Annotated in this window: 48 protein-coding genes; 31 read left to right on the plus strand and 17 right to left on the minus strand. The window is 63.5% G+C overall.

All coding sequences use genetic code 11. From position 1 onward, the window contains the following. The first annotated feature begins 126 nt into the window (after nucleotides 1-126). The gene (locus JJ896_11270) at nucleotides 127-384 is read left to right on the plus strand and encodes a hypothetical protein (GenBank protein MBO6780222.1); all 258 of its coding nucleotides are present in this window, start codon (nucleotides 127-129) and stop codon (nucleotides 382-384) included. Between the two features lie 167 nt (nucleotides 385-551). Here JJ896_11270 and JJ896_11275 read toward each other — a convergent pair whose 3' ends face one another. Further along, on the minus strand, nucleotides 552-3,035 hold the full coding sequence (locus tag JJ896_11275; GenBank protein ID MBO6780223.1) for a carbohydrate binding family 9 domain-containing protein: 2,484 nt from the start codon (nucleotides 3,033-3,035) through the stop codon (nucleotides 552-554). Nucleotides 3,036-3,161: 126 nt separating this feature from the next. Here JJ896_11275 and JJ896_11280 point away from each other — a divergent pair, with 126 nt between their 5' ends. Further along, nucleotides 3,162-3,803, plus strand: a complete 642-nt coding sequence (locus JJ896_11280; GenBank protein MBO6780224.1) for a YigZ family protein — start codon at nucleotides 3,162-3,164, stop codon at nucleotides 3,801-3,803. A 443-nt stretch (nucleotides 3,804-4,246) separates the two neighbouring features. Next, the gene (locus JJ896_11285; GenBank protein ID MBO6780225.1) at nucleotides 4,247-4,897 is read left to right on the plus strand and encodes a hypothetical protein; all 651 of its coding nucleotides are present in this window, start codon (nucleotides 4,247-4,249) and stop codon (nucleotides 4,895-4,897) included. 35 nt (nucleotides 4,898-4,932) lie between these two features. Here JJ896_11285 and rnhA read toward each other — a convergent pair whose 3' ends face one another. Further along, nucleotides 4,933-5,379, minus strand: a complete 447-nt coding sequence (rnhA, locus tag JJ896_11290; GenBank protein MBO6780226.1) for a ribonuclease HI — start codon at nucleotides 5,377-5,379, stop codon at nucleotides 4,933-4,935. 126 nt (nucleotides 5,380-5,505) lie between these two features. Between rnhA and obgE the strand changes: the two genes are divergently transcribed. The 4 genes from obgE to JJ896_11310 are packed head-to-tail and all read left to right on the plus strand — an operon-like array spanning nucleotide 5,506 to nucleotide 9,305. After that, nucleotides 5,506-6,516: a GTPase ObgE gene (obgE, locus tag JJ896_11295; GenBank protein MBO6780227.1), complete on the plus strand. Its 1,011-nt coding sequence runs from the start codon at nucleotides 5,506-5,508 to the stop codon at nucleotides 6,514-6,516. Next, the gene (dprA, locus tag JJ896_11300) at nucleotides 6,513-7,607 is read left to right on the plus strand and encodes a DNA-protecting protein DprA (protein ID MBO6780228.1); all 1,095 of its coding nucleotides are present in this window, start codon (nucleotides 6,513-6,515) and stop codon (nucleotides 7,605-7,607) included. Before obgE ends, dprA begins: the two co-directional genes overlap by 4 nt. 34 nt (nucleotides 7,608-7,641) lie before the next feature. After that, entirely contained in the window at nucleotides 7,642-8,730 is a 1,089-nt protein-coding gene (locus tag JJ896_11305; GenBank protein ID MBO6780229.1) for an RluA family pseudouridine synthase, read from the plus strand. Further along, nucleotides 8,727-9,305: a hypothetical protein gene (locus tag JJ896_11310; GenBank protein ID MBO6780230.1), complete on the plus strand. Its 579-nt coding sequence runs from the start codon at nucleotides 8,727-8,729 to the stop codon at nucleotides 9,303-9,305. The genes JJ896_11305 and JJ896_11310 overlap by 4 nt, the downstream gene beginning before the upstream one ends. A gap of 6 nt (nucleotides 9,306-9,311) precedes the next feature. On the opposite strand, the gene JJ896_11315 is transcribed toward JJ896_11310, so the two are convergent. Continuing rightward, nucleotides 9,312-9,506 (minus strand): hypothetical protein, encoded by a 195-nt coding sequence (locus tag JJ896_11315; GenBank protein ID MBO6780231.1) that lies wholly within the window; start codon nucleotides 9,504-9,506, stop codon nucleotides 9,312-9,314. Nucleotides 9,507-9,920: 414 nt separating this feature from the next. Here JJ896_11315 and JJ896_11320 point away from each other — a divergent pair, with 414 nt between their 5' ends. The 4 genes from JJ896_11320 to JJ896_11335 are packed head-to-tail and all read left to right on the plus strand — an operon-like array spanning nucleotide 9,921 to nucleotide 14,001. Then, a complete protein-coding gene (locus JJ896_11320) occupies nucleotides 9,921-10,397 on the plus strand; it encodes a PTS sugar transporter subunit IIA (GenBank protein MBO6780232.1) in 477 nt (158 codons plus the stop codon). Beyond that, entirely contained in the window at nucleotides 10,394-11,692 is a 1,299-nt protein-coding gene (locus tag JJ896_11325) for a histidine--tRNA ligase (protein MBO6780233.1), read from the plus strand. The genes JJ896_11320 and JJ896_11325 overlap by 4 nt, the downstream gene beginning before the upstream one ends. Nucleotides 11,693-11,694: 2 nt before the next feature. Beyond that, nucleotides 11,695-12,633 carry a prolipoprotein diacylglyceryl transferase gene (locus JJ896_11330; protein ID MBO6780234.1) on the plus strand — a complete coding sequence of 313 codons (939 nt, stop codon included), beginning with the start codon at nucleotides 11,695-11,697 and terminating at the stop codon, nucleotides 12,631-12,633. A gap of 3 nt (nucleotides 12,634-12,636) precedes the next feature. Continuing rightward, the gene (locus tag JJ896_11335) at nucleotides 12,637-14,001 is read left to right on the plus strand and encodes an aspartate aminotransferase family protein (protein MBO6780235.1); all 1,365 of its coding nucleotides are present in this window, start codon (nucleotides 12,637-12,639) and stop codon (nucleotides 13,999-14,001) included. Here JJ896_11335 and JJ896_11340 read toward each other — a convergent pair. From JJ896_11340 to hisA, 3 genes are all read right to left on the minus strand, one after another. Next, on the minus strand, nucleotides 13,998-16,955 hold the full coding sequence (locus JJ896_11340) for a CHAT domain-containing protein (protein ID MBO6780236.1): 2,958 nt from the start codon (nucleotides 16,953-16,955) through the stop codon (nucleotides 13,998-14,000). The two genes, JJ896_11335 and JJ896_11340, sit on opposite strands and share 4 nt — an antisense overlap. Nucleotides 16,956-17,318: 363 nt before the next feature. Continuing rightward, on the minus strand, nucleotides 17,319-17,729 hold the full coding sequence (locus tag JJ896_11345) for a hypothetical protein (GenBank protein MBO6780237.1): 411 nt from the start codon (nucleotides 17,727-17,729) through the stop codon (nucleotides 17,319-17,321). Between the two features lie 143 nt (nucleotides 17,730-17,872). Further along, nucleotides 17,873-18,652: a 1-(5-phosphoribosyl)-5-[(5-phosphoribosylamino)methylideneamino]imidazole-4-carboxamide isomerase gene (hisA, locus tag JJ896_11350; GenBank protein ID MBO6780238.1), complete on the minus strand. Its 780-nt coding sequence runs from the start codon at nucleotides 18,650-18,652 to the stop codon at nucleotides 17,873-17,875. A gap of 108 nt (nucleotides 18,653-18,760) precedes the next feature. On the opposite strand from hisA, the gene JJ896_11355 reads away from it, so the two are divergent. Together JJ896_11355 and JJ896_11360 are read left to right on the plus strand one after the other, a co-directional pair. Next, nucleotides 18,761-19,090, plus strand: a complete 330-nt coding sequence (locus JJ896_11355; GenBank protein MBO6780239.1) for a helix-turn-helix transcriptional regulator — start codon at nucleotides 18,761-18,763, stop codon at nucleotides 19,088-19,090. Further along, nucleotides 19,087-21,666, plus strand: coding sequence for an ABC transporter permease (locus tag JJ896_11360; GenBank protein ID MBO6780240.1), 2,580 nt, complete (start codon nucleotides 19,087-19,089; stop codon nucleotides 21,664-21,666). The genes JJ896_11355 and JJ896_11360 overlap by 4 nt, the downstream gene beginning before the upstream one ends. 2 nt (nucleotides 21,667-21,668) lie before the next feature. Here JJ896_11360 and proC read toward each other — a convergent pair whose 3' ends face one another. Continuing rightward, complete coding sequence (gene proC / locus JJ896_11365; protein MBO6780241.1) at nucleotides 21,669-22,484, minus strand: pyrroline-5-carboxylate reductase; 816 nt, start codon at nucleotides 22,482-22,484, stop codon at nucleotides 21,669-21,671. Nucleotides 22,485-24,827: 2,343 nt separating this feature from the next. Between proC and metG the strand changes: the two genes are divergently transcribed. From metG to JJ896_11400, 7 genes are all read left to right on the plus strand, one after another. Further along, on the plus strand, nucleotides 24,828-26,915 hold the full coding sequence (gene metG, locus JJ896_11370) for a methionine--tRNA ligase (GenBank protein MBO6780242.1): 2,088 nt from the start codon (nucleotides 24,828-24,830) through the stop codon (nucleotides 26,913-26,915). Nucleotide 26,916: 1 nt separating this feature from the next. Beyond that, nucleotides 26,917-27,882 carry a sodium-dependent bicarbonate transport family permease gene (locus JJ896_11375; GenBank protein MBO6780243.1) on the plus strand — a complete coding sequence of 322 codons (966 nt, stop codon included), beginning with the start codon at nucleotides 26,917-26,919 and terminating at the stop codon, nucleotides 27,880-27,882. 4 nt (nucleotides 27,883-27,886) lie between these two features. After that, nucleotides 27,887-28,198 carry a hypothetical protein gene (locus tag JJ896_11380; GenBank protein MBO6780244.1) on the plus strand — a complete coding sequence of 104 codons (312 nt, stop codon included), beginning with the start codon at nucleotides 27,887-27,889 and terminating at the stop codon, nucleotides 28,196-28,198. Nucleotides 28,199-28,297: 99 nt separating this feature from the next. After that, nucleotides 28,298-29,335, plus strand: coding sequence for a Fic family protein (locus JJ896_11385; GenBank protein MBO6780245.1), 1,038 nt, complete (start codon nucleotides 28,298-28,300; stop codon nucleotides 29,333-29,335). Between the two features lie 54 nt (nucleotides 29,336-29,389). Next, nucleotides 29,390-29,707 (plus strand): AbrB/MazE/SpoVT family DNA-binding domain-containing protein, encoded by a 318-nt coding sequence (locus JJ896_11390; protein MBO6780246.1) that lies wholly within the window; start codon nucleotides 29,390-29,392, stop codon nucleotides 29,705-29,707. Further along, nucleotides 29,704-30,114 carry a PIN domain-containing protein gene (locus JJ896_11395; GenBank protein MBO6780247.1) on the plus strand — a complete coding sequence of 137 codons (411 nt, stop codon included), beginning with the start codon at nucleotides 29,704-29,706 and terminating at the stop codon, nucleotides 30,112-30,114. Before JJ896_11390 ends, JJ896_11395 begins: the two co-directional genes overlap by 4 nt. 144 nt (nucleotides 30,115-30,258) lie before the next feature. Next, the gene (locus JJ896_11400) at nucleotides 30,259-30,990 is read left to right on the plus strand and encodes a hypothetical protein (protein ID MBO6780248.1); all 732 of its coding nucleotides are present in this window, start codon (nucleotides 30,259-30,261) and stop codon (nucleotides 30,988-30,990) included. Nucleotides 30,991-31,014: 24 nt separating this feature from the next. Here JJ896_11400 and JJ896_11405 read toward each other — a convergent pair whose 3' ends face one another. Together JJ896_11405 and lpdA are read right to left on the minus strand one after the other, a co-directional pair. After that, nucleotides 31,015-31,818, minus strand: coding sequence for a hypothetical protein (locus JJ896_11405; GenBank protein MBO6780249.1), 804 nt, complete (start codon nucleotides 31,816-31,818; stop codon nucleotides 31,015-31,017). A gap of 246 nt (nucleotides 31,819-32,064) precedes the next feature. Beyond that, nucleotides 32,065-33,477: a dihydrolipoyl dehydrogenase gene (gene lpdA / locus JJ896_11410; protein MBO6780250.1), complete on the minus strand. Its 1,413-nt coding sequence runs from the start codon at nucleotides 33,475-33,477 to the stop codon at nucleotides 32,065-32,067. A gap of 244 nt (nucleotides 33,478-33,721) precedes the next feature. On the opposite strand from lpdA, the gene JJ896_11415 reads away from it, so the two are divergent. Beyond that, nucleotides 33,722-34,495, plus strand: coding sequence for a hypothetical protein (locus JJ896_11415; GenBank protein MBO6780251.1), 774 nt, complete (start codon nucleotides 33,722-33,724; stop codon nucleotides 34,493-34,495). A gap of 21 nt (nucleotides 34,496-34,516) precedes the next feature. Here JJ896_11415 and rpiB read toward each other — a convergent pair whose 3' ends face one another. From rpiB to JJ896_11435, 4 genes are all read right to left on the minus strand, one after another. Continuing rightward, nucleotides 34,517-35,164: a ribose 5-phosphate isomerase B gene (gene rpiB, locus JJ896_11420; protein MBO6780252.1), complete on the minus strand. Its 648-nt coding sequence runs from the start codon at nucleotides 35,162-35,164 to the stop codon at nucleotides 34,517-34,519. A 146-nt stretch (nucleotides 35,165-35,310) separates the two neighbouring features. Then, nucleotides 35,311-36,510, minus strand: a complete 1,200-nt coding sequence (locus tag JJ896_11425; GenBank protein MBO6780253.1) for a peptidoglycan DD-metalloendopeptidase family protein — start codon at nucleotides 36,508-36,510, stop codon at nucleotides 35,311-35,313. Next, the gene (locus JJ896_11430; GenBank protein ID MBO6780254.1) at nucleotides 36,510-37,268 is read right to left on the minus strand and encodes a DUF4292 domain-containing protein; all 759 of its coding nucleotides are present in this window, start codon (nucleotides 37,266-37,268) and stop codon (nucleotides 36,510-36,512) included. Before JJ896_11430 ends, JJ896_11425 begins: the two co-directional genes overlap by 1 nt. After that, nucleotides 37,265-38,506 (minus strand): tetratricopeptide repeat protein, encoded by a 1,242-nt coding sequence (locus JJ896_11435; protein ID MBO6780255.1) that lies wholly within the window; start codon nucleotides 38,504-38,506, stop codon nucleotides 37,265-37,267. Before JJ896_11435 ends, JJ896_11430 begins: the two co-directional genes overlap by 4 nt. A gap of 122 nt (nucleotides 38,507-38,628) precedes the next feature. Between JJ896_11435 and JJ896_11440 the strand changes: the two genes are divergently transcribed. Further along, nucleotides 38,629-40,551, plus strand: coding sequence for a CBS domain-containing protein (locus tag JJ896_11440; protein MBO6780256.1), 1,923 nt, complete (start codon nucleotides 38,629-38,631; stop codon nucleotides 40,549-40,551). Between the two features lie 26 nt (nucleotides 40,552-40,577). Here the strand turns inward: JJ896_11440 and JJ896_11445 are convergent, their stop codons facing one another. After that, nucleotides 40,578-41,450 carry a DUF547 domain-containing protein gene (locus JJ896_11445; GenBank protein MBO6780257.1) on the minus strand — a complete coding sequence of 291 codons (873 nt, stop codon included), beginning with the start codon at nucleotides 41,448-41,450 and terminating at the stop codon, nucleotides 40,578-40,580. Nucleotides 41,451-41,567: 117 nt separating this feature from the next. Here JJ896_11445 and JJ896_11450 point away from each other — a divergent pair, with 117 nt between their 5' ends. Beyond that, entirely contained in the window at nucleotides 41,568-42,296 is a 729-nt protein-coding gene (locus JJ896_11450) for an SDR family oxidoreductase (protein MBO6780258.1), read from the plus strand. Here the strand turns inward: JJ896_11450 and JJ896_11455 are convergent. After that, nucleotides 42,293-43,936: a M1 family metallopeptidase gene (locus JJ896_11455; protein MBO6780259.1), complete on the minus strand. Its 1,644-nt coding sequence runs from the start codon at nucleotides 43,934-43,936 to the stop codon at nucleotides 42,293-42,295. The genes JJ896_11450 and JJ896_11455 overlap by 4 nt on opposite strands. 107 nt (nucleotides 43,937-44,043) lie before the next feature. On the opposite strand from JJ896_11455, the gene JJ896_11460 reads away from it, so the two are divergent. The 5 genes from JJ896_11460 to JJ896_11480 all read left to right on the plus strand — a co-directional run bounded on the left by JJ896_11460 (nucleotide 44,044) and on the right by JJ896_11480 (nucleotide 51,009). Beyond that, on the plus strand, nucleotides 44,044-44,373 hold the full coding sequence (locus JJ896_11460) for a helix-turn-helix domain-containing protein (protein ID MBO6780260.1): 330 nt from the start codon (nucleotides 44,044-44,046) through the stop codon (nucleotides 44,371-44,373). Between the two features lie 751 nt (nucleotides 44,374-45,124). After that, complete coding sequence (locus tag JJ896_11465) at nucleotides 45,125-46,138, plus strand: hypothetical protein (GenBank protein ID MBO6780261.1); 1,014 nt, start codon at nucleotides 45,125-45,127, stop codon at nucleotides 46,136-46,138. A gap of 255 nt (nucleotides 46,139-46,393) precedes the next feature. After that, complete coding sequence (locus tag JJ896_11470) at nucleotides 46,394-47,524, plus strand: TlpA family protein disulfide reductase (GenBank protein ID MBO6780262.1); 1,131 nt, start codon at nucleotides 46,394-46,396, stop codon at nucleotides 47,522-47,524. 180 nt (nucleotides 47,525-47,704) lie between these two features. Then, entirely contained in the window at nucleotides 47,705-50,188 is a 2,484-nt protein-coding gene (locus tag JJ896_11475) for a penicillin acylase family protein (protein MBO6780263.1), read from the plus strand. Then, a complete protein-coding gene (locus tag JJ896_11480; GenBank protein ID MBO6780264.1) occupies nucleotides 50,188-51,009 on the plus strand; it encodes a DUF4440 domain-containing protein in 822 nt (273 codons plus the stop codon). The genes JJ896_11475 and JJ896_11480 overlap by 1 nt, the downstream gene beginning before the upstream one ends. On the opposite strand, the gene JJ896_11485 is transcribed toward JJ896_11480, so the two are convergent. Continuing rightward, nucleotides 51,010-52,563 (minus strand): M20/M25/M40 family metallo-hydrolase, encoded by a 1,554-nt coding sequence (locus tag JJ896_11485; GenBank protein ID MBO6780265.1) that lies wholly within the window; start codon nucleotides 52,561-52,563, stop codon nucleotides 51,010-51,012. It abuts the gene before it with no gap. 13 nt (nucleotides 52,564-52,576) lie between these two features. Further along, on the minus strand, nucleotides 52,577-53,104 hold the full coding sequence (locus tag JJ896_11490) for a GNAT family N-acetyltransferase (protein ID MBO6780266.1): 528 nt from the start codon (nucleotides 53,102-53,104) through the stop codon (nucleotides 52,577-52,579). Between the two features lie 29 nt (nucleotides 53,105-53,133). Here JJ896_11490 and JJ896_11495 point away from each other — a divergent pair, with 29 nt between their 5' ends. The 3 genes from JJ896_11495 to JJ896_11505 all read left to right on the plus strand — a co-directional run bounded on the left by JJ896_11495 (nucleotide 53,134) and on the right by JJ896_11505 (nucleotide 57,629). Continuing rightward, nucleotides 53,134-54,705, plus strand: a complete 1,572-nt coding sequence (locus tag JJ896_11495) for an aldehyde dehydrogenase family protein (protein ID MBO6780267.1) — start codon at nucleotides 53,134-53,136, stop codon at nucleotides 54,703-54,705. A gap of 138 nt (nucleotides 54,706-54,843) precedes the next feature. Continuing rightward, on the plus strand, nucleotides 54,844-56,505 hold the full coding sequence (locus JJ896_11500) for a L,D-transpeptidase family protein (GenBank protein ID MBO6780268.1): 1,662 nt from the start codon (nucleotides 54,844-54,846) through the stop codon (nucleotides 56,503-56,505). Then, entirely contained in the window at nucleotides 56,502-57,629 is a 1,128-nt protein-coding gene (locus tag JJ896_11505; GenBank protein MBO6780269.1) for a hypothetical protein, read from the plus strand. The genes JJ896_11500 and JJ896_11505 overlap by 4 nt, the downstream gene beginning before the upstream one ends. Nucleotides 57,630-57,671 lie beyond the last annotated feature (42 nt).

Here is a 57,671-nt window from a genome sequence, read left to right on the forward strand (position 1 = left end):
GTGCCCGGTACGCTGCCCAGCAGCAAGCCCGCGTACGCGTCTCACGACGCGGCACTACATATCCACCACATCTGCGCGGGCGTGGTGACAGGTCGCCTCCACGACAGGCGAACATCCTTGTCACCTATGAAAGCCCGCACACTCACACTTCTGCACCCGGCGCCCCGGCTCATTCTGCCGCCCGCCACGGAGGGTGCCGCCGCCCGTTCACTGGCCACGCTCTGCGCCATTTCTCCGCGCCGCGAGCTGTCCGCCATTTCCGAGGACCGCGTGCCCGGGCGCATCAACTCCACCACGCCTGACGGTGCCGCGAACCGCGTACACGTCCGTCACACGCGCACCGGAGACCGGGTTGCCATCTCCCTTCGATTCCGGCAGCCATGACCACTTTTTGACTGATTGCTTTGGGGAGCATCAGACAAATGCGGCTTGGTCTCTTGGGGGAGAGGCCGAGCCGCACTCATTTTCGGGCGATGGGCTCTGTGGCGGGCCCGCGGCCTACGGCTCAGGGCTCAGGTGCCCGCTTTCCGCGCAGCGCACCCGCCCGCCGCTTACGGCAGGAAGATGTAGTTCAGCTTGATCAGGAAGGCGTTCGCCGGGAAGAAGTCGAACGTATCGGTGAGCTGCGAAAAGCTGCCGACGTCGTATGGCGAGGCGCTCAGGTTGTCCAGCGGGTCCAGGCGCAGGCTTTCGCCGCGTGACTGCGACCAGACCAGGTAGAGGGTCGAGCCGGGGCGGTATTCCCAGCGCAGCACCGTATTGGTCTGAAAGCGGGAGAGCGAAAAGTCGTGTCGCTTGGGATGATGATCGAACGCCGCCAGGTCGTCCTGTCCGGTCTGAAGCTGGAAACCGTCATACCGGCCGCGGGCGCCGAAAAGCTGACCGTAGAACTGCACGCTGAGTTTCGGCGTGAAGGTGACGTCGCTGCGCAGCGTCACGTCCATCGATCGCGTATCGCGGCTGCCGAAGACCGAAGCACGGACCGCATCGCCCTCATTCAGGGCCAGGGCCGTGACTGCGCTGCCGGCTGGCAGGGCCATCCATTCGTCCTCCTCCAGGTTCGAGGGGTCGGTGGCGATGGTACCCATCTCGAGGCCGGCAGCCGTGCGGCGGAAGGCCTCATTGGAGACCCAGGCCGTGCGATTGTCGGACCTGGAGGCGCCGATTTCGGCGGACAGGTTGAGGCGGCTGGACACGTTCCATTCGCCGTCGAGGCTGGTGCGGAAGTCGGCGCCGCCTTCGGAGTCGCGCTCCAGGTTGAAGGAGGGGCTCACCTGCCAGAGTTTGCGGGAGTCGGTGCGGAACGAGAGGCGTACCGAATGGGCCGCCGGGCGGGCATAAGGCAACAGGCCGCGAGTTTCGTAGAGGTCGTAGCCGCCGAGCACGTTGTCGGCCTCATAACGCACGTCGATGCGCTGGAAGCCCCTCGTCACCAGGTTGGAGCTGACATTGACGCCAGCGCCCTGGTTGATGCGCTCGGCATAGGACCAGCTCTGCCAGGTGAAGGCGCGCACGCTGCCGCGCAGGAACGGACCAAACGGCTGGCCACCGTTCATCTGGTAGCTGGTGAACAGCGACCCGCGCATGAAGTCATTTCTGCGCAATCGGCCTAGATCGTTCGGATTGAACGTGTCCGAGAAGAACCGGAAGCTCGAGCCCCAGGTGACCGTGCCGCTGATGCGGTCAAAGCCGAACGAACCTGCCACGCCGCGCTGATTGTCGCCGATGCCGGCACCGCCGCGGTCCGAGAAGGAGAAGAAGCCGTCGATGGCATACCGGTTGCCGCCCATTCGGATATCCCAATCCAGGCCGCCTGTGTAGGCGCGGATCTCATCCTCGCTGCGGTCGGTGGCTGTGACGATGCCGCCCACATAGGAGAAGCGCCCCAGCTCCTGGCGCGCCCGGGCCAGGGTGAACAAACGCGTCGGGTCATAGTCGGCACCTGTCGATGCGCCGAGCACACCGAAGGAGAGTCCGTTGTCCGTGCGACCGGTGATCTTGCTGGCGCCGATGATCGGCTCCCGCGCACCAATACGGCGGGTGTAGAGCAGGCTGCCGTCGAAGTCCAGCCGGAAGTTCATGATCTGCGCGCCCTCGACGAAGAAGGGCCGCTTCTCATCAAAGAAGGTCTCGAAGGCCGTCAGATTGAGCTGCGCCGGGTCGGCGTCCACCTGCCCGAAATCCGGATTCACGGTGGCATCCAGCGTGATGTTGGAGGTCAGGCCGACCTTCAGGTCTACCCCCATGTCGATGTCGGAGCTGGAGGCGCGCTGTCCTGCCACATCGCCTTCATAGGTGTCGATGCGGGAGACGGAGTAGGGGAGAATCTGCACGTTCCGGGCTGGGTCAAGCCCCGAAATCCCCATCAGCCGGCCGTACCGGGCCACATAGCCACTGCGGCGCTCCGTGCGGGGCACCATGGCCCACTCAATGGTTTCGCTGGTCCGCGGAATGTCGCGGCGGAAGTTGATGCCCCACGTGTCCGCGCCGCTGACGAAGCGCAGCATGGTAAGCGGGATGCGCATTTCTGCGGTCCAGCCTTCACTGTCGATGCGCACCGCGGATTGCCAGACCGCATTCCAGGTCTCGTCCGTGTCGCGCGTGGTGATGCCGTCAAACTGCACGCCCGCGGCGTTGACGCCGAAGGTGTAGGCCGTCTTGCGGTCGAAGTAGGAGTCGATCGACGCAAAGAACCAGTCCGCCTGGTTGGTATCGTCCCGGCGGCCCAGCGTCGCGGAGATCTCAGACGGCTCTGAGTCGAACAGGCGGGCGCCGATGATGATGGCATCCGACGTGTACAGGACACGCACCTCCGTGGCCTGGGACGGTTTCTGGCCCTCGTTGGGCTCGAACTGGACAAAGTCGGTGGCCGGTGCGGCTGTCAACCACGCCGCCTCATCGAGACGTCCGTCAACCCGGTGGCCGGAATCCGCTCGCTGCACCGGAAGTATCCGGTCATCATTGAGCGTGGGATCCGAAGCAGTCGCCGGGGGAGCGATCGTCAGAAGGAGAAAAAGCGGCAGGAATCGTTTCATGTGGGAGACTTTTGAGCCGGTACAATCAGGGGAATGGGTAACGAAGGCAGAGGGTTGCCCGCCTGCCGTCGCGTTCAGCCGCTTGTCGCAAGAAGCATTCCCGCAGACGCGGAAGCGCTTCGCTGGATGCGCTCCAGTCACCAAGAAGTGATGAAGGACGAATACAGAGAACCAGAATCAGAAGAAACGGCTGACCTGAAGGTCAAAGGGTCGCGGTTCATCGGCCGAATCATGCGCGTTTTGTCACAGGATGAGGCGGATGAGAAGCTGCGCGCGCTGCGGAAAGCGGAATATGATGCCACGCATCACTGCAGCGCGTGGCGCATCGGCCCTGAGGGGGCGCTGACCCGGTTCAACGATGACGGTGAGCCCAACGGTTCGGCGGGCATGCCCATTTTGCGGCGCATCGAGGCGGCAGACCTGACGAACGCCATGGTCGTGGTGACCCGGTACTACGGCGGCACCAAACTCGGCACCGGCGGCCTGGTCAGGGCCTACGGGGATACGGCCGGTCTGGTGGTCGATGCGGTCCGTGTGCGCACGTGCGTCATCCGGCTGCCCGTGGCCGTGACGTTTGACTATGACGACACGTCACCGGCCATGCACACGGTGAATCAGTTCGATGCCGTGATTGCCCGGAGCGAGTACGGCGATCGGACCACGCTGTATCTGGAGGTGCGGCGCAGTGAAGCGGAGGCGTTTGAGGCCGCGTTTGTGGAGGCGCTGAGCGGGCGCGGGGAGGTTGTTGCGGGTCAGGTCGATCCCTGACGGGGGGATCAACTCGATCATAAGCCGGTTACGATGATCATGACCGATCCCGTGAGAGAGTACCTGTCCGCCATCGGACGAAAAGGTGGTCGAAAGAGCCGGCGAGAACTGGACTCCGGGACGGCGCGCGACATGGTCCGTGTTCGGGAAGCTCGCAGAGCGTTCAGGCGGTTCCACGCCCAGTGCTTCTGGTCGTCGCCGCCGACTCTGAAGATCGGCCTGGCAGACGTGCACTGGGTCTGTCAACAGTTGAAGCGCCACGGCGGGAGAGACGCGTGGGAGGTCGCGACAAAGCTGTGCCGTTAACGAGACTGCAGCACGAGATTCTGGGCATCATTGGGCCCGTAAGGACACCGGAGAGCTATCTGGCGGGGGGGACAGTCCTCCACTTCTCGCCAAACTCGACGCGCTGCTCCCGTGACCTCGACCTTTTTCATGATGCCGTGGAGCACGTCGCCGAGGCCTTTGCCGAGGACAGCGAGTTGCTTACTGGAAACGGCTTCACGCTGAAGATCGTCATCACGCAGCCGGGCTTCATCCGCTCCATTGTCAGTCGAGCCGATAAGGCGACGCAGATCGACTGGGCGCGGGACTCGGCATGGCGGTTCATGCCGGTCTCCAAGAGCGAGTTGGGTGGGTACGTGCTCCACGATATCGACGTCGCGACGAACAAGGTTCTGGCGCTCGCTGGACGCGAAGAGGCGCGCGACTTCGTGGACATCCTGTACGTGATGGAAAATATCCTGGCCCTCGGTCCGCTCATTTGGGCGGCCGTAGCCAAGGACCCGGGGTATTCGCCGCATTCCCTGCTCGAGCAGCTTCGCCGGCGGGGTCGCTATCGCCCTGAGGATTTCGAGCGGCTGGATCTTGTGAAGCCGTTTGACCTGTCCAGCGCGAAGGGACGGTGGAGCGATGCACTTGATACCGCCCTCGACTTCCTCGATTCGAGACCCATGGACGAGGCCGGCTGTCTCTACTACAGGGAATCCGACGGAAGATTCGTCAGCCCAACATCAGGACCCCTGGCAGCGCAGGGTGTCGTGACGCACTTCGGCCGGGTCGGAGGCATCCTGCCGAGGCCGGCCTCGCCGTAACTGCGGGCGGAGATCGCCGGGGCCTGGGCCCGCCCTTACTTCCGGTCGCGCCCGTCCTCTAGGGCCGCCACAGCAAGCCGGTCCACGCGGTTGTTGAGCTCATCGTCCGCGTGGCCCTTCACCTTGACCCACGCGACATCGTGCTGCTCCACCAGCTGATCCAGCACCGCCCAGAGATCCCGGTTCTTGACGGGCTGCTTACCGGCCGTTTTCCAGCCGCGCTTCTTCCAGTTCTCCAGCCATCCTTGCTTGAAGGCGTTCACGACGTAGCTGGAGTCCGAGTGCACGGCCACCGCGCAGCGCTCCTTCAGTGCGCGTAGCCCCTCCAAAACCGCCATCAGCTCCATGCGGTTGTTGGTGGTTTCCTTCTCGAAACCGGTGAGCACGCGCTCATGCTGCCCGAACATCAGCAGGGCCGCCCAGCCGCCCGGACCCGGGTTACCCGAGCAGGCACCGTCCGTGTATAGCGTCACTTTCTTCACGCGTGCGGCACCCCAGCGCTGAGGATTCGTTGCATTCGGCTGACTTGTGTTCTCTAGATGTCAGGGGCCGCCAACGTACAGGCCCCCGGCGGGGTCCGACCCGCGCCCACTCAACACTGCTCTCCCATGAAGTTCGTCGACTACGTCACCATCACCGTGCGCTCCGGCAAGGGCGGCCCCGGCGCCATGTCCTTTCGGCGCGAAAAGTATGAGGCCATGGGCGGACCCAACGGCGGGGACGGCGGGGGAGGCGGATCGGTCACCGTGCGGGGTGACGCGCACCTCTACACGCTGCTGGACCTCAGGTACAATCGGCATCACTTTGCCGAAAACGGCGCGCCCGGTGGCAGCGCCAACAAGACCGGGAAGAGTGGGGAGGACATCATCATTCGGGTACCGCTCGGCACGATCCTCAAGGACACCGACACCGACGAGTATCTGGGGGAGATCACGAATGAGGGCGATGAGCTTGTGCTCGTCAAAGGCGGCCGCGGCGGTAAGGGGAATACGTTCTTCAAGTCCGCGACCAACCAGGCGCCCCGGCACTCCCAGCCCGGCGAACCTGGCGAGGAGCGCAACGTCACGCTTGAGCTCAAGCTCATGGCCGATGTCGGGCTCGTGGGATTCCCCAATGCGGGCAAGTCCACGCTGGTGAGCTCGCTGTCTGCCGCCAAGCCCAAGATTGCCGACTATCCGTTCACCACGCTGGAACCCAGCCTGGGCGTGGTGCGCGTGGATGACTACGAGTCCTTTGTGATCGCGGACATCCCCGGCATCATAGAAGGTGCCCACGAGGGCCGCGGGCTCGGCATTCAGTTCCTGAAGCACATCGAACGCAATGCCGTGCTGCTGTTCGTCATTCCCATTGATGCGGAAGACCCCGGGGAGACGTACAACGTGCTGCTCGGTGAGCTGGAGGGCTTCAACGAAGACATGCTGCGCAAGCCGCGCATGATCGGCATCTCGAAGACGGATCTTTTGCCGAAGGACGAGCTGGATGACTACCTCAAAGAGGTGCGGGCCACCCTGCCGGAGGACATCCAGGTGCTGGCGTTCTCGGCCGTCGCGCGCCAGAGACTGGACACACTGACCCGTGCGCTGTGGACGCGCGTGGAGGATTCCCGGAGTCTGGTGTGAGCCGCGAGGACGCCGAGGGTCCCGAACCGTTTGAGCACGGGTTCGTGCTGCGGCGAACGGACGAGGATCGGGAAGCCTTCGTTCGTCTTGCGCTGTCGGATGGGATCGGCACGGTGACCGTTCGGGCGCTGCTTCAGGAGTGCGGGGGCAGTGCTGCAGCGATACTGGATATTCCGGAAGCCCGGCTGCGCGGCCGGCTTCCGAAAGACCGGATCAGCGCGATCCTGGCTGCTCGAGATGTAGAGGTCCCCGACCGGCCGGTGCTGACGCCGGCGCATGACGACTATCCCGAGCGCCTTCGCCTGCTGACCGACGCCCCGCTCGCGCTGTGGTGGTGTGGCCGACCGCTGACGGAAAGACCGCGCGTGGCCATGGTCGGGAGCCGGAGGGTCAGCGAGTACGGCAGGCGCATGGCGGCCCGCATGGCCCGCGACCTGTCCGATGAAGGGATTGAAGTGGTGAGCGGAATGGCCACGGGAATCGACGGCGCGGCGCACCGCGGTGCTCTTGAAGGCCGCTCGGGCACGATGGCCGTTATGGCAACGGGCATCAACCGCGTGTTTCCGGCCGTACACAGGGCTCTGGCCCGCCAGATCGAGGCGGACGGTACGCTGCTCACGGAACGCCCGCCGGGTCGCGGTGCCGGGAGCGGCACCTTCCGCAATCGAAACCGCATCATTTCCGGTATATCGGACGCGGTTGTGGTGGTGGAGGCCAACGACAAAGGCGGGGCGCTACTCACGGCCGCGCTCGCTGAGGACCAGCGGCGTCCGCTCTGGGCCGTTCCCGGGGACATGGACCGGAAGTCGGCGATGGGCAGCACCAAATTGCTGACCTCGCGGCACGCCACGCCAGCGTGGAGCGCTTGGGACCTGATCAACGCGGTGACGGGGAGGGAGAAGCCCGCGCAGCCCAAGCAGCCCGGGCCGGCCGGAGCGCTGTTGCCGTACCTGGGTCCGGAGGGTAGGACCGTGGATCAGATTTGCCGCGAGACCGGCAAGTCGGTGTCGGACATTCTGGTGCTGCTGCTGGATTTACAGCTTCGCGGGGTGGTGAAGGAGCTGCCGGGGAAGCGCTACGTGCCGGTGTGAGGATCGCCGCCCCACCCCACGCGTTCCCGCCGCCATGACCGATCCCAATTACCCCGAGCGCATCGACACCGAGGTTACCCTGGAGGTGCCCCCAGGCTACCGCGAAGAGGGGCGGCTGGACCTGTACGTGACGCGCTTTCTGCAGAACGTCTCCCGGTCCAAGGCTCAGAAGGGCATCAAGGAAGGGCGTGTCACGGTCAACGGGAAGGTGATCAAGAAGGTGTCCCACCCCGTGCAGCCGGGAGACCGCATCGTGTGCACCCTGCTCAAGCCGCCTCCGCTTGAGATCGTGCCCGAGGCCATTCCGCTGGATGTGCCGTTTGAGGATGAGCACCTGCTGGTGGTCAACAAGCCGCCGGGCATGGTGGTGCACCCCGCGTTCGGGCACCGAACCGGCACTTTGGTTCACGCGCTGCTGCACCATCTGGGCGCGGGCACCGTGTCGTTTGAGGAGGAGGAAGAAGAGCCCGAAACGGACGATGTGGGACTGTCCATGATGAACGCCGGACCCCGGTTCGACGGCGACGCGGCGCTTCGCCCGGGCATCGTGCACCGGCTGGACAAGGACACCAGCGGGCTCCTGGTGGTCGCGAAGAACGAGGGCGTGCACGCGGCGCTGGCCAAGCAATTCGAGCAGCGTACCACCCGCAGGCGCTATAAGGCCCTGGTGTGGGGCACGCCTGACCCCGAGGAAGGTCGCATCGAGGGCGCCCTGGCTCGACACCCGCGCGACCGCAAGAAGATGGCCGTTGTGCGGGAGGACCGAGGCAAGTTCGCCGCCACCAACTACCGGGTGGAGGAACGTTTCCAGTACGTCAGCCTGGTGTCATTCGTGCTGGAGACCGGTCGTACGCACCAGATCCGCGTGCACGCCAAGTCCCTGGGCCATCCAGTCCTGGGCGATGGGACCTACGGCGGCGCCGGCGTCGCGCGCGGCCCGGACACGGCCAGGCGACGGGCCTACTACCGGAATCTGTATGACCTCTTGCCCCGGCAGGCGTTGCATGCCGAGACGCTCGGGTTCAGGCATCCCGTGAGTAGGGAAGAGATGGATCTGCAGTCTCCGATTCCCGCGGACATGGCGGCGGCGATGGAGAAGCTGCGGAAGGGGGAGCCGGGTTGAATTTCCGACTCGTGGAGCGGCACGCCCGCAGAATCCGGGAATTCGATCACTGGAAACACCGGAAGTATGTGGCGGACGTCCCGTTTGCCTCCCCGTCGGAAGCGATCGCCAGGTTCATGGCCAGCGAGCAGTTCCACGATTGGTTGAGTGGACCCGAGCCAGAGACCCCGGAGGCAGCCGCGGCGCACGAGAAGCGCTTAGAAGGCCAGCGTTTGCAGTTTGAAGAGGGGCGCGCACAGAAGCCGCATCTGTACGCGGCCGAAGTCCATGAGACGCCACCGGTCCACGGGCCGCTCTTGATCTCTCAGCTGTCCGAGTCCTCGTATCGGGAGGTATCCGGTGTCGAGGCTACTCGGCTGTTTCGCGATCACCTTATGGCCCAGGGGCTTTTCGAACAGCCGGCCGAACTAGCCCCCCTCATCGATGAGTTGGCACAAGGGCACACCCTGTTCTGGTTGGTAAAGGATCCCGAAGACCCCGACTTGCGGCTGTCCTACCACATGTTCGATCACTTCGCCGAGCTGTTGGCGATCGGCGAACAGGTGATTCACCTGGTGATGGTGGCTCGAGACTAGGCGGTCCTAATCTGACTCACGATCGCCTTCGTCTCGGGGCGCCTTGCCGGAAAGCTTGCTTTCGACAAGTCGAGTTTCCTCGGGAGTAAGCTCCAGGAAGTCGGAGGCGTCGCCAACCTGCCAACCGGCCGCGCGAAGGCGTTCAGCCTTCTGCGCGAGCGGATTCTTGCGAGCGCCGGAGAAAACGTATTCGAGTTTCATAGTCGAGCAAACGACACTCAGTCAGGTTCCGTTCTCACACCGCATCCACCGGCGCCCCTTTCGACCGCCGCGAAAGAATGTCCACGTCTACCAGCGTACTCCCTCCGCATCGATTGCACGACATCACCGCATACTCCCGTCCGGCCATCTGCACATGGCTCGGCGCAAAAGTGAACCGGGAATTCTGACAAACAGGGCACCGGCTGCGGGCTGAGGCATACCGGAGCATGGCGGCGAGGCGGGATCCACGTAGTTGCATGACGCAAGGACGCGCGGCCGCCCGACCTTTACAATTGTGACATGTGTGCGCAGGAGCAGAAAAATCTGCGCGCCCCCAACACACCCTGAATTCAAGGTCCCGGCATTGCAGCCGGAGGCCCCTGCGGCTACGTTCCGCGCCTACCCGTTCGCTTCGTGCACATCACCAACCTCCTATCGCCCAAGACCATCCGCGTCGGCCTGCAGGCCGGCAGCAAGGAGGACGTGATCTCGCGGGTGGTGGATCTGATTGCGGGCGATGGGCGGGTCACCGACATCGAAGACGTGCGTAGCGTGGTCCTGGACCGCGAGAGCACCATGTCCACCGGCGTGGGCAAGGGCCTGGGCCTGCCGCACGGCAAGACCGCCAGCATGAGGAACTCGATCGCCGCGCTGGCCATCACCCGCGAACCAGTGGATTTCGACGCCTTCGACGGCCAGCCGGTGCGCATTGTCTTCCTGCTTGTCGGCCCGCCGGAAGCTCAAGCTGTGCACATCCGTACACTGAGCCGGATATCGCGCCTCATGAGCCGGGACGACGTCCGCGAAGCGGTTCTGGCCGCCCGAACTGCCAAGGCGGTCTATGCCGTCATCGCAAAGGCCGAGGCGACGCTACTCAACGACGCCCCATGAGCAAGGGATTTCGCTCCATCACCGGCACGTTCGACATACTGCCGGACGCCTACGAGAATGACGGCTCGGCCGTCGCCGGAAGCGCCGCGTGGCAGCACGTGGAGCAGGTGATCCGGGAGGAGCTCGGCCGGTTCGGTGCGCACGAGATTCGAACCCCGATCCTGGAGCCCACCGAGCTCATCGCCCGCGGCATCGGCGCCCTGACGGACATCGTCTCCAAGGAGATGTTCGCTTTCGAGCGTGGCGACACGCACTACGTCATGCGTCCCGAGGTTACCGCGCCCGTCATGCGCGCGTACCTCCAGCACCACCTGGGCCAGAAAGGCGGCGCGCAGCGGCTCTACTACATCGGCCCTTGCTTCCGCGCCGAGCGCCCGCAGAAGGGCCGCTACCGCCAGTTCCACCAGTTCGGCGGGGAGATCATCGGCGCCGAAGGCCCGAGGGCGGACGTGGAAGCCATCCTGATGATGCTCTCCGTGTACGATGCGCTCGGCGTCACGGACCGCACGCTCCGCGTGAACACGCTCGGGGACAAGGACTCGCGCCCGCGCCACAAGGAAGCGCTCATCGCCTACCTGACGCCGTACAACGACGACCTGTCGGAGACGTCGCGCGGCCGCCTGGAAACCAACCCGCTGCGCATCCTGGACACCAAGAGCCCCAAGGAGCGCGAAATCGTAGCCGGTGCGCCGCTCCTGACCGAGTTCATTTCGGACGATGCGCGCGCGCACTACCAGACGGTGCTCGAAACCCTCACCGACCTGGGCATCGCCTTCGTGGAAGACCCGCTCCTGGTGCGCGGCCTGGACTACTACACGCACACCGCATTCGAGCTCGAGAGCCCATCGCTCGGTGCCCAGTCTGCTCTAGCGGGCGGCGGCCGGTATGACTACCTGGCGCAGGAAGTGGGCAGCAAGCAGCCCGTGCCGGCCGTGGGATTTGCCGCAGGCATGGAGCGCCTGTTCATGGCCATGGCCGCAGCTGGCGCCGAGGCCGTGGAAGCACCCAACCCGGACGTCTACCTGATCGGCCTCGGCGAGAAGGCCCAGCAATGGACCACCGGCGCTACCGTGCGTCTGCGCAGGGCCGGATTCTCTGCAGTGTCCGACCTGCTGGGCCGCTCCATGAAGGCCCAGATGAAGGACGCCAACCGCCGCGGCGCGCGCCTGGTCACCATTCTCGGAGATGACGAACTGGAGCGCGGCGTCATCGTTGTGCGCAACATGGCGGAGGGCTCGCAGGATGAGGTGGCTCTCGACGATCTGACCGAGGCCGTGGGCCGCAACCTCCAGTAAGCATGTACCCCCGACTGAGCGACATCTTCCAGGACTGGTTCGGGTTCGAATTCCCCATCCCGATCTACTCCTTCGGGTTCATGGTGGCCGCCGCCGTGATGCTGGCCGGCTGGCTGGGCCAGCGCGAACTGGACCGGCTCTACGAAAAGGGCCGCGCCAAAGGCATCAAGGTCCCCGCCGACAAGGCCGACAAGAAGAAAGGCCGCAAGGGCCGCATGGTGGAGGTGAGCCCCAGCTACCTGATGGGCACCATCACCGTGATCGTGGTGGTGGGCGGCTTTGCCGGCGCCAAGCTCTTCCACATCCTGGAGAACCTGGACCTGTTCTTCCGCGCGCCCGGCCGCATGATCTTCTCCTCCGGGGGATTCACGTTCTACGGCGGCCTGATCGCCGCCACGGTGCTCGTGGTCTGGTACCTGCGCAAGCAGGGGCAGAACGCCGCGCTGTTCGCGGACGCCGTGGCCCCGGGCGTGATGCTGGCCTACGGGGTGGGCCGCATTGGATGCCATCTCTCGGGCGATGGGGACTGGGGCATTGCCGCCAACGTCGCCGCCAAACCGGACTGGCTGCCCATGTGGCTGTGGGCGGAGGACTATCCGAACAACCACCTGGGCATTGACCTCTCGGCCGCGCCGGTGTATCCGACGCCGATCTACGAGTTCACCATGGCGGCCATCCTGTTCCTGGTGCTGTTCTCGCTCCGGGACCACCCGTTCAAGGCGGGCTGGCTGTTTGGGCTGTACCTGGTGTTTGCCGGCATTGAGCGCTTCCTGATCGAAAAGATCCGCGTCAACAACGAGTTTGAGCTGCTCGGTCTGACCGTGACCCAGGCCGAAGTCATTTCGGTGACGATGATCTTGCTGGGGGGCGTGCTGATGTATCGCACGTGGCAGCGCCGCGAGGAGCCCGAGACGCGAACCCTGAGCACGGCGGAGGCCTGACGGGTGGAGCTAGACGTACTGATCGGACAGGCCGTCCGGGAAATCAGAAAGTGGGAGCGCGGCTTCGGCGCGTATGATCGGCACCCGTCCACGCAGGTGGATGCTGATGAATTGCTGGGCGTGCTGAAGGAGTACACACAGCGCCTGCACGACAACTACCCCTTCTTCCATCCGCGCTACGCCGCGCAGATGCTGAAGCCCCCGCACCCGGCTGCGATAGCCGGCTACGTGGCGGCCATGATGATCAACCCCAACGCGCACGCGCTGGACGGCGGCCCGGCCACCTCCAGGATGGAGTTCGAGGTTATGGACCAGCTGGCGGCCATGTTCGGGTTCAAGCAGCCCACGCTGGGGCACCTGACCAGCAGCGGGACCATCGCCAACCTGGAGGCCCTGTTCGTAGCCCGGGAGCTGCATCCCGACAAGACCGTGGCCTTCAGCCAGGACGCGCACTACACGCATGCCCGGATGTGCCACGTGCTGGGGGTGAAGACGCGCAAGGTGCCGACGGATGCTGTCGGGCGCATGGACGTGTTGGCGCTGAGGCGAGCGCTGCAGGACGGCAACGTGGGTACTGTCGTGGCCACGGCCGGCACCACCGGGCAGGGTCTGGTGGATCCGATTGAGGACATTGTGGCGGCCTGCAGCGAGTTCGGCGTGCGAGTGCACGTGGACGCGGCCTATGGCGGATTCTACTGCCTCTTGGCGGACTCAGAGCTCCTGGAGCCCGATACGCGGCGCCACTACAAGGCCATCTCCGGCGCAGACTCCGTGGTGGTGGACCCCCACAAACACGGCCTGCAGCCCTACGGCTGCGGCGCGATCCTCTTTGCCGACCCCAAGGTGGGCAAGTTCTACAAGCACGACAGTCCGTACACCTACTTCACCAGTGACCAGCTGCACTTGGGAGAGATTTCGCTGGAGTGCTCGCGACCGGGGGCCGCTGCCGGGGCGTTCTGGATGACGCTGAAACTGTTACCGCTGACCCGGGATGGTCTGGGCGATGTGCTGGCGGCGTGCCGGCGGGCGGCGCTGGGCTGGTATGATGAGCTGCAGAAGAGCAGCCGGTTCGACCCGGTGGTGAAGCCGGAGCTGGACATTGTGACGTTCTTCCCGAGCGATGGGGTCGCGGCGGCGTCCGCGATTTCAGAGGCGAGTCAGGAAGTGTTTGAGCGGACGATGGCGGGGGAGGACCCGCTGTTCTTGAGTACGCTGCGGGTGCCTACGCGCCGGGTGCGGGTGAGCGGAAGGCCGGTGAAGCGGGATAAGGTGGAGACGGTGGTGTTGCGGGCGGTGTTGATGAAGCCTGAGATGGAGGGTGCATTCGATGAACGCTTACATGGCCTGAAGTATCTGGCGGAAGTCTAACCCTCTCCAACAAGAATGAAGGCCGCCCAAAGACCCGGGCGTGCCGCTACGTTGGGGTCCTCCATCAGCTTCAACTTCGCGTTCCGAAGAGCATCTGCTTTTGGCTGCCCAGAGAGCATGTTTTCGTAGAAGTGTCCCATGGCGGCGGCGGTGTAGGCGTCGGAGGCATTCCAGAGAGACGCAACAACGGACTTCGCTCCAGCAAACATGAAGGCCCGTCCGAGCCCAACTAGTCCATCCCCCGCATCCGTAGAGTTGACCCCCGTGCGGCAGGCACTAAGAACTACCAATTCGGCGTTCAATTCGAGGCCCAGAACTTCACCGATGTGAAGGACGCCATCTTCGCCGTTTCCCTCGTTGAATAGCAGGCCTGAGAGGCTGGGCTGTTGGGGGTTCGCATAGCCGTGCGTCGCGAGGTGTAGGTACTGATAGTCAAAAAGGCGAGCGGACTTTATTGCCTGCTCAGAGGCCGCCCTATCCGAGAGGATGGTGCTGCTGGCGTCAAAAAGCATTCGGTTGGCATCGAAGAGCCTATCTATGGCTACTATCTCCTCTAGCGCTGCCGGAAGCGGCCCGAAATGGATAGGGTCATTGTCGGGCGGGTAACCGAGAAGATGCGGACTGACCAAGACTCCTTCGGAGAAACTCGGAGCGGCGGCAAAAAGTGAGTGCTCAGACCTGAACTCTGCGGCTCGGTTCGGCCTCTCCGAGACGGAGTACTTGTACCGGATTGTTTTCGAGGCGATCAAGAACTCGGACGCGGCACTTGCCGAATCTCTCAGGGCCTCGAACGGGACGTTCAGAAGCCTAGCATATCCTGCGATAGTCAGCCTGGGTGCTCCGAGGCTGGGCAGCAGAGGTCGAACCAGTCTGTCATACAGCTGGGACGCCATTCTTTGGCCGGCGAGCAAGTCCCCCAGCTCTAGGGTCGGACCGAACGAGTCGGCCTCATCGGCAATGGAAGACCAATTCCCTAGCGGAACAATGTGACGGTCTCCCGAGAAAGGGAAAACGAGTGCGTGTAGCTGGCTGTCTACTACCTGATAGACGACGAGGTCTTCACCTTCCAAGCGGCGATGGGTACGAGCGGCGCTATCGATACCTTCGTTAAAGCTGGCAGCCCCCAGCATCGTCGCAGCCGGCGCCCGGAGCGCCGCTCTCAACGCTTTGAGGCTGTCTCGATACTGAAAAACTTCGGCGGCTGGAGACATAGCATGCGGCCCCCTCCCGGGATTCCTCAGCTGCCAGATGAGATGTTCCTTTTCGGCGTTCTCAAGATGTCGCACTAGAGCGCGTTCTCGAGAAAGCATAGACTGTTCAGCGACGAGAGGGGAATATCGAGCGGCGCTGTACAGGCTCTGCCGGTCGTCCGCGAGCAACAATTCAGAGAACCTGTATGCACGGTCAAAGAGTGCGAAGTCGGGGGACTCGTAGTAGGCGGCCAGTGATCGTGACAAGGCCAGTGCCAGGGTGTTGCGATACAACTCAGCGGCCCGCGCATTGTCTTGACGAATGTGCCAGAGCAGCTGGGCGACTCGGTCGAAGCTCCACTCCGGAGACTCGGACAGGGACGAGAGAGCCAGTTCTCGATGCCTTATCCAAAGCGAGGCCGAGCGGAGCAACTGGGGAAGACTTACAGCGCTCGGTGCCGTAGCGGGATGCCAGTCCGGTCCTAGGTTACTTGCAAGTGCAGCACCTATGTGGGGCAGTGCTTTATCGGGCTGGCCTCTATCGAGGTGACGGCTGGCGATTTCATTGGAAGCCTGTATCAGGAGAGGATTGCGACTTGAAAAAGCTCGATTCAGCCAATCTCTAGCCACAGCTAGCACCGAGTCGGCCTCAGCGATCCGCCCCGTGGAGTAGATCGCGTTAGACAACTGGATCAGCTCCAGACCAACGTCCGGCCTGTCTGCCGCAGCCAGCTTATCGATGCCAGACTTGATTAAGCTCAGTCCCTCAGTGGAATTGCCCTCGTGAAGAGCAACCGTGCCTTGGTGAATCTGAGCAATTCCGAATGACGGGTGGTTAGTGCCGACAACCTCGGCAAACGTTTGCCGAGACTCGTCAAGCAGCCCCCGCGCTTCATCGAACCGCCCTAGGCGCACCAACAGGTCCCCAAGATTGTCTTGGGTCTTTGCAACAAACAGACGGTTCGTGGTGCCCCGAGAGTAGATCTCCAGGGCCTGTCGGTACGAAAATTCTGCACGAAGCGTGTCTCCCACAATCGCATGCAGGTTCCCAAGATTGCCCAGGCTTACGGCGAGGTCTGAATCAGACGGCTCGAGAATCTGACGCTTAATGCCGTACGCCGCTTGGTGTAGCGCCAGCGCTTCTGAGTAGTGGCCGAGGCGCCATTGAACATTCGCGATATTGTTGATCGTTGCCGCGACCTCGCGCGAGTACCGCCCGTGCACCCTGGTTCGGACCTCTAGAGCGGCTTCATAGCCAGTCTGCGCGCCCAACAGGTCGCCCGACTCGTGATCAGCCAGCGCTCGGTAGTGGAGAAGATGTCCGACGTCTGGGTGATCGATTCCATAGGCGCTTTCGGCTAGGTCCCTGGCCAGATCAAGCCTTGATCGGGCCTCAGGAAACTTACCGAGCCTCAAGTTTGATCTGCCGAGCAGCGTTAGGTGCCTAATCAGAACAGAATCGCTGGTTGACTCCCAAAAGGGCTGCGTCTGCATCAGCTCTAGCTGATGGACTGCCGTACTGTAGGCCCCCTTGCGAATCGCCAGCTCGGCGAGAGAAAGATTGAGCTCCGCAACAACATCGGGCAACAGGCTTCCCGCGGAGAGCGCGGAATCCACAAGGGCCTCGCCCGATTCGAGGTCGTTCGCAACAATGGCGGCCTCGGCTCGGGTAGCCAGGTCGCGTATGTCGGCTGATTCCGTTGGTCGATCGATCTCCTGGCAGCCAAACAGACTGACCAACACAACAATGCAGGGAGAACGCATCTTGTGGCCCGTTTTTTCTGGTAGAGGCTAGAGCCTACTAATTTGTAACAGGACACCACAAAAAAAAGCGCCCCTTCCGAGGGAGCACTTCGCTGCTGGGCACTGCGACCGAGTCGCCGGGCTCTCATGTTCTGCTTTCAGGCGGTTGGCTCTACCCAAGGCAGGAGAAATCATTTGAACTCAGACGCGACTTGGCACACTGAAATCCGCCCAACCGCACAACGCGTAAATCCGAAACGAAATTCGTCGGACATACGATGCGTATCAAACCCTCCCTTAAGCAACAGTTCTGCTGCGGAACATGATTCAATAAGAAAGGGGTGCCCCGAGCTGGGACACCCCCTATTGAGGAATCCGGAAATCTCAGCGGCCGACTTGGTTCGTTCCGTCGGAGCCTTGGTTCGTTCCGTCGGAGCCTTGGTTCGTCCCGTCGGAGCCCTGGTTCGTTCCATCGGAGCCCTGGTTCGTTCCATCGGAGCCCTGGTTCGTTCCATCGGAGCCCTGGTTCGTGCCATCGGAGCCCTGGTTCGTGCCATCGGAGCCCTGGTTCGTGCCGTCGGAGCCTTGGTTCGTGCCGTCGGAGCCCTGGTTCGTGCCGTCAGAGCCCTGGTTCGTGCCATCAGAGCCCTGGTTCGTGCCGTCGGAACCCTGGTTCGTCCCGTCAGACACCCAAACCACATCCTCTTCCGCACCAACAAGTGCTTCGGGGCTGCATCCGGTCATCGGGATTGCGAAGGCGGCGATCAGGGCGAGGGTGAGGAGCTGGCGTGTCATGGTATCGGGGAAGTCTTTGGTTGCTCAGGGGCTTCACTTGGGGAAACGGAAACCCGGCGCACCGCACGACACGCAAAACCAAAAAAAATGCGTCCGAGACCCCAATCGCCTCAAACGCACTCAAAACCGCAGAAAAAACTTGCCTACGCCCGCTCCTGCGCGGTGCTATAGCAGTCCAGGTCCACTTCTTCCTTGTAATTCCAGCACCACGTCTTCTGACACGGGAAGGTGTCTTCATACAGCGCGCGGCCTACAATCACGGAATCCACCCCATCGCCCTTGAGCTCCTGCAGGGCCAACAGGTCATGGAAACTGCCCACGCCGCCTGATGCGGTGATCCGGCACCGCTTCAGCTCCGCCGCCAGTCTACGGTAGGCCTCCACGTTCGGGCCTTCCATGGTCCCATCGCGCGAGATGTCCGTGTAGACAATGCGCCGGCACCCGCGGGCTTCCATGTCCTTGGCCATCTCAATGGCATCCAGTCCGGAGCCTTCCGTCCAGCCCTGCACCTTGACCTCGCCGCCCCGGGCGTCGATGCCCACCACGATCTTGCCGGAGCCGTGCTTCTCCACGGCCTGTGACACCAGGTCCGGATTGCGCACGGCGGCCGTACCCAGGATCACGCGATACACCCCGGCCGCCAGCGCGGCGTCAATGTCGTCCATGGTCCGGATGCCACCGCCTACCTGTACCGGAATGTCCAGGCACTGGGCGATGCGCTTGATCACGTCCCGGTTGTGCGCGCCCTGCCCGAGCGCCGCGTCCAGGTCCACCACGTGCAGCACCTTGCAGTTCTGCACGCGCCATAGCTTGGCCATCTTGACGGGGTCGTCAAAGTAGACGGTCTCCTTGGAGTACTCCCCCTGGTGCAGGCGCACGCATTTGCCGCCCCGCAGGTCAATGGCCGGAATGATCAGAAACATGGCCAGCCTCTAAAGCGGGGCGGGGTAGCGGGTTTCGTGAACGAACCCGTAACATTCTGATGTTCTATTCGATAGAACAAATCGCTTCAGAAACGACCCGGCTCCCTCATGTCCCTGCTTTCCCGCACTGAGGAACTGCTTCTGCTCTCTGTTTGGCATCTCCAGGAAGACGCCTACGGGCTGGCCGTCAGGGACCGCATGCGACAACTCCTGGACCGCAAACTCTCGGTGGGCGCGGTCTATGTGCCCCTGGAGCGACTGGCCCGCAAGGGTTTCCTGGCCTCCCGCGAGGCCGACCCGACTCCCGAGCGGGGCGGGCGGCGCACGCGCTACTACCGCCTGACGGAGAAAGGCGTGGCCGCGCTCGCCCACGTGCGCTCCGTCACGGAAGAGGCCTGGGCCGGCGTGCCGTCGCCGCTCAGCCCCTCGGTGCGGTGAAGGCGCTCCTCCGCATCCTGGACGCCCTCCTGGGTCCCGCCCACAGCACGCTGATCGGGGACCTGGCGGCCTGCTACCACGAGGAGCGGCGCGCCCGCGGGCTGCTCCTGGCCTCTCTCTGGCTAACCGGCCAACTCCTGCTTGCCGTGCCGCGCGTCCTATGGCTCAACCTCATCTGGGAACGAGAAATGCTCAAAAACTATGTGACCGTGGCCCTGCGCCAGATGCGCCGCGCCTGGAGCTTCAGCCTCATCAACGTGCTGGGGCTGGCCATGAGTCTGGCCGTGTGCCTGGTCATCCTGAGCCTGCTGCACGATCAGCGCGGCTTCGACACGTTCCACCCCGATGGCGATCAGGTCTACCGCGTCACGTCCCGGGTGACGGAGTCCTTCGGCACCTTCAGCATGGCCACGTCTTCAGGGCCGCTGGGTCCGGAACTCGTGGCGGCGAGCGATGACGTTGAGGCCCTGGTCCAGCTCCGCCGCACGTGGGGCCACCTGCAGCGCGAGGACGGTTTCCGGGTGGACTTCGCAGGCCTCTACGCTCCTCCGGGTTTCTTCGACCTGTTCGGCTTTCCGCTGGAGGGCTCCATCCCGTCCCAGGCGCTGGACGATCCGTTTGAGGTAGTGATCTCGCGCGATGTCGCCGAGAGCCTCTTCCCGGGGCAGGACCCCATCGGCCGCACCCTGGAGTGGGAAGGCATGTTTCCGGTGGTGGTGGGCGGCGTCATGGCCCCGCCGCCCGGCAAGACCCACCTGCGCGCGGATGTGCTGGTCTCCTTTGAAACGCTGCACGCCCGCGCCGCGCGGGGCAGCGAGATGGCGCTCGAGGACTGGAACCGCAATACGGCCTACTACAACTACCTGCGCCTGAAGCCGGGCGCCGACCCCGCGGCCATTGCCGCCATGGCCAATACGCTGAGCCTGTCGCACTACACGGGCGATGGGGAGTCGCCCACCTTTGCCATGCAGTCTCTGGGCTCGATCAACCTGGGCCGGGACCTGTCGAATCAGATCGCCGAGGTGATGCCGCGCGGGTTTGCCATCATCCTGTCGGCGCTGGCGCTGGTGTTGGTCCTGACGGCGGTCTTCAACTATGTGAACCTGACCATTGCGCGGTCCTTGAGGCGCACCCGGGAGCTGGGCATCCGTAAGGTGGTGGGGGCGCGCCGCGGGCAGCTTATGCAGCAGCTCGTGGCCGAGGCCGTGCTGACCGCGCTCCTGGCCCTGGCCATTGCGGGGGCGGCGCTGACGTGGCTCCTGCCGCAGTTCAACAATCTGTCGGCGGTGAGCGCGGATGCGGTGATGCGCGTGGAGAGCATCAGCTCGGGGCTGGTGCTGCAGTTTGTGCTCTTGGCCGTTGTGCTCGGCGTGCTGGCCGGGCTGGTTCCGGCCTGGCGCATGTCACGCGTGGCGCCGGCGCTGTCCGTCAAGGGTCGCCTGTCTGCGCCGCGCCGCGGCCGGTTCGGCGTGCGCAAGGCCCTGGTGGTCGTGCAGTTTGTGGTGTCAATGGTGGCCATTTCCGTTACCGTGCTCCTGCACCGGCAGATTGACTTCATTTCCGGGTCGGAGTTGGGGTTCGATGAGGCCACGCTGGTCAACGTGGACCTGCAGGGCCTGGACCCGGATCTGGTGCGCGCGGAGCTCCTGGCCGTGCCGGGGGTGGAGCAGGTCTCCCTGATGTCGGCGCCGCCGTCCAGCGGCACGCGCACTACCACGGACATCCAGACGGATCGCATGACCGATCCCATGCTGCTTCCCCGCTATTCGGTCGATGCGCACTTCTTGGATCAGTACCGGGTGCAGCTCCTGGCCGGCCGCGAATTGCGTGAGGGTGCTCAGGCGGAGCTTCTTCTCAATGAGGCGGGCGTGGCCGCTCTGGATCTCGGCCCGCCGGAACAGGCCGTGGGCACCATCCTGACGTTTGACGAGGCGCTGGTGCAGGCGCCGGCGACACTGGTCGGCGTGGTCACCAACTTCTACGCAGACGGTGTAGAACGCGGGTACCAGCCCGTCGCACTCGTGAGTAGACCCGCGCTGTACACCACCGCCTCCGTGCGCATGGCCGCCGGATCGGTGCGCGGGGCCATGGAGCGCCTTGGGGGCGCATGGGAACGACTCGCTCCGGGCACGACGCTGGAGGCCGCGTTCTTTGATGCACAGATCCAGGAGTCCTACCGCGACATGCGTGCCACCGGCCGCATTCTCGGCACGTTCGTAGTGCTGATAGTGATGATCGCCGGTCTTGGCCTGCTGGGCATGGTCGGCTACGCCGCTGAGGTTCGCGTGCGCGAGGTGGGCATCCGCAAGGTGGTGGGTGCCACCATGGGTCAGCTTGTTGGCCTCCTGTCGCGGGAGTACCTGATGCTGGTGGGCATCGCGCTGGTGCTGGCCATGCCGGTGGCGTGGATCATCACGAATCGGCTACTGGAGCAGTACGCCCAACATGTCGTGCACACGCCGTGGGGGCTGCTGCTGAGCGTATCGCCCGTGATTGTGGCGGCGCTGGTGATTGTGGTGTCGCAGACGCTGAGGGCCGCGCTTACGAACCCGGTGGAGGTGCTGCGGAGCGAGTAGGGCTAGGAACCCAGTTCCTTGCTGCGTGCGGTGGCCGTCGCCACGGCATTGATCAGCATGGTGCGCAGGCCGTGGCTCTCCAGGTCGGCGACAGCGGCGATGGCCGTGCCGCCTGGCGTGGTCACCTCATCCCGCAGGATGGCGGGGTGCTTGCCCGAGTCAAGCACCAGCTTGGCTGCGCCGAACACGGTCTGGGCCGCAAGGCGGAAGGCCTGTGGGCGCGGGATGCCCTGCTTCACGCCGCCGTCTGTCAGCGCCTCAATAAACATATAGACGTAGGCCGGGCCGCTGCCAGACAGGCCCGTCACGGCGTCCATCAAATACTCCGGCACGGTTTCCACGCGGCCGACGCTTTCGAAGAGTGCGGTGGCGGCGGCAAAGTGCTCATCGCCCGCATGGGAGCCTGCGGCCAGCGCGGTGGCGCCCTCATCCACGATCATCGGCGTGTTGGGCATGGTGCGGATGACCGGGAAGTCGCGGCCGAGCGCCTGTTCGATGGCGTCCGTGGACAGCCCGGCCAGTACGGACACAAGCAGGGTGCCGGGGGAGAGGTCGTCCTTGATTTCGGCAAGCACGGTAGCCGCGCCCTGGGGCTTGACGGCCAGCACTACGATGGACGCGCCGCGCACGGCCTCACGGTTGTCCGTGGTGGTGACGATGCCGGGGAACTGCGCCTCGAGGGCTTCCAGCGCGGCCGGGTTGCGACGCGCCGCGCGGATGCGGCTGGGGGGCAGATCGTGTCCTTTGAGCATGCCGCCAATCAGCGCCCGGCCGATGTTGCCGGCGCCGATGATGGCTATGGTGTGGTCGTGCAGCATGGCAGCGGGGAGTTTGGAGGCGCGAAACTCCCCAGGCGGCGCGAGGATGCGTCAATTTGGAGGGAAGGGCGGGAAGGCCCCAGCCGGCGGCAGACCCTGCTAGCCCTTAAAGCTTCCCCTGCCGCCAGCCGCCGACAGAATTGGTCCAAGTACGACCCCACCAACGGCGCTGACCTCAGCCTCGGCTCCATATTACTGCTCAATCTCGACGAGTCGCTTGGTGGTTGCGAGGGGCACCTCTTGGTTCGTCTCAGCCGACATTCAGCGCCGACTAGCTCCTGATCCCTGCCGTCGGCGAAACGTGACTCCATTCACGCCACGTTTACCGAAGAGCCGGACCACGCGCGCGATACCTGGTCTACCCCCGAAAGGTGAACTCGTTGGGTTGATGGGAGAAGCTCCCTGGAGAGAGACGAGCCAGCCGGCTGTCCGTAGCGGGCGCGACCGGGAAGCTCCGTTTCTACTCGGCTGTGTTGCAGAGGCTGCTTGGGGACGACAGGCCCCGAGGTCATATCAATCGGCAAACTGGCGCTGTTCCGGGCCTTCCGGTCGCTTCTTTCGACAACCTCTCCTCGATTCCTGGATCCCATGATCAGTCCTGAGGCCAAACCGGCCCCGAAACCCACGATAATCAACGTCGGCAAAGACGGTCGCGCGCACACCGCTCGCCAGTCGGGTGCCGCCGCCCGCTCCTTCCCGAAAGGCCAGAAAGCGTTCGCCAAAACGGCTCCCAAGAAGGTTGCCCAATAGGCTCAGATCCAGGCCTATGCCGCCACTCATCTGACTTGGCCCGGGGTTGTTCGCTTCCCCTGGGCCTTGTTGTATCCGGCAGAGATCAGTGTGTGGGGCCACTGCGGACCATAGACTGCAACCGAGACTCGATTTCCTGTCCTGGAGACCGGGTTCGTACCGTGTGGTCTCACTTGACGAGGTTTACGATGCTCAGAACCTACCCAATCGGACTTCTCCTTCTTTTTCTGACGCCCTCCCTTGGGCTTTCTCAGTCGCCAGATCAACGCACATTTGATCCGGTCACCAGCACCGGTCTAGCCACCCTCGATCCCTACGACGCGTGTGAGTCCGCGACGGACGCGTTTGCGCGGGTAGAATGCAAACTCGATTTGGTTTGGGCTCGCATGGACGCGTCAAGGGAGCCGGCCCCCACAGCAGAATCGGTAACCACCGTTTGCTTAAAGTGGAACACCATGGTCAAGTCGCCTTACACCTTGAGAGCCGCGGTAAAGGCTGAAGCGGACGCGAATGCTGGAGTGGAGGCGCTCGGGACGGGAGCGAAAATCTGGGCGGCCTTGAAGGCCTTGGCATCCGCGGAGATAGCGCTGGAGAATCGAATCATTGTGGAGCCGAGGCATTGCTGGTCTTGGAACTGGGGCGCGGAAGGAGACGAGGCAGGCATACCTCAAGAGGTTCAAATGTTGGCCGAGACAATGTCGGGTGCGGAGTCACTGCTCGTCGCTGCGGCGACACCAGTCAATGAGAGGCTCAGCAGCGTAACGCGTTCAGCCTCAGGCCTGGGCTCTGTCATTCGAGACGGCTTTGGCGGTGGCCTCCATGGATTCGCCACTGGCGATCCCGCAACTAGGAATCAGCTGTCTCAATTCAGTGGGTTGATGTCTGGTGACATTGACCTGCTGAATGTTCCCAGCACGTTCTTCGCTCGGCTACCTCAGCCATGCCCACTTTTCAGAGCCATATCGGTTACCGACGCGCATATTAACTCCTTCTGCGACGGTCGATACAACCTCACCAACCTGGAGAGCGCCCGCGCGGATTTTTTGGCTGACCGGAGAAAGGCATCTGAAGCGCTAAGGGCGATACGGGGAGTCGCGGGGGGCCTGGGACAAGCTTGGCCGGCTTTTGATTTCGGTCCGCGAGACTGATAGGGCGTGCCCCTTCGGGTCGCCAGGCTTCGCTCTGGAGGCTGGTTGATCGTGTTCAGGGACCTATCTGAGTCGCTGGATCTCCATTGCTCGTGGGCGCCATTAGGTGGACGTGAAGGCAATGAGGGGGACGACACGGCGTGTGGATGTGAAGCGGATTGTTCTGGCAGCCCGACGAAGTCTTCCTGCCATGAGCAGGCACCCAACATTCACCCTCCTGCTCGCCGTCGATTGATATCGCCCTGCGTAGTTCCAACACATTTACGCTGACCGTAGAGAACTAGAGCGCGCGCTTCGGAGCGTCAGCTACAGCCGGACACCTAGTCGGATTCTCCCCAGCACCATGCATCAATAGGCCGGTAATCGCGTTCTTGCGGCCCCGGCTCGGGTCCTGCTGAGAGGACGCGGGCGGCTCGGACCACATCGCCCGAAAAGAACCTCCTTCATGGCCTCCACTCCCAAACGCACGCTGGTCACGGCCGCGCTGCCCTATGCCAACGGACCGATTCACATCGGCCACCTGGCGGGCGCGTACCTGCCCAGCGACATCTACTGCCGGTACAAGCGCATTGCCGGTGAGGACATTGTCTTCATCTGCGGCTCCGACGAGATGGGCGTGGCCATCATGGTGCGGGCGCGCAAGGAGGGCACCACGCCGCAGGAGATTGTGGACCGCTATCATCCGGTGATCGAGGATGCGTTCCAGCGGTTCGGGATGAGCTTCGATCACTACGGGCGCACCACCAGTCCGAAGCATGCCGAGACGAGTCGGGAATTCTTCCGCACGCTGGCTGGCAAGGACGTGTTCGTGACGCGCACCGAGCAGCAGCTGTTTGACCCCGAGGCGGGCATCTTCCTCGCGGATCGCTTTGTGATCGGTACGTGTCCCAACTGCGGGCACACGGACGCCTACGGGGACCAGTGCGAGAAGTGCGGCACGGCCCTCAGCCCGATGGAGCTGATTGATCCGCGCTCCACCATCACGGACGCGCGCCCCGAGCTGCGCGAAACCACACACTGGTACCTGCCGCTGGAGGACTTTCAGGAGCGGCTGGAGGCGTGGATTGCCACCAAGCCGGACTGGAAGCCCAACGTGTTGGGGCAGGTCAAGTCCTGGCTGAACGATGGGCTGCGTGCCCGCGCCATCACGCGGGACGTGCCCTGGGGCGTGCCGGTGCCGGAGGACGTCGCAGAGGCGGCCGGCGTGTCTGCCGAAGGCAAGGTGATCTATGTCTGGTTCGATGCGCCCATCGGCTACATCTCCGCCACGCGCGAGTGGGCGGAGGCGCGGGGCGATGCGGACCTCTGGAAGTCGTACTGGCAGGGTGACGATGCGCGCCTGCTGCACTTCATCGGCAAGGACAACATTGTCTTCCACTGCCTGATGTTTCCGGCGATGCTCATGGCGCACGGCGACTACGTGCTGCCGGAGAACGTGCCCGCCAACGAATTCCTGAATCTGGAGGGGGACAAGCTGTCCACCTCCCGCAACTGGGCAGTCTGGCTGCACGAGTACCTGGAGGAATTCCCGCCGGATCTCCTGCGATACGCTCTGGCCACGACACTGCCCGAGACCAAGGACGCGGACTTCTCCTGGAACGACTTCCAGAGCCGGGTCAACTCGGAGCTGGCCGATGTGCTGGGCAACTTTGTGCACCGCTCGCTGACGTTTGCGGGGCGGTTCTTCGACGGGGTGGTGCCGCCGTTGTCGGAGCCCTCTCAGATGGACCTCGACACGCTGAAGGCGCTTGAGGAATTCCCGCGGCGCATCGGCGATGCCTATGACGCTTACCGATTCCGGGAGGGCGTCTTCGAGTCGATGGCGCTGGCGCGGCTGGGCAACAAGTACTTCAACGACACCGAGCCCTGGAAGACGCGCAAGGCGGATCCGCAGGCGTGTGCGAACACGGTGCACGTGTCGCTGCAGCTGTGTGCGTCGTTGGCGGTGCTGCTGGATCCGGTGCTGCCGCACACGGCGGCGGCGCTGCGCGGCATGCTCAATCTGGAAGGCGTTCGCAGTGGCATGCCGGGTGCGCGCGGAGAGATCGGCTGGGCCGATGCCGGGCGCCCTCTGCTGAAGGCCGGGCAGGCGGTGAACCAGCCGGAGATCCTGTTCACCAAGATCGAAGACGAGGTGATTCAGGCGCAGATCGACAAGCTGGGCGGCGGATCATCGGACGAGGATGCCGGCGAGCCGTACGAGGAAGTCCGGGAGGTCGCAACGTTTGACGACTTCCTCAAGCTGGACCTGCGAGCGGGTGTGATCACGGCCGCCGAGGCGGTGCCAAAGTCCAAGAAGCTGCTTCGCCTGGAGGTGGATCTGGGTTTTGCGACCCGGCAGATCCTGTCCGGCGTGGCGCAGCACTGGAAGCCGGAGGAGTTGATCGGCAAGCACGTCTCCGTGGTGGCCAACCTGGCACCGCGCAAGATGATGGGCCTGGAAAGTCAGGGCATGGTCTTGATGGCAGAGGATCGAGACGGGACCTTGCACCTGTTGGAATCCACAGGAGAAGCAGGGGGCGTCATCCGCTGATATGGAACAGCTCGCGAGTCTCGCGTCGAACCTGCTGTCTCCGGTCATCCTGGCGTTTGCGCTGGGCATCATCGCTGCGCTGGTTCGGTCGGATCTGCGGCTGCCGGGTGCGATCTACCAGGCGCTCTCCATCTACCTGCTCCTTGCGATCGGACTGAAGGGCGGCGTGGAGCTAGCCAAGACGCCCTTTCTGGAGTTTCTGGCGCCGGCGCTTCTGACCCTGGGGCTGGGCATTGTCACGCCCATCATTGCCTACAACGTGCTCCGGCGCCTGGGCAAGATGGACCGGCCGAACTCGGCGGCGATCGCGGCGCACTACGGCTCGGTGTCGGCGGTGACATTCATCGTGTCCGTGTCGTTTGTGGCGTCCCAGGGCGTGGACGCGGCCGGGTACATGCCGGCGCTGGTGGCCATCCTGGAGGTGCCCGCCATCATGGTGGCGCTGATGATTGCCTACACCCGCGACAAGCGCGCGGGATCGTGGCAGGACGCCATGCATGAGGCGGCCACCGGGCCGTCGATCATTCTGCTTGTCGGCGGGCTGTTGATTGGACTCGCCGTGGGACCGTCCGGGTTTGAGCCGGTGGAGCCGTTCTTTGTCAACGGTTTCCAGGGCGCGCTGGTGCTCTTCCTGATGGAGATGGGCATCGTAGCCGGGCAGCGCCTGAAGGACCTGAAGCAGGCCGGCGCGTTTCTGGTGGCCTTCGGCATTTTCCTGCCGATTGTGCACGGATTCCTGGCGGTCTGGACGGCCGGGCTGATCGGCATGTCCGTGTCTTCGGCGGCCGTGCTGGCGGCGATGGTGTCGAGTGCTTCCTACATCGCGGCGCCTGCTGCGGTGCGCATCGCCCTCCCGGAAGCCAATCCCACGCTTTACCTCACCGCATCCCTGGGCATCACGTTTCCGTTCAATGTGACCCTGGGCATTCCACTGTATTACTTGATGGCCGAATGGCTGATAGCCTGAACCCATGAAGACCACCACGCCACTCAAGCTCGTCACCATTGTGACTGAGCGCATTCTCGAGGATCGCCTGCTGCGCAAGCTGGAAGAGTTCGGGGTGTCCGGGTACACGTTGACCCAGGCCACCGGGCGCGGGTCACGCGGGGTGCGCGCCAGCGAGTGGGAGGGGCCGGACACCAAGATTGAAACGCTGGTGTCGGCCGAGGTGGCGGAGAAGATTGTGGACCACGTGTCGCAGAAGTTTTTTGAGCACTATGCGGTGATTGTGTACGTGCTGGACGCGCATGTGGTGCGTGGGGAGAAGTACGTGAAAGGGTAGGTGCGTGCCTGCGGCGCTGGCGCGCGCCCGCCGCCGCTGGATTGGGTGTAAATGGGTGTAATTGGGTATAAATGGGTGTAAATGGGTGTATATTCGGGTGTGCAAGCGCCAGCAGCCATACCCGTCTCCGCCGATATCCTGCGCCTGATTGGCCGGATCGACGAGTTCAAGGGTGCCTGGAAGGCTCTGGGAGACATGGCCCTGGAGCGCCTGGATGCCCTCAAGCGCGTGGCGACCATTGAAAGCATAGGCTCCTCCACCCGCATTGAGGGTGCCCGCCTGAGCGACTCGGAAGTGGAGCGGCTTCTGGCCAACCTGGAAGTCGGCAGTTTCGAGACCCGGGATGAGCAGGAGGTTGCCGGCTACGCAGAGGTAATGGACACCATCTTCGGGTCCTGGCAGGACCTCCCGGTGTCAGAGAATTACATCCTGCAGCTTCACGGCATCCTGCTCAGACACAGCGAAAAGGACGCGTGGCACCATGGTCGGTACAAGTCGTCGCCGAACCATGTCGTGACGCGGGATGCGTCCGGGCAGGAGGTGGGGGTGGTGTTCGAGACCGCATCGCCCGTGGAGACGCCCGTGCGCATGGCAGAGCTCGTCGACTGGTACAATGGCACTCGGACCGAGAACCATGCGCTCCTGCGCATCGCCACGTTTGTCGTGGTTTTCCTGGCGATCCACCCTTTCCAGGACGGAAATGGCCGCCTCTCCCGGGCACTTACGACCTTGCTGCTGCTGAAAGCCGGCTACGCCTACGTGCCGTTCAGCTCTCTGGAAAGCGTCATCGAGGGCAGCAAACAGCAGTACTACGTGGCGCTTCGTCGGACTCAGTCCACCCTGCGGTCAGAGGAGCCCGACTTCATGCCGTGGTTGCGCTACTTCCTCCAGTCACTGGATGAGCAGGCGGTGCGACTGGCGCGCAAGCTCGAGGCGCAATCGGGGCCGCCGCTACCCGAGCTGTCCGCCGCCATTATTGCGATGGCGCGGCGTACTGGCCGGGTCACCATGAGCGATGCCGTGCGGGCGACAGGGGCCAGCCGCAACACCCTCAAGGGTCACTTCCGGAGTCTGGTTGAGCAGGGCCTGCTGAGGCTGCATGGGGCCGGCCGAGGGGCGTGGTACGAGCGCGGCTGAGGTCTGCGTTACAAATCTCCGCACGATGGGCTCTATCTCCCAAACCCCGGGCCCATGAAACCATTTGACTGGCAAAACGAAAAACGACTGGCAAAAACTACATCGCCAGTCAATATGCTCGCCAAAATCGGCCGGAGAGGCCAACTGACGATTCCGAAGGCCATCCGGGAGCGGTTTGGCCTGGAGGAGGGGCACTCGCTTGCGTTCTATGTGGATGGGGATGGCATCCGGGTGCGGCCGGTCACGAAGGACATTTTTGATTGGGTGGGGGCGTTTGAGCTTCCCGAGGAATGGAAAGGGCTGTCCTGGGAGGAAATCATGGCAAAGACCCGGCAGGAGATGGCAGACCACATCGCCAGACAAGGCCGATGAGAATCCTGGTCGACACGAATGTCTGGATTCGGTTGGTCGCGCGAGACGATCCCGGGCAGGCAGAGGCGGCGGCGAAGCTGATCGGAGAATCGCTTCAGCGTGGGTATCAGCTTGTTCTGTCCACGGTCATTGCGGCAGAGTTGGCATGGGTGCTGGGCAACAAGTTCAAGCTCTCCTGGACGGCAGTCGCCGACTTCTTCCAGGGGCTTTCGGCCACGTCCGGAGTGGAGTTGGAAAATGAGGGCACCGTGCTCGCGGCGTGCCACCTTGCCTCAAGGGAAAACGTGGACTTCGCCGACGCCTACAACGCTCTATGGGCTCAGGAGCAGGGCATCACGACCGCCTTCACCTTCGATACCAAACACTTCCGTCGACTGGGTTTCGAGGCGGTGCAGGCTCCCGGCTGAGCGAAGGTTCAGATCGCCCAAACTGACCGGGACGAGCGGGTGGGTGGAGTATCACCGGGATTTTTTGAGTCAGCGTGCGACAAGCGGCTCGGGGTGCGGATGAGCGGCTGAACGTCACGGAAAGCGCTTCCGTAAAGGAGCCTCATGTTCACCTACTCATTGCTTCCGATGAAGAAGTTCAGTTTGTTCGCCGCCATTTTCGTGCTGGCCGCCTGTACCACTCCCGCAGACGAGCCCGTGGTGATGGAGCCGGAAGTCACGGCCCAGACCGCCGCGACCCAGGCCGAAATCACGCCCGAGATGGCCATACAGATGCTCAAGGACGGTAACCAGCGGTTTGTAACCGGGGACCAGTATGAGCGTGATCTGTCCCAGGAGGTAGCTACGACAGCGTCCGGCCAGTATCCCTACGCCGTGGTGCTCGGCTGCATCGACTCCCGCGTCCCGCCGGAAATTGTGTTTGACGCCGGGATCGGCGACATCTTCTCGGCACGCGTGGCAGGCAACTTCGAGAACGAGGACATTCTCGGATCGATGGAGTTCGCTACCGCCGTGGCCGGATCCAAGGCCATTGTCGTGCTCGGGCACACCGAATGTGGAGCCGTGAAGGGGGCCTGTGACAACGTCGAAGTCGGCAACATCACGCCGATGCTCGCCAACATCACGCCCGCGGTGGACGCCGTCGAGATGGACGGGGACCGCAGCTCCGCCAACAAGGCCTTCGTCGACGAGGTTGTGCACATGAACGTCACCATGACCATGGCAGACATCCTGGAGCGCAGCGACATCATCCGCGAGCAGGTCGAGTCCGGTGAGGTAGCACTCGTTGGTGCCATCCATGACGTGACCACCGGCCAGGTCACCTTCCTGCAGTAGCCATGAACGCGGCGGCTGCCGGACCTAATCCAGTTCCTCGAACGTCCTGTTCAGGATCGGATACCGGCGCCAGTCCTGGTGGTCGAAGTGCCACCACTCCGCACTGTACACGGAGAAGCCCTCAGCTTCCATCGCAGTCCGGAGAAGGTCCCGCAGCCGCCGCTGTTCTTCCGTCCCGCCTTCGAAGTCGGCGTACGCGCGCTCGGTAAACTCGTCGTAGCCGGACGGCATCACTACAGGCTCACCCGTCTCCAGGTCATACAGGGTGAGATCCACGGCTGAGCCCCGGTTGTGACGGGATCCGTCCGCCGGATTAGCCACGAACGTCCTCTGCTCCTCGGGCGTAGCGTCCCAGAACATCCTGGTCACGTACCAGGGCCGGTAGGCATCATGGATCAGCAGCCCGTATCCGTGCTCCGCAAGTGAGCGATGGGCTCGTGCCACGCCTTCGGCCGCCGGCCGCTGCATGAATGCGTGCTCGGACTGGTAGAAGACGGCCTGCATGAAGTTGTTCGTGCCCGCATACCGGATGTCGTACTTGATGCCGGGTTCAAGCTCCCGAAGCTCCACCAGATCGGGCGCCAGAAAGTCGCCGGCCTCGGCAGGTGGTGTGGCTCGAAGCGCTTCAGTACGCAGTTCTTCGACCGGTCGAAGCGGCGTAATGGTAAACGTGCCGGGATCGGCGGGCATGGCAGGGGTGCTTGGTTCAGGGGAAGCCGCGTCAGGTACCGAAGCCGTAATGGAATCCGGTGCGGCAGTGTCGGTGTCGGAGGTCGCCTGGCCTCCGCAGCCCACCAGTAGCAGGCTCGTGATCAGCAGTCGTCGCATGGGTAGGGAAGATGGCCGGGACGGAGATTATGTTATCGCGCATGGAAATGCCCGATGAACACCATCACGATCACGAGCACGAGTTTGCCATTCCGACGGTAGTCAAGATCGTGGTGCTGCTGGCGATCGCGGCCGCGTCGATAGCGCTGGGGTACTACCTGCGCTGAGGCGGGCGCGGAGCCCATCGCACGAAAAAAGCCCCGACCACCAACGGCAGCCGGGGCTTTCCCAAGGACGCGGGGTGCGTCAGATGTTGATGGCCTTGCCGTAGGCGGCCTTGGTGGCTTCCATAACGGCTTCCGACAGGGTCGGGTGCGGGTGGACGGCCTCCATGATCTCCGCCGCGGTTGTCTCCAGCACGCGTGCGGTCACGGCCTCGGCAATCAGCTCGGTCGCGTCATAGCCGATGATGTGGCAGCCGAGAAGCTCGCCGTATTTCGCGTCGTAGATGACTTTGACGAAGCCCTCGGTGTGGCCTGCGGCGGATGCTTTTCCGGATGCCGAGAACGGGAATTTGCCGACCTTGATGTCGTAGCCGGCTTCTTTGGCCTTCGCTTCCGTCATGCCCACGGACGCGATCTGCGGCTGGCAATAGGTGCAGCCGGGGATGTTGTCGGTGGTGAACTCGTGGTGGCTTTCACCGGCGATGGCCTCGATGCAGTTGATGCCCTCGTGCGAGGCCTTGTGCGCCAGCCACGGCGGGCCGGCCACGTCGCCGATGGCGTAGATGCCTTCCACGCCGGTACGGCCATACCCGTCCACCTTGATGGTGCCGCGCTCGGGCTTGATGCCCACCTTGTCCAGGTTGAGGTCTTCAACGTTGCCCTGCACGCCCACGGCGGACAGGACCTGGTCAGTTTCGATGACCTCTTCTCCCTTCTTGGTCTTCACCTTGACCTTGAGCACTTTGCCGGAGGTGTCGACGCTTTGCACCTGCGCATCGGTCATCACATTGATGCCCATTTTGCGGAAGGTGCGCCCGAGTTCCTTGGAGACGTCCTCGTCTTCGATGGGCACCAGGCGGTCCATGACCTCGACAATGGTGACTTCGGTGCCCATGTTGTGGTAGAAGTAGGCGAACTCGACACCGATGGCGCCAGCGCCGACCACCACGAGCCGCTTGGGCTGATCCTTCTGGAGCATCGCCTCCTTGTAGGAGAGGATCTTCTTGCCGTCCACGGGGAGCGGCGGAATCTCCCGGGCGCGGGCGCCGGTGGCGATGATGATGTGCTTGGCGGACACGGTGGTCTTTTCACCGACCTTCTTGCCGTCCATGTCGGTGGAGGGCTCGATCTCCAGCTTGCCCTTGCCGGCAAACCGGGCATGGCCCATGAGGACGTCGATCTTGTTCTTCTTCATGAGGAACGTGACGCCCTTGTTCATCTTGTCGGCGACGCCGCGGCTGCGGTCAATCACCTTGCCGAAGTCCGCCTTGACCTCACCGGAGAGTCCGTAGGATTCCAGGTGGCGGGCGTTCTCCATCATCTCGGCGCTCTTCAGCAGCGCCTTGGTGGGGATACAGCCGATGTTCAGACACACGCCGCCGAGTTTGTTCTTCTCGATGACGGCCGTCTTGAAGCCGAGCTGGCTCGCGCGAATGGCGGTTTCATAGCCGCCGGGGCCGGTACCAATGACGACGACGTCGTAGTTGGAAGCCATATTCTATCTCCGGAGATCAGGTTCTTTAGAGGACGCAGCGGCGGGCCGCCGCAGCCGAAATAATACCCCTGGCCCGTGCCGGTGTTCGTGAATGGATTGCTGAAAACGGTGGGGTTGGTGTGGCGCCGGCGCGGACACTGCAGAAAGGCCGATTCGCCTTATTGGCCGGTTCCTGCCAGGGGGTTAGTGTGGGGCTTCTGCCACCACCACAGCGGGTTCGGTGGTTTCACCTGCATCTCCGGACATGCTCCACGCCAGTAACCACGAGAAGGACCGGGATCGGTCAGCCGGTCGGGGATGGCGCGCGCTCACGACAGGGGCACTCGTTTGGATCCTGATGCTCGCCGCCTGTGACTCCGGGCCCGCGATGATTCCGGAGCGGCCGCTTGTCTGCACCCACAAACCCGAGCCGAGTGTGCTCTGGCCTTTGACCGTCGGCAACTTCTGGGAGTACGACTACTACCGGAAGGGCGAGCTGACGGACACCATCCGGTTCGAGGTCACGGAGGAGTTTGAGCCCGGGCGATTTGGGCCCCTGGAGTCCTTTCTGGTGGAGCGTCGCGGGGTCACGGGAGAGACTCAGGAAAGAATCGAAATGTGGTCAAATGGTGCTGACGGAGCGATACTCGTCGGCATCGTGGGCCGAACGGACACGGTTCGGGGCGGCCCCATCTTGACGTATCCCTACCCCGCACAGAAGGGGCAGGAGTTTGAAGCCTATAGCTACTCTCGGGACATCCGGACAGACGACCCTTTCGAGATCTCCGATACGACCATGTACTACGTGCATGACACGGACGAGGAGATCCGCACAGGCGTCGGACTTTTCCGCACCTACGTCTACCGATACCTCCGCCGCCCGAACCTGGACGCCTTCGGAGACAGCATCTACGTGTCCTATGCGCCCGGCTACGGGCCAGTGAATCTGGCAGCCTACCACCAGCGGCGCGGCCGCACGGTTACTCCCGGCTGGTGGCTCCGCCTCCGGGATTACTGCATCAAGCAGCCCGCGCCCTGAGCAGAGGCCGCGCCGCTGTCTTCAGCCCTGCTTCCCCCGATACGCCTCGTCCACATCGCCAATCTTGCCCACGCGCTTGGCGTGGCGGCCGCCTTCGAAGTCCGTCTCCAGGAACGTGCGCACAATCGCTTTGACGACCTCGATGCCCAGCGTGCGCGCACCAAGGGTCAGCACGTTGGCGTCATTGTGCGCCCTGGCATTCCAGGCCGTGAACTCGTTGTAGGGACAGGCCGCGCGGATTCGGTACACCTTGTTGCACACCATCGCCGATCCGATGCCGGCCCCGTCGATCATGATGCCGAAACGGGCCCGTCCGTTCGTGACCATGCGCGCCGTGGCGTAGGCAAAGTCCGGATAGTCGCAGGAGTCGGCGCTGTGCGTGCCCACGTCATGCACGGACCAGCCCATCTGCTCCAGAAACGTCACGAGTTCGGCCTTCATCTGGAAGCCGCCGTGGTCGCTGCCGATTGCCACGGCTCGTGGACCGGAAGGCGGCGGGGGTGGGGCGTCCGGGTGCTCGGAGGCCTTGCGAAATTCCACGCCCAGGGCGCGGGCCGCATCGCGCGCAAGAGGCGTGATGAGCGCATTGTCCGGCACGACCACAAAGCCGTCCCCGCTGCGGTGCGCATCCCGCACCTTCTGCTCCGATATCACCACTCTGCGCGCCACGGATCGAAGCTACGGCGCGGCGGGAGGGGAGGAAAGCGGGCGATGGGGGCTGCGGCGGTCCCGAGCGCGGCGGCGGCCAAAACCGCGGCGGCGGCCCCGAGCGCCGCGGCTCCGGGCAGGGCAGCGCCGACCCAGAGCGCGGTACCCTACTTCAACCAGGCCGCCGGATCCACAAAGCCGTCCTTGGACAGCCCGAAGAAGTAGCCAGCGCCGTACGGATCGGATTCGGTCCCGGCCTGCCCGACCAGTTGTCCGGCAGTCAGTGCCTGCTGGGGCGTGACGTACACCTTGGACAGGTTGCCGTACACCGTGACGTAATCCCCGTGCGACACCATCACGTACGTGCCGTACACCGGCATCGCGTCAATGCCGATGACGCGGCCCTCAAACACAGAGCGCACATCGGCGGCGGGTGTGGTGGCCACCACGATGCCCTGGTTGGTGGTGCGGGTGCCGTATTCCTCGTTTACCTGCACGCCAAATCGTTCCACCACGGTGCCTCGCGCGGGCCAGGGCAGACGGCCTCGATTGGTCTCGAAGCTACCCGTGAGCGCCGCGAACTCGGCGGCATTGAATCCTGTGTTGCCGGCGGCCAGGGCGCGGCGACGTTCCTCTGCGATCAGCGCTTCCAGCCTGCCGGCCAGATCCTCTTCAGCTTTGCGCCGCTGGGCCAACTGGGTTTCCAGCTTGCCCTTTTCCTGCCTGAGCGCGCGCACCACCCGCTGGCGCTCGCGCTTCTGGTCAAACAGCTGCTCGCGTTCCTGTCGTGCCTCGGCCAGAGTTTCCTCGGTGTAGGCGAGGGTTTCCAGCAGGTCACGACGACGGTCCTCGAGTATGTTGGTGGTCTCGCGAATCTCGTCGACCTGCTTGCGACGGGCATCCGAGAACCGGTTCAGGTAGTTGACGCGCACCAGCATCTGGTTGATGGATGCCGCCGAAAAGATCAGCGCCAGGTCATGCATGCGGCCGTACTTGTAGGCGTGCGTGGCCCGGGCCTGATACTCTTCCTTCAGCGCCTGAATCTCCGTGGACAGATGCTCAACCTGGGCAAAGACCGAGTCCCGTTCGTTCGTCAACTGGGCGATGCGCGCTTCAAACGTGCGCACCACCTCTTCCCTTAGAGCGATGTCCCGATTGAGCTGCGTGAGCATGCGCAGCGAGCTGGATTCCCGGTTTTTGGTTTGATTCAGCGCTTTCTCGGTGGCCGAGATTTTCGAGCGCAGATCATCCAGTTCGGCCTGAAACGAGGCCCTCGTGTCCCTGAGCCCGGACTCCGCCGACAGCTGGGCCGCCGCGGTGTCCACGACCAGTAGCAGCGCGAGCGGCAGGAGAAACCGGAGGGGCATCAGTACACGGGGACACGTTCGACATCACTTCTGAGGCCGAGGTCGAACGACAGTCGATCCGGGTCCGGCGTGAGCCGTCGGATGGTGATGCTGGCCCGCACGTCCTGATCGGGGCGAGACGTCACAATCCGGCGCGGCACATACAGCCCGTCGATGCGCTCGAAATCGGTAAAGCGTCTCTGATCAACAAGCATGCCACTGGCATCTCGAGTGTCGGAGGCGATGATGCGCCACGGGCCGGGGTCCACAATCACGGTGCGGTCGCCCCGGGTGAGCACATACCACGTGCTGTCCGTGGACAACTCCCAGCCGCCGGCATCCAGGGTCTCGAACCCGAAGACGGCCGCCGCCACATCGCTCCGCCAGAATCCGATGGGTAGCATGGCATCCGCCACGCCTCGCTCACCGACATACAGTTTGCGGGCCACCCGGTCATACACAAACATGGAGTCCTGCGTAACCAGAGCGCGGGATACTTCCAGTCCGAGCGGCGCGCGGAATCGCATGAGTACCGAGTCCGCCCGACGGTAGCTGACGCGCGCGTTTACGGTACCGCGATCACCGGGCATACTGTAGGCGATGGCCAGGTCTCCCGCGAAACTGCCCCACAGGGAATCCGGGGGCGGCAGCCGCTGGACGATCTCCTCAACCGAGTGGTTGGGAAATCCTGCCGACGGCGGGATGTAAGCAACCTGACGAGAGCCGGAGCACCCAACCGCAAGCACGGCGAGCAGGCCGAGCAGAGGATATCGTTTCACTGCAGGCGCGACAGCAACAGGGGACTGTCCGGCGCGCCCTCCAGAGCGCGTCGCCACGATCGCACGGCGGCCGCGTCCTGGCCCTGTCGTTCCAGCGCATCGCCGCGAAGCAGCCACTCAAGCGGGCTGCGATCCTCGGCGTCCGCGCCGGTGCGCAGGGAGCCGGTGGCCGGAAGCTGCACGGCCGGTTCACTGCCCGACTCCAGTGCCTGGAGCAGGTCGCGCAGCGCGGCCCCGCCACCAACGCCTTCCAGCAGATCACGGGCCTCTTCAAGGCGCAGCTGGTGCAGTCGCAGTTCGGCCCCGAGCATCGCCAGCGCCTGCTGCCCGGGGAAGAACAGCAAGCCGTCCTCCAGCAGCCGCTCGGCCGTAGCGAAGTCGCGCGCGCTGAGGTTGGCAGCAAGCGCCCGTACGCGCAGCCCCACATCGCGCAGATTCTCCTCTGCCTCCTGCGCCATGGCGGCGGGGTCCAGGGCGGGCGGCTCCGGGGTGGCCTCCGGCGCGAGTTCTGCCAGCGCCTCGCGTGCCTCCTGATTGGCTGGGTCAAGGGTCAGCGCCAGTTGCATGCTCTCGATGGCCTCCTCCGTCCGGCCCAACTGAACCAGAATCTGGCCGCGGGTCAACGCCACGGGTGCCGCGGGCTCGGCAGACAGCATGCGTTCTGTGAGTGAAACCGCCTCCTGCAATTCGCCGAGATCAATGTGCACCTCCAGAAGCTCACCCAGCACAGGCGTGGGTAGCGGCGCCAGGTCATCGGCGAGCGCGTAGGCGGCGCGTGCTTCGCCGCGTTGTTCCAGGGCTACCAGCACGCGGGCCCGCTCCACGTGAGCCGCCGACTCCCGTGGGCGCACGCCCACCAGGGTATCGAGTGCCTCGAGCGATCCGACCAGATCCCCCGTGGTGCGCCTCAGCCGGGATGCCAGGCGGAGGTGTTCGGGACCCTCCGGCGCGAGGGAAAGCGCGCGCTCGGCGTAGAAACTGGCCTGGTTGAGGTCTCCCTGAGTCTCATGCACTTCCGCGATGGCGCCGTGAATGGCCGCATCGTCCGGCTGCAGTCTCAGGGCCTGGTCAAACAGCGCCAGGGCACCATCGTAGTCTCCCAGGAAGCTGCGCGTCATACCCCGTACCAGCAGGCGCGATGCAGTGAGCACGGGGTCCTGCGGCACCTGCGCGGACGCCTCCGGTGTGAGGGAGGTGCCGAGCACGGCCACGAGCAGGGCAAATGTGAAGGCGCGCATGCATGCAAAACGTGGCCCGGGTAGGGCAAGTTTCGCGGCCAGAAGCGCTTCTGAGGCTGTTCGCGCGTTGATTAACGGCCCTCCGGGGCGTACTCTGCCGTGCCCTCAGCAATCATCGAGTCATGGGAGAGCACAACGTCCACAAGACTGTTGACCCGGCCGCCACGCGCCGCTTTACCCGGCAGGTGATTCAGGACGTGCGTGCGCTGGAATACATGCTGGACAAAGGCATGTTCGAGACCGGCGTTGCACGCATCGGCGCGGAGCAGGAGCTGTTCCTGGTGGACCCCAGCGGGCAGCCTGCCAACACCGTGCTGGAGATCCTGAAGCGCGCCGATGACGAGCGCCTGGTCACCGAGTTGACCCGCTTCAACATCGAGTTCAACCTGGATCCCTGCGACCTCGGCGGGGACTGCATGAGCAAGCTCGAGAAGCAGATCAACGAGGTGTTGGCCTACGTGCGACAGGTCGCCCGCGAAGAGGGGTCCCGTGTAGTGATGACCGGCATTCTGCCCACGCTGCACCTGTCGGACCTCACGCTGGAGAACATGACGCCCATGCCGCGCTACTACGCGCTGAATGACGCGATCATGGGACTGCGAACGGGGCCGGCCCAGTACGCCATTCGTGGCACGGACGAGCTCTTCTTCCAGCATGACAACATCATGGTGGAAGGCTGCAACACGTCCTTCCAGACCCACTTTCAGGTGGATCCGGACGACTTTGCGCACACCTACAACGTGGCGCAGCTGGTCGCCGCGCCCGTGCTGGCGGCGGCCGCAAACTCGCCGACGCTCTTCGGGAAACGGCTGTGGCGGGAGACGCGCATCGCCCTCTTCCAGCAGGCCGTGGACACCCGTTCCAGCAACCTGTACCTGCGCGAGATGAGTCCGCGCGTGCACTTCGGCACGTGTTGGGTCAACGAGTCGGTCACCGAGCTCTACAAAGAGGACATCGCCCGCTTCCGGGTGATCATGACGAGTGACTTCGACGATCCGTTCGACATCCTGCGGCAGGGCCAGATTCCCAAGCTCAAGGCCCTCGGGGTGCACAATGGCACCGTGTACCGCTGGAACCGCGCCATCTACGGCGTCGCTGGTGGCAAGCCGCACCTGCGCATCGAAAACCGGGTCCTGCCCTCGGGTCCCAGTGTGATCGATGAGGTGGCCAATTCGGCCTTCTGGTTCGGACTGGTTCTGGGGCTGCGCAAAGCATACAAGGACATCCGGCCGCTCATGGATTTTGACGAGGCCCAGTCCAACTTCGTGGCGGCCTCACGGCTGGGGCTCGGCGCGAATCTCCGCTGGCTCGACGGAGGACGGTACTCCACGCCGGAATTGATCACGGATGAGCTGATCCCCATCGCTCGTGAGGGCTTGAAAGATGCGGGCATTGACGCCGCGGACATCAGCCGGTACCTGGACATTGTGGATGCCCGTGTGCGCACCCGCATGAACGGGGCTCAATGGCAACTGGAATCACTGGCGGCGATGAAGCGCGAGGGCTCAACCCGGGCCGAACGTCTGGATGCGCTGGTTGCGGCGACGATTGCCCGCCAGGAGACCGGAGCGCCGGGGCATGAGTGGGGACTGGCCTCGCTGGCCGAAAGCACCACACTGAAGCGTCTGCGCGAGACCCGAGTGGAGCACTACATGTCCACGGACCTGTTCACGGTGCACCAGGATGAAGCGGTGGACTTTGTGGCCGTGCTCATGGACTGGCGCAACATTCGCCACGTCGTCGTGGAGGACAACCAACACCGGTTGGTGGGGCTGATTCCGCACAAGCGCATCCTGCGCTACCTGTCTTCGCGCGATACGGTGTACGCCGACAACCCGGACGTCGTGGTCAAGGACATCATGATCACCAACCCGGTTGCCGTCTCGCCGACGACCTCCATTCAGGAGGCCGTTTCACTGATGCGGGAACGCAAGGTCGGGGCGCTGCCGGTGGTGCGCGACGGGCAGCTGGTGGGCATCATCACCGAGTCCGACTTCTCCCGCATTGCCGGGAAACTGCTCGACGAGCGCCTGGAGGCGGAGTAGGGGCGGCACAGGCTCTGCGGCCCGTGTCAGCCGGCCCGGTTAACCGTCCAGTCGTACTGGAAGTCCGCGTCGATTTCCTCGGCCATGCGGCCGCGGAGGTGCTCCCGTAGTTCGGCATACTGAGGCCGATCCTCGCTCATGTGGGCGAGCAGCCAGTCTCCGGCCGGCATGCCGGCGCGGTCAAAGTCTTCGGCAAACCACTTGAGCAGACTGCTGGCGATGAGCTTGCCGTCCTCGACGCGAAAATGCTGCGGGCTGTTGACGTACTCGCGCATGGCCTTGTCCAACTGGGCTTCCAGCTTGTCCGCCTGGTACGCCTCGGGCCAGAGACGCGGGCAGGAAATGGCCGCGCAGTTCAGCGATACATGGATGCGCGGATCGAACTGCGATGGGCGCAGTGCCTCAAATGCCGCTTCGCCCTCGCGGAGCAGGTCATGCTCTATCTGGTCGAGCGTCAGCATCTGGCCGGCCACACGCACCGGACGCTTGAAAAACACCGTGCCCAGGTCCTTGCCGAGCACATTGTCTCTACCCGGGCGGTCCAGCACCAGGTTCATCATGTGCACGTTGTAGGCGTTCAGCCAGAAGGCCAGCTTCCTGGCGTCCGTGTCAGCCGTCGAAAAGTCGAACTGCTCGATGCCCTCGACCACGGTCGGCCAGTCCGGGTGCTTGGACAGCAGATCGTAGTGCACCAGACCTTCCGCAGTCAGAACGTCTGCCAGGACACGGGTGTAGGTGGTCTCGTAGGCGGTCACACTGCCGCCCTCGAGCACGCCCTGCACCAGCGCTTCCTCATCGGGACCGGTCACAACGGCTTTGGCGACCTCCCGATAGGGCTCGGGCAGGGCTACAAAGCCAACCAGCAGAATCGCGACAAGGGTAAAAAGTGCAGTGCGCATGCCTCTAAGAATGCGCGGGTGGGCAATGCGTTACGGCACATCCGTTTAGCGGCTGTGAAATCGCGCCGGGCGGCTGCACGCGGCGTCGGCTATGTATGTGGCGGCTAGATTGCGCGCATGAATCGCTGTGTACTGATCACGGGCGCCTCCCGCGGGATCGGGGCTGCGGCAGCCCGCGCGTTTGCCGAAGCGGGCGACCGCGTCGCGCTTGTTTATCGTTCGGGGGCCGACGAGGCGGCTGAAGTGCAGGCCTCCCTGGCCGGAACCGGACACCTGCTGGTCATGGGGGACGTCGCCACAGAGGCGGAGCGCATAGTGCATCAGGCCGCGCGAGGACTCGGCGGGCTGGACGTGCTGGTCAACAATGCGGCCGTGCGGGGGCACCATCCCATCGCCCGGACGGATTTTGCGGACTGGCAGGCCGACTGGAAGCGCATTCTGGCCGTAAACCTGCTGGGGCCGGCGGACCTGTGTTTTCAGGCGGCGCGGCAGATGCGGAATGGCGGGGCGATTGTCAACGTGTCCTCACGCGGGGCCTTTCGCGGCGAGCCGGACATGCCGGCGTATGGGGCCTCGAAGGCAGCGCTGAATTCCCTGACGCAGTCCCTGGCGCTGGCGCTGGGTTCGCAGGGCATTCGCGTAAGCGCCGTCGCGCCCGGTTTTGTGCAGACCGAAGGCACGGCGGAACGACTGGCAGGGCCGGAGGGCGATGGGATCCGCGCCCAGTCGCCGCTCGGCAGGGTGGCCACCGCGGAGGAGGTGGCGGAGGCCATTGTCTATCTGGCCGGCGCGGAGATGGCGACGGGGACCATTCTGGATCTGAACGGCGGGAGCTACATGCGCTAGCGGGCTCGCAGGGTCCAGTTGGCCATGAGCACGGTGCGCGGGTCGACAACGACGCGCTCAATCTCGCCGTCGTAGCGCACGGCGTGATCTGACGCCCCAGGCCGCACTGGAAGCGAGAAAACCTCCGGCGTGTCGCTGCCCGGCGCGTAGATCCCGATCTCCACGGGCAGGATGAAATCGCTGGACTGGTTCACACGCACGCGAAGTTGACCGTCACGACCGCGCGCCCACACGACCTCCAGATCAGGATGCCCCCCTCTCCGCAGCCACTGGTCAAAGAACGCCTGCAGCTCCATGCCGGACGCCTCCTCCATGTGGCGCATGAAGTCCTCGGTGGTGGCGTTGAGGTTCATGAACTCGGCGTAGTAGGTCCGGATGCCCTGCCACCAGGACTCATCGCCCACCAGGTTGCGCAGCATGTGCAGCACCCACGCGCCGCGCAGATACGTGATCTGGTACGTGGTGACCGTGCCGCGGCTGATGGGGTCGAGGTTGTCGTGGATGGTGCGGAATTCCGTGCCGTTTTCGGCGATCCACCTGCGAAAACCCTCGCGATGATCCTTCAGGCCGGCCACAAAGTCCTCGCGGCCGTAGGCGTGCTCGCGGAACAGCAGGGTGAAGTAGGTGGCGAAGCTTTCGCTCAGCCAGACGTCATCCCAATCTGATTCGGTGACCGCGTTGCCGAACCACTGGTGGGCCACCTCATGGATGATGATGTTGCGCCAGCGCACCTCCCGGTTGCCCGTCACGCTGCGGTCCCCGTAGAAGATGTTGGTGGCCGCCTCCATACCGCCGCCCACGGAGTTGGACTGGATGTTGGCCAGGCGCTCGTAGGCGTACGGGCCCACGTAGTCGGAGAAGAACTCCATGGCGTGCGGCGTGGGCACGGCGAAGTCATAAAAGCCGGCGTCACGGTCCTGACGGTAGACCCAGGTTTCGATGGGCACCCCTCGAAAGTCGGTGACATGCTGCACCGCGAATTCGGCGGCGGCGAGCGCATAGAGCCACGTGGCGATGGGCACCGAGTTCTTCCAGTGTGTCAGCTTCCGGCCGCCCTCCAGGTTGGTCTCTTCGATCTGGATGCCATTGCAGGCAATCTGGTAGTGGCCGGGCGCGGTGACGATGAACTCATTCGTGGCCTTGTCATAGGGATGGTCCACCGTCGGTAGCCAGTCCCTCGCCCAGTTGGGCCAGTTGTCGCTGAAAAAGGTGCGGTCCCCGTGCTTGTTGGGGCCGATGAGCAGGCCGCGTGCCGGCACGCCCCCGTAGCGCACCTCAAACTGTCCGTACTGGTCTTCCGCCGAGACGCCGGGCACATCGACCCAGAGCACGTTGTCTTCGTGGCGATGTCCGGTGGTGGTTCCGTTCCACAGCACCTCCGCGACGGCCATGCCGGTAGCACCCTCCACGCTCGTGAGATCCAGTCTCAGGCTATCGACGCCCGCACCCCGGAAGGCGACGTCAATCACGGCCCGGCCCTCGATGCGGTCGGTATCGTCCGACAGCGTGAGGTGGAACGCGTAGTTGAGCATGTCTACCCGGTAGTCCTTGGGGTAGACGTCGGTTTTTGCTGGCGCTTGGGCGACGTGCGAACCGGCAAGCAGGATCAGGCCTGCTACTGCCGGAAGGCTGATAGGCATGTCGTGTCGAACTAAAAAAGGTCAAAAAATGCCAACCAGAATAGTGTTAAACGACTACTCACGGGCGCGTCCGGAGGGCTATTTCATCACGGCGTTGATCTGGACAAATGGCAGAAGCAGTGTACATCCTACAGGCAATCGACGAGCAAATCGCCCAGGTGGAGGGTGGACCCGAACTGGCCGTCGCGCTTGGCGTCTCCTACGATGACGCTCGGAGGACCGTGAAGCGGGATACCGGCGAGTCTCTAGGCTCGCATATTGAGAAACGCAGGGTCGATCTGATGAAACGATTGCTTCGCACAACCACGCTGCAATGCGGAGAAATCGCGCAGGTTGTCGGATATAGGCGAGTAGAGACGGCCTTTCGGGCGTTCAAGAGGAGGTGTGGAATGACAATGTCCGAGTACCGATCTGTCATCATCCGCGGGAGATTCTGACGGCGATATCAGACCGGGAGATGCCCTCATTCTAGAACGGGAGTCTGTGGCCCAAAATCGTCAAACAATTTGCGTTGCAAGACCCTTCGTCCGGCCGGTATTGTGACTTCCGACCACGCATCAGGCCATATGCGAAGCCGAGACCGACTCCTCGCGACCATCCGTCCCATCCTCCTGGTGGTCGCAACTATCCTGGCTGTTATCTCGGGCAGCTTTCTGGGAAGTGCATTTTTTTCCGACTTGGGGGCGAGTGCCGAGAGTCCCGTCGGAGCCTCCACTGTGGCAGGGTTCCCTGCCTCTATTGTCCTTCCCTCCGCTATGCCGGACTTGGTGTCGGGCGCGAGTTCTGCCATCCGGCAAGACAAAGAGTTCTATGTCGTCAGTTTCTTGACTCCAACCTGCATGCAGTGCATCTCTAATCTGGCAGACTGGATGTACTACCGCGACGGAACTCTGACTGAGCTCGGAGCAGAGTTGATTCTAATCGTGAACGGTCCGTCGCGGGCCTATTCGGCGGCCGTGACCAGAGACTATCTGGAGGACCTCCCCATCACGATTCACTACGATTCTCTAGGCCTTTTCTCCAGCGCTGCCGGGTTGCCACCCGGCAAGATTCCATCCACTGTCCTCCTCGATAAGGAGGGAAGCGTCCTCCTTAGCGGGACCCCAATCGGAGCTCCGCGCATCGCCAGCGAATACGAGAGGCGGATGAGGCCAGCGGAACCTCTGGGCTCCTGAAACCGGTAGCGAAATGCCACTACTTCGCTTGCTTATCGTTCTCTCGGTGTTTCGGGGCACGGTTGCGTACTCCCAACCCTCTCCGACATACATCATTGTGGAAGAGGGTCGCATTGGCTCGCTCGAGAATGATGACTCGATCTTCGGACTCATTCGAGGAGTTGAGGTTGACTCGAAGGGGCGAGTTCACGTTCTCGATGGGATTCGCCGTGACATTCGGAGGTTTTCGTCCGCCGGTCAGCTTGAACGGCTCTTCAATCTGACGACTGGAAGCGGTCCCGGGGAATTCCAGATGCCCTGGTCATTCGCCTTGTCTGAAGATGAGCACAAGTACTATGTCTGGGATCAAGAGGAGCGGCGAATCTCTCTTCTGGATGTCGAGTCAGGAGCGTTTTTGGGGGCTTTCACCGTCAGTCGGGGGGCTGGATTGTGGCTAAGAGGGCACCGCGATGGAACGGTAGCTGCAACATTCGCCCAGAGGGTGCTACCCCCCGAGGGTCACATCGTTCGCGTCTTCTCCGAGGAGGGTGAAGAGTTGAACTCCTTTGGGGAAAAGCACCCGCTGTACTACGAGTACCTGAATGCTGACCTGCAGGACTTCAGGGAGGTCAGCCTAGCCTACGCCAGCGGACGCTGGTTCCTGAGTTTTGCCCTGCCGTACGAGATTCGGAGCTTTGACGAATCGGGGACTCCTCTCAGTGAGATCTCGCGTGACGTCGATTTCTTTGGGTCGACCTACGAAGAGGGCGAATGGACGTTTCCCACCGGAGTAGGCCGAAGCGTCTTCGTTCCCACTCCGGGCGTGCTGGCTCACGCAGTGGAAGACCGTCGTGCCGGGAGAACGCTACTAATTCTCTACGACTTTGAGGGCAAGAGACTCGGAGAACTGCCCTTATCCGGGAGCGGGACCAACAAAGCATTCTTTTTTCCGAGTGCAACCGATGGGGCGGGCCTCGTCTACGGACTAGTGTCGGAGCCCTTCCCGCAATTGATTCGGTTCAGTTTCGGTACGCGCTCGGGTGATTAGCCCGAGACTTCTTCGATCACCAAAAAAGACCAGGTCCTATGGAAAGAACCGCCAGAATCTCCACCATGCTGATAGCCGTCGCATTTGTGATTGGCCTTGGCTGGGGCGCCTTGGCCCAGGATTTGTCCTCGGCCTCGATTGAGCCCATAATGCCGGACTGCTGCGCTCAATGCAACGACTACTGCTACTGTACTGTGAATCAATACCTGCCTGCCTGTAGATCCCATCATTGTGCGAGCGATCCCGCAGAATGCAATGGTGTGGGCAGCAAGTGTTGTCTACCCGAAGAGTCAGGACCCGAATAGGCAGGATCGATTCCGGGCGCCAGGCCCGTCGCCCGGAATCGCAGCAATTATCATGGGAACTGGTAGGAGGAGCATTCTGGACACCGCACTTCTCGTCGGCCTCTCCACGCTGGTCGCAGTCCTGTTGCTCCGGAGTTCCGACTTGGCGGACGCTGAGAAGGAGTCCTCCGAACTCGTCAATCAACTGGTCGAACGCACGGGCTCGATGTCGATGTCCTGGGGATATAGTGGCCGGAGATTTCCGAGGGTGTGGGTCGCCGACGAGGAGCGAGTTGGGGCCCGGGGAAGGGAGCTAATTCTGTTATTTGGCTCCGGTGGCTGCCTCTCCTGTCTTGAGCGCGAGGTAGCTTTCCTCGACTCGCTTAGTCAGGTAGCCCCCAAGGGCGTGAGTTTCGCCGGATTGTACTACAACGACGAGCTTTCCAACTCGGAGCGACCCCGAATACTGCCCTCGTTTCCCGTCTATGACACACAGGACAGTCGCTTGCACTGGTTCGTTGGCAGCGTGGAACTGCCCTTGCTGTTCTACGTGGTCGATGGCACGATCGTCTCCAGTTTCAAACCGCTTGACGACGACGAGTCGTTGTCGAGGGCCTTCTACGCAACTCTGGCCGCGACTTGGGGCTCGGAGCTTCCGGCCTTCAGTGACAGTGACCTCGTTGGTGTGGAAAGCTCGGTTTTTGTAGACCCACTGTCCTGGAGCGTTCAGGCGATGCCACCCTCTGAAGCACCTCCCGTCCGAGGCAAGCCTATCGTCGTCAATTTCTGGGCTACTTGGTGCGGAGCGTGCATTGAGGAGCTCCCCGAGTTTGAGATCCTCTATGAGGACCTCGCGGGAGAGGTGGACTTTTTCTTCATCACCACGGAGTCCGAGGAAACTGTTGGCAGATTTCTCAGGCGTAATCCTTACCGGCTGCCTTGGTATACCGTTAACGAGCGAGATCTGCCTACCGCCGTCCGGCCGGAGGTTTGGCCAACTACTCTTCTTGTGAATTCGGGCAACCAACTAGTCGCTCGACATGTCGGTGCTGCAAGGTGGAATGACCCGCGGGTGAAGAGCCTCCTCCTCGGCTTGGAATGAGGCAGCGAAAGGGCTCCGGCGTCTGAACTCCGCAGGCTGACGCAAGACTCAAGTGGCATCAGAGCGGAACAGGCTGGAGATGCGGAGGTCGATTGCCCGGCGTCGGGGCCCGGCCTAAGACCGTTTCTACCGCCCTTTCTAGGTACGATCTGGCAGTGGGTCCATGAAGTCGCGAGACTCGTGCGTCTGAGAAGCGATCCCAGACACTATGACGTTGATGCGGCGCCGATTGCTGGCACCATACTCCACCTCTTTCAGATGCGCATCGTTACGGTCTGCCTCGTCCTTTTCGAACTGGCTGGCTCGCCTACTGCCAACGCCCAGGAGGTCGACGTGCCCGGCCTGGACCAGCCTGTGGAGGTGCTACGCGACCCGTGGGGCATCAACCACATCTACGCCGAGACGGAGCACGATCTGTTCTTTGCGCAAGGCTACATGGCCGCGCGGGATCGGCTCTTCCAGTTTGAGGTGTGGCGGCGGCAGGCCACAGGCACGGTGGCGGAGCTGCTGGGACCGCGTGAGTTGGAGCGCGACATCGGCACGCGCCTATTCCGGTTCCGGGGCGATATCACCGACGAGATGAACCACTACCACGACCGGGGTGCGGCCATCATCACGGCGTTCGTGGACGGGGTGAACGCGTACATCGCCGAGACCGAACGGGACCCTTCGTTGCTGCCCATCGAGTTCGAACTGCTGGGTACGCGGCCTGAGCTATGGACGCCGGACGTCGTGATTTCACGGCATCAGGGGCTGTTGGGCAACATCAACGCGGAGCTTCGCTACGGTCGCGCCGTGGCGGCTGCCGGACCCGAGGAGGTGCTGAAGGTCGCGGGCTTCGAGCCGGGCACTCCCGACATCGCCCTGGACCCGGCCATTGATGGCGATGCGCTCTCTGCCGACATCCTGGGCATCTACAATGCCTACCGCCGGCCGGTGCGGTTTCAGCCGGAGGATCTGGCAGCTGCCCATCGCCCGAATCCGGATGCGTGGGAGCACCTGGCCGCCATATGGAACGATGAGATTCCGCTGGATGACCGTGAGAATCTGGGCAGCAACAACTGGGTGGTGGACAGCCGGCTGTCGGTGTCCGGCTTCCCGATGATGGCCAATGACCCGCACCGCACGCAGGCGGCGCCGTCCCTGCGATACTGGGCGCATCTGGTGGGGCCTGGCTGGGACGTGATCGGTGGCGGCGAGCCGGAGATCCCGGGCATCTCCATTGGCCACAACGGGTTCGGGGCGTGGGGGCTGACCGTCTTCCAGACGGACGCGGAGGACCTGTATGTCTACGAGACCAACCCGGATAACCCGGACCAGTACCGGTATCGTGGCGCGTGGGAGAACATGGAGGTCGAGGTGGACACCATCCACGTGCGGGGTGCTGACCCGGTTGTGGTGCGCCACCGGTATACCCGGCACGGTCCCGTGACGTATCAGGACGGAACGACTGCGTACGCGGTGCGGGCGGGGTGGCTGGAGATCGGCGGATCGCCGTACCTGGCGAGTCTGCGCATGGACCAGGCCCAGTCGTGGGAGGAATTCCGGGAGGCCTGCGCCTACTCCCACATTCCGGGGGAGAACATGATCTGGGCTGACGCCGACGGCACAATCGGCTGGCAGTCGGTGGGCATCGCCCCGGTGCGGCCGAACTGGAGCGGGTTGGTGCCCGTGCCGGGAGACGGCCGCTACGAGTGGGACGACTATCTGCCCATGCTCGAGAAGCCCTGGGAGGCCGAGCCGGATCGCGGTTGGATTGCCACGGCCAACAACGAGCTGGTTCCGGACGGCTACCCGCATCGCGACGCGGTGGGGTGGGAGTGGTCCGATCCGTTTCGCTACAACCGCATCGCCGAGGAGTTGTCGAGCGGGCGTATCCATTCGGTGGCGGACATGATGACGCTGCAGACGGACTACCTGTCCATTCCCGCGCGCACGCTGGTGCCGATGCTGCGGCATATCGGTGCGCCGGATGTCCGCACGGCCTCCGAGGCGCTCGCTCTCGTGGAGTGGGATTACCTGCTCACGGCCGAATCTCGTGAGGCGGCCGTCTATGTAGTCTGGGAGGGCCGCGTGCGCCGCGCGGTGTCGGACGTGGTGATATCGGAATCGGTGCAGCCCTACATCGGCAGTCTTTCGATGTCCCAGGTACTGTCCCATCTGGCCGCGCCGGGACCGGAGTTTGCGGCGCTGTGCTCATCGTGCAATCCGCTGGAGGGGCGCGATGCGCTGCTGATGCGCGAGTTGGGCGGCGCGCTGGAGGACCTGGATCGGGACCTGGGCGGTGATCCGGCGGACTGGCAGTTCGGTCACTGGAAGACCATCACCATGCGGCACCCCATGACGGCGGCTGTGGGCGATGAGATGCGCAATCTCCTGGATGTCGGCGTGCTGCCCCGAGGTGGCAACAGCTACACGGTCAATCAGACCGGCGGCGGGCGTGTGCAGCGCTCCGGCGCATCATTCCGCATCATTGTGGACACCGGCAACTGGGATGCGTCCGTGGGCATGAATGCGCCGGGGCAGTCTGGCGACCCGTCCAGTCCGTACTACCGCAATCTGTTTGGCACGTGGGCGGCCGATGGGTTCTTCCCGGTGTACTACTCCCGGGAAAAGGTGGAGGCGGCGGCTGAGGAACGCCTGGGGCTACAACCGAAACGATGATGAGAACACTGCTTTTCCTGTCCCTGCTTTGGGTCGCGATGCCGTCTCAGGCGCAGTGGATCGAGCGCCCGACCGGACCGGCTTACTTCGCGGTGCTCGGCAGCGACCTGGATGCGCTGGAGGCCTGGTACCTGGAGGCCTTCGGTGGGTATCGCGAATCAGCGGCCTCCGGAGACGGCTTCGAGATCCGCAACCTGATTTCGCCGGGAGCGCGCATTGAGCTGATCATGGATCAGCGCATGGCGGACGCCGGGGAGCGTGCCAGGGGATTCTTCAAGCTGGGGGTGTCTACGGGCGACCTGGACGGCATGGCGGATCGAGTGGAAGCATCTACCGGGGAGCGGCCGCGTGTCTTGTCGATCGGCTCAGCGCGCTTCCTGCAGTTGCGCGATCCCGAAGGCAATCGCGTGCAGATTTTCGAGTCATCGCCGCGGCGCGACGAGGTCTTGCTGCTGGCCATGCACGCCGAATTGCTGCGCGCTCATCGCGACAATGACGTCGAGGCCTGGATGGCCATCGAAGCGGACACCACGCTCTCGGTCAACGGCGGCGAGATTTCGTTCTCGCATGCCGCAGAACGGCGCTCCGAACGGGAGGCCTACCTGGGCTCCGCGGAGTTTGAAATCTACCGGGACGTAGCGGAGCCGGAGGTCACCGTTTCAGTCGACGGCACGCTCGCGTGGCTGGCCGCGGAGGTTGAGGTGCGCGGCCGCATGGGGGATGCCACGTTCCACGATGTGTGGGCGTGGGTAGAGCTGTACCGAAAGACGGACGCCGGGTGGAAACTGGTGGGGAACGCTTCGAATCGGCGGGATCCGTAGCTACCGTCCGCTGGACCTGACCACGTCCCGACAGCCGCGCCACGAACGCGCCATGCCGTTACGCGATGGCGGCAGCAGGGCCTTCTCACGACCAAACCGGCGCTCGTCCTCGCTGGCCATGTAGGCCACGATGGCCGCCGTGGTTGCATTCATGGCCAGGTGGTCAAACATGACCTTGTCGAAGGTGTCGCGGTTGGTATGCCAGGTGTACTGGCGATACTCGTCGTACGGAGACTGCAGGCGGAAGCTGGGGATGCCGGCACACACAAAGCTGGTGTGATCCGAGCCGGCGTTGTTCTGTGCACCCGGCACTTCGACAACCATGCGCGCCTGCCATTCGGCGGGTAGTGCGCCCGCCCATCGCGGAAGAAACATGGGAGATTCCGCAAACGCCTGGCCCTCGAGTCGCTCAAACGCCCACGTGCCGTTGTCCTGGTTGAACATGGCCTGCACGCCTTCCATGATTTCCGGGTTGTCTTCGCGGAATGCCGCAGAGCCGACAAGGCCGACTTCTTCGTTGGCCCAGTGACCGATAAGAATCGTGCGGCGCGGATTCGGGTAGGTCTCTTTCAGAATGCGGGCCGCCTCCAGCATGGTGAGCGTGCCGGTGCCGTTGTCGGTGGCACCGGTGGCGGCGTGCCATGAATCAAGGTGGGCCCCCAGGATCACGTATTCGTCGGGCAGTTCGCTACCCTCCATGCGGGCGATGACGTTGAACTGCGGCACCTCGCCTCCGAACTCAGCCTCGGCGTTGACGCGCAGACGCACGGGCGTTCCATTGGCCACCAGGCGATAGAGCAGTCCGTAGTCCTCACAGGATACGTCCAGGGACACCGCCTGCTGATTGTTGGTAGCGAACACCTTGTTGACGCCCCAGCCGCCAGACCACCGAGACTCGAGTGTGCCGGCGGCTCCGAGCGAGTCCACCAGGCTCGCCGCAGACGCGGCGGCTCGGAAGGCGTTGCCAAGTCCGGTCAGATGCTGCAGCCGGGCGGCGTGCGCTCTTGCGGTGCCGACACGGCGATCGTTGAGCGCCGAGATTTCGGCCTCCTGCGCGTTGGCTTCCAGTTCCTGCCGGGCGCGGCACATTTCCTCAGGCGCCGACAGCAGCACGAAGTTGCCGGCGACGTTCGCCTTCCAGGCTTCGATGTCGCCGTCCGAGGGGGGCAGGAGCACATCGCCCGTGACAGGACCGTTCGTGGCCGGGCTCCAGGCTTTCAATTCAGCCTCCAGGCTCGTGACGCGCGGAGCCAGCATGTCCACGTGCAGGATGCCGCCCTTCCAGCGAGACCACGTGCCGATCTCCTGTTTTTCGGTGGCCACGCCCCACTCCTGGTAGGTCTCGATCAGCCAGTCCTGGGACTGCTCGAGGCCTTCGCTGCCCGCAAGCCGGGGGCCGATCACGTCCAGCAGCTGATGAGCCAGCGCGCGGGTTTGTGACTCGTCAATGCCTACGCGATACATCTCGCGCAGCGTGTCGTCGTCGTAGTAGAAAGTCTGGGCGGTGGCGGAAACAGTCAGCAGTGCCGTGAGCAGGCAGGCCAGTAGACGCATCAGTCGGGTCGGGTTAGTTCAGATTCTGGAATCCGGACATGCGCTCGTCAATCAGTTGTTTGAATACGCTGTCGAGCTCCGCGCGCATCTCCACGCGGTCCAGTCCGGGTTCGAATCCGTCTTTCTCTCGTTCGGCAACGGAGAAGCCGTAACGCCGGAAAAAGTTTTCTGTGTGCTGGCTGGTTTCCAGCCGGACGGCTCGGGCAGGACTCTGAATGATGGCCAGGAGGCGGTAGAGCATGAGGGCATCTCCGAAGCCCTTGCCCTGGTAGTCTGCCCGCACCATGCCCCAACAGAGGTCGGCCGTGTCGCCGCGCAAGGCAAAGCCGCCGCAGGCCAGAACCTCCCCGCGGTCGAGCATTACCAGGTATGGGCCCTTGTCCGCCTCAACATGCTTCAGAAAGTCCGGTAGCTCGTTGCTGGAGAAGTACTTGGGCACATTGCTGCGAAAGCAGGCGATCACGCCACCCCGGTGTTCTGCGGAATACGGGAGAATCTCGATGTCGCCGGGGAGCGGTCCTTGGAATGAAGCGTTAGGCACGGGAAATCAGAAAAAATCAGGCACTGGTGATGGAAGCTACCACCGAAGCACGCGCTTTTCTCGACACGCTCGGCATCTCCGAGATCAACGCCGGCGGTTTTGACGGCGAATGGATTGGATCCGGCCCTCTGCTGGACGTGACGACGCCCATCGACGGCTCGCACATCGCGAGCGTGCGGCAGGTCACCACGGAGGAGTACAACCGTGTCGTGGACAGCGCGCACCAGGCGTTCCTGGAATGGCGCAAGGTGCCGGGGCCCAAGCGCGGCGAAGTGGTGCGGCAGTTAGGCGATGCGCTCCGTGCCCACAAGCACGAACTCGGTGCGCTGGTGACCCTGGAGATGGGCAAGATCCTGGCCGAGGGTGAGGGCGAGGTGCAGGAGATGATCGACATCTGCGATTTTGCGACCGGTCTCTCCCGGCAGCTCTACGGGCTGACCATGCCGTCCGAGCGGCCTGACCACCACATGAAGGAGCAATGGCATCCCCTGGGCGTGGTGGGCATCATTTCCGCCTTCAACTTCCCGGTGGCGGTCTGGGCCTGGAATTCTGCCCTGGCAGCCGTTTGCGGCGACTCCACCGTGTGGAAGCCGTCTGAGGCCACGCCGCTCACGGCCATTGCCTGCACCAGGATTGCGCAGCAGGTCTGCATCGACAATGATGTGAACCCGGCCATCTTCTCGCTGGTGATCGGCGACGTGCCGACGGTGGGCGAGCCGATGCTGGCCGACAAGCGCATTCCGCTCATTTCCGCTACAGGAAGCTGCCGCATGGGGTATCGCGCGGCGAGCGTGGTCGGACAGCGCCTTGGCAAGACCATCCTCGAACTGGGCGGCAACAACGCCATCATCGTCACGCCGCACGCCAACATGGACATGGTGCTGCCGGCGATTCTCTTCGGTTCGGTAGGTACGGCCGGTCAGCGCTGTACGTCCACGCGACGCATCATCGTGCACGAATCCATGCGCGAGGAGCTGGAGACCCGCCTGGTGCGCGCCTACAAGGATGTGCGCATCGGCGACCCGAGCGATCCCTCCACGCTGATGGGTCCGCTGGTCAATCAGCGCTCGGTGGATGACCTCATGCGGGCCAAGGAGCAGGTTGTTGCCGAGGGCGGCGAAATCCTGTACGGTGGCGAGCTGCTGGAAGGGCCCGACTATCCCGGCGGGCTGTACGTCACGCCGTGTATCGCGCGCGCCAAGAACGACTTTGCCATCGTGCAGAACGAGACCTTCGGGCCGATTCTCTACATCATCGGCTACGGCGATGCCAACTCCTCGCCGCGCGAAGCGGTCGATGAGCTGGAGGAGGCCATGCGCCTGCACAACGATGTGCCGCAGGGACTGTCCTCCGCCATCTTTACCGGCCACGTCCGTGAGGCGGAGTACTTCCTGTCCCACCGCGGGTCCGATTGCGGTATTGCCAACGTCAACATCGGCACCTCCGGTGCAGAGATCGGGGGAGCGTTTGGTGGCGAGAAGGAGACCGGGGGTGGACGCGAGTCCGGTTCCGATTCCTGGAAGGTGTATATGCGCCGCCAGACCAACACGGTGAACTGGAGCACGGAGCTGCCGCTGGCGCAGGGAATCAGCTTCGGCTGAGCTCCCGCATCGGGCGGTCGGAATTGTCCTACACGGGTTTGCGCGATCCTCTGATCGCCAAATCCCACATGGGCTTACAGGCGCGCGCGACCTGATCTGCTAGCTTGTCCAGCAGGATTAGTTATCAGTTTTCAGGTCATGGTAGTCGTCATTCAAATTCTCCGCCTGCTGCTTTTTACCCAGCTTCTGGGGCTCACCCCGCAAGCCGATCCGGACAACTGGCCGGCCGCGGCAGATTCCGCGGTCGTACGCTTGCTGGAAACGACTCTCGAGGAGTCGCCGGGCTTTGATGCCCAGTATCCATGGGCTCGCCCAGTGGATGAGGACATCCAGCAGTTCTATGCGGCCAACGCATACAGAGCCGCCTGGATGGACGGTCCCGAGCCGACCCGGCTCGCCGAGATGCTGATGCGGGAGATTGAAGCGTCTGAGCAGGATGGATTTCGTCCTGAGGCATTCGGGCTAACTGCCCTGCATGAGGCCACTGAGTTGGTGGAAGAGGATCCGGTGCCGCGCAATGCGGTCGCCGCCGAGCTGGAGTTCTCGCGGGCCTTCATACAGTTTGCCGGCGCGCACCTCGAAGGGCGTGTCGACCCGCGCGGGCTGGGGTCTGAGGTGTACCTGACCGTCCCTCGTGCCCAGATGGATTCGATTCTTACCGAGGTCCTTTCAGGGAGTCCGCCACGCTCGCTGCGCACACTGCTTGTGCCGGAGTCGCCGCGGTATGAGAACCTCGTGGATGCGCTCGCCCGGTATCGCGAAATAGCGGACCGAGGAGGGTGGCAGCCCGTTTCCGACGGAGATGAGTTGATTCGTCCCGGAGACCTGGACCCGCGCGTTCCGGCACTGCGGGCACGCCTGAGTGCCAGTGGAGACCTGGCATCGGGCGCCATGTCCGACTCGACATTTGATGGAGCGATTCAATCCGCTCTCGCGCGCTTTCAGGAGAGAAACGGCCTCGTGGTGGACAGTACGGTCGGTCCTGCCACGTTGGCTGCCCTCAACACCACGGTGGAGGAGCGGATTCGCCAGATCGAAATGAGCATGGAGCGACTTCGCTGGCTGCCCAGGGACCTGGGAGATCGCCACATCTTCGTCAACATCCCCGAATTCAAGGTCTACGGTTATGATGAGGGCCGTGAGTCTCTCGAGATGCGGGTGGTCGTGGGCTCGGAATACGGTGGTCGCGAGACGCCCGTCTTCCAGGATGAGATGGACCACGTGGTCTTCAATCCCTACTGGAACGTGCCGAGGAGTATCACCATGGGGGAGATTCTGCCCAACGTGAAGGAGGATCCGGGCTATCTGGCTTCCCGCGGCTATGAGGGTGTGGACGGCGACGGAGACGTGGTTCCGGGTGCTGCGGTGACTGTGGACGACATCGAATCAGGTGCTGTGCGCATTCGGCAGCAGCCTGGAACCAACAATGCGCTGGGTCAGGTGAAGTACATGTTTCCCAATCGCCACGCCATCTACCTGCACGATACTCCGGCCGACCACTTGTTCTCCGAGGCCGAGCGTGACTTCAGCCACGGGTGCATCCGCCTGGAGGATCCGCCGGGATTCGGTGAGTACGTGCTTGGTCAGGAGGGTTGGGGGCTGTTGGACGTCGAGAGTGCCATTGCTTCCAACGAGCGCCAGGTGGTCCGGCTTTCAGAGACCATCCCGGTGTACATCATGTACCTGACGGCGTTCGAGGACGATGGTCTCATTGCCTTCCGCGGTGACATCTATGACAACGACCGGGCCCTTCTGACGGCCCTGGAGCGATACGAAGGACAGGTGACGGCGTCAAAATGAACGCACGGAGAATCCTGCCTCTCACCCTGTTTCTGATCGCACTGTTTGTCGCCGTATGGCACTGGAGCGTGGAGAATGACCGGGCCCGCGTCGCTACGGCGCGGGCCCATGTCGAGCAGCCCGTGCTCGAGAAGGCACCCCCGCTTGATCCGGATGAAGCCGTTGAGCGCGAGGCCGAGCTGGCCGCAGCGGCCGGGCTGCCTCTCGAGCCGGCCGCCGTGGGAGATCCTCACGTGCCGGCCGTTTCCGAACCGGTGGAGACCGGCCCGAGGGCCAGCTTTGCCGTGCAGGTCAAAGACCTGGTGGTGCCGTACTCGGTGATGGGGCTGTTCGTGCTTCCGGGTGAGGAAGTAGAATTTGAAACCGTGTTTGAGCGGCCGGAGGCCGAGTACAGTCTGCTGACCGAGTCGGGCACTCTGCTGGAGGCTTCGGACGGGCAGTGGATCTGGAAGGCACCAGAACAACCGGGCTATTACCCACTGTTCGTCGAAGGTCCGGTGGATCGCATTCAGTTCAATGTGCTGGTCCAGGAGCCCTTCAGAAACGGACCCGCGCTGTTCAACGGCTACCGCATCGGGGCCTACCAGAGCAAGCCGCTCCGTGGCGACGTGCGCTTCAACCCGCCGGAGGGATTGATTCCGGTCACGGAAGAGACCGCAGCCGTACGCGTATCTCCAAGTTTCACGCTTGCGTCGTTCGCGTCCCACCAGCCCGGAAACCCGCGCTACATGATTCTGGACGAGCGATTGCTGATCAAGCTGGAGATGCTCCTGGACGAATTGCAGAGCGACGGGTTTGACGTCACCACGTTCACGGTGATGAGCGCCTTCCGCACTCCGTGGTACAACGCATCCATCGGCAACACCACGCGATACTCGCTGCACCTGTATGGGCGCGCCGCCGACATCTTCATCGATGAAGATGGCGATGGCCGGATGGATGATCTCAACGGCAACGGCCGGGAGGACATCGGCGACGCCCGGGTACTGTACGACTTCATCGACCGGATGAAGGAACAGGCCTGGTATCAGCCCTTCCTCGGCGGCATGGGACTGTACGGCCCCAAGCCGCACCGCGGGCCATTCGTGCACGTGGATGTTCGGGGCTACGTGGCGCGCTGGTAGTCCGCATGTAGGACGCGACAGACACCTGTAGGAATCGCCCTA

The organism is Rhodothermales bacterium (genome assembly GCA_017643395.1).
GTDB lineage: Bacteria > Bacteroidota > Rhodothermia > Rhodothermales > UBA10348 > JABDJZ01.

Bases quoted from the DNA above. Each gene is read 5' to 3' on its own strand.
- JJ896_11270 (MBO6780222.1), top strand. From the start codon at position 127: ATGAAAGCCCGCACACTCACACTTCTGCACCCGGCGCCCCGGCTCATT.
- JJ896_11275 (MBO6780223.1), bottom strand. From the start codon at position 3,035: ATGAAACGATTCCTGCCGCTTTTTCTCCTTCTGACGATCGCTCCCCCG.
- JJ896_11280 (MBO6780224.1), top strand. From the start codon at position 3,162: ATGCGCTCCAGTCACCAAGAAGTGATGAAGGACGAATACAGAGAACCA.
- obgE (MBO6780227.1), top strand. From the start codon at position 5,506: ATGAAGTTCGTCGACTACGTCACCATCACCGTGCGCTCCGGCAAGGGC.
- JJ896_11305 (MBO6780229.1), top strand. From the start codon at position 7,642: ATGACCGATCCCAATTACCCCGAGCGCATCGACACCGAGGTTACCCTG.
- JJ896_11315 (MBO6780231.1), bottom strand. From the start codon at position 9,506: ATGAAACTCGAATACGTTTTCTCCGGCGCTCGCAAGAATCCGCTCGCG.
- JJ896_11325 (MBO6780233.1), top strand. From the start codon at position 10,394: ATGAGCAAGGGATTTCGCTCCATCACCGGCACGTTCGACATACTGCCG.
- JJ896_11330 (MBO6780234.1), top strand. From the start codon at position 11,695: ATGTACCCCCGACTGAGCGACATCTTCCAGGACTGGTTCGGGTTCGAA.
- JJ896_11340 (MBO6780236.1), bottom strand. From the start codon at position 16,955: ATGCGTTCTCCCTGCATTGTTGTGTTGGTCAGTCTGTTTGGCTGCCAG.
- JJ896_11345 (MBO6780237.1), bottom strand. From the start codon at position 17,729: ATGACACGCCAGCTCCTCACCCTCGCCCTGATCGCCGCCTTCGCAATC.
- hisA (MBO6780238.1), bottom strand. From the start codon at position 18,652: ATGTTTCTGATCATTCCGGCCATTGACCTGCGGGGCGGCAAATGCGTG.
- JJ896_11355 (MBO6780239.1), top strand. From the start codon at position 18,761: ATGTCCCTGCTTTCCCGCACTGAGGAACTGCTTCTGCTCTCTGTTTGG.
- proC (MBO6780241.1), bottom strand. From the start codon at position 22,484: ATGCTGCACGACCACACCATAGCCATCATCGGCGCCGGCAACATCGGC.
- metG (MBO6780242.1), top strand. From the start codon at position 24,828: ATGGCCTCCACTCCCAAACGCACGCTGGTCACGGCCGCGCTGCCCTAT.
- JJ896_11375 (MBO6780243.1), top strand. From the start codon at position 26,917: ATGGAACAGCTCGCGAGTCTCGCGTCGAACCTGCTGTCTCCGGTCATC.
- JJ896_11380 (MBO6780244.1), top strand. From the start codon at position 27,887: ATGAAGACCACCACGCCACTCAAGCTCGTCACCATTGTGACTGAGCGC.
- JJ896_11390 (MBO6780246.1), top strand. From the start codon at position 29,390: ATGAAACCATTTGACTGGCAAAACGAAAAACGACTGGCAAAAACTACA.
- JJ896_11395 (MBO6780247.1), top strand. From the start codon at position 29,704: ATGAGAATCCTGGTCGACACGAATGTCTGGATTCGGTTGGTCGCGCGA.
- JJ896_11400 (MBO6780248.1), top strand. From the start codon at position 30,259: ATGTTCACCTACTCATTGCTTCCGATGAAGAAGTTCAGTTTGTTCGCC.
- JJ896_11405 (MBO6780249.1), bottom strand. From the start codon at position 31,818: ATGCGACGACTGCTGATCACGAGCCTGCTACTGGTGGGCTGCGGAGGC.
- lpdA (MBO6780250.1), bottom strand. From the start codon at position 33,477: ATGGCTTCCAACTACGACGTCGTCGTCATTGGTACCGGCCCCGGCGGC.
- JJ896_11415 (MBO6780251.1), top strand. From the start codon at position 33,722: ATGCTCCACGCCAGTAACCACGAGAAGGACCGGGATCGGTCAGCCGGT.
- JJ896_11425 (MBO6780253.1), bottom strand. From the start codon at position 36,510: ATGCCCCTCCGGTTTCTCCTGCCGCTCGCGCTGCTACTGGTCGTGGAC.
- JJ896_11435 (MBO6780255.1), bottom strand. From the start codon at position 38,506: ATGCGCGCCTTCACATTTGCCCTGCTCGTGGCCGTGCTCGGCACCTCC.
- JJ896_11440 (MBO6780256.1), top strand. From the start codon at position 38,629: ATGGGAGAGCACAACGTCCACAAGACTGTTGACCCGGCCGCCACGCGC.
- JJ896_11445 (MBO6780257.1), bottom strand. From the start codon at position 41,450: ATGCGCACTGCACTTTTTACCCTTGTCGCGATTCTGCTGGTTGGCTTT.
- JJ896_11450 (MBO6780258.1), top strand. From the start codon at position 41,568: ATGAATCGCTGTGTACTGATCACGGGCGCCTCCCGCGGGATCGGGGCT.
- JJ896_11455 (MBO6780259.1), bottom strand. From the start codon at position 43,936: ATGCCTATCAGCCTTCCGGCAGTAGCAGGCCTGATCCTGCTTGCCGGT.
- JJ896_11460 (MBO6780260.1), top strand. From the start codon at position 44,044: ATGGCAGAAGCAGTGTACATCCTACAGGCAATCGACGAGCAAATCGCC.
- JJ896_11465 (MBO6780261.1), top strand. From the start codon at position 45,125: ATGCCACTACTTCGCTTGCTTATCGTTCTCTCGGTGTTTCGGGGCACG.
- JJ896_11470 (MBO6780262.1), top strand. From the start codon at position 46,394: ATGGTGTGGGCAGCAAGTGTTGTCTACCCGAAGAGTCAGGACCCGAAT.
- JJ896_11480 (MBO6780264.1), top strand. From the start codon at position 50,188: ATGAGAACACTGCTTTTCCTGTCCCTGCTTTGGGTCGCGATGCCGTCT.
- JJ896_11485 (MBO6780265.1), bottom strand. From the start codon at position 52,563: ATGCGTCTACTGGCCTGCCTGCTCACGGCACTGCTGACTGTTTCCGCC.
- JJ896_11495 (MBO6780267.1), top strand. From the start codon at position 53,134: ATGGAAGCTACCACCGAAGCACGCGCTTTTCTCGACACGCTCGGCATC.
- JJ896_11500 (MBO6780268.1), top strand. From the start codon at position 54,844: ATGGTAGTCGTCATTCAAATTCTCCGCCTGCTGCTTTTTACCCAGCTT.
- JJ896_11505 (MBO6780269.1), top strand. From the start codon at position 56,502: ATGAACGCACGGAGAATCCTGCCTCTCACCCTGTTTCTGATCGCACTG.